At 72.7% G+C, this 57,671-nt stretch carries 41 protein-coding genes, 1 rRNA gene, 1 other RNA gene and 1 pseudogene (1 of these 44 running past the window's edge); 18 read left to right on the top strand and 26 right to left on the bottom strand.

The window, feature by feature from the left end; all coding sequences use genetic code 11:
• Positions 1-2,068, bottom strand: partial view of a HelD family protein gene (locus ACGFRB_RS10820; protein WP_393241671.1) — the 5' portion only. The gene continues 293 nt to the left of window position 1, outside the view; 2,068 of the gene's 2,361 nt are visible here — the first part of the coding sequence; it begins with the start codon at positions 2,066-2,068; its stop codon lies beyond the left edge, outside the window.
• A 1,761-nt stretch (positions 2,069-3,829) separates the two neighbouring features.
• On the opposite strand from ACGFRB_RS10820, the gene ACGFRB_RS10815 reads away from it, so the two are divergent.
• Complete coding sequence (locus tag ACGFRB_RS10815; protein ID WP_363012023.1) at positions 3,830-4,657, top strand: helix-turn-helix domain-containing protein; 828 nt, start codon at positions 3,830-3,832, stop codon at positions 4,655-4,657.
• A 33-nt stretch (positions 4,658-4,690) separates the two neighbouring features.
• Here the strand turns inward: ACGFRB_RS10815 and ACGFRB_RS10810 are convergent, their stop codons facing one another.
• The 3 genes from ACGFRB_RS10810 to ACGFRB_RS10800 form a co-directional block, all read right to left on the bottom strand.
• Complete coding sequence (locus ACGFRB_RS10810) at positions 4,691-5,242, bottom strand: GNAT family N-acetyltransferase (RefSeq protein WP_393241667.1); 552 nt, start codon at positions 5,240-5,242, stop codon at positions 4,691-4,693.
• Positions 5,243-5,411: 169 nt separating this feature from the next.
• Positions 5,412-5,777, bottom strand: coding sequence for a hypothetical protein (locus tag ACGFRB_RS10805; RefSeq protein ID WP_393241664.1), 366 nt, complete (start codon positions 5,775-5,777; stop codon positions 5,412-5,414).
• A gap of 168 nt (positions 5,778-5,945) precedes the next feature.
• On the bottom strand, positions 5,946-6,905 hold the full coding sequence (locus ACGFRB_RS10800) for a LysR family transcriptional regulator (RefSeq protein WP_363012027.1): 960 nt from the start codon (positions 6,903-6,905) through the stop codon (positions 5,946-5,948).
• An 83-nt stretch (positions 6,906-6,988) separates the two neighbouring features.
• Here ACGFRB_RS10800 and ACGFRB_RS10795 point away from each other — a divergent pair, with 83 nt between their 5' ends.
• Positions 6,989-8,281 carry an MFS transporter gene (locus tag ACGFRB_RS10795; RefSeq protein WP_393241661.1) on the top strand — a complete coding sequence of 431 codons (1,293 nt, stop codon included), beginning with the start codon at positions 6,989-6,991 and terminating at the stop codon, positions 8,279-8,281.
• A gap of 153 nt (positions 8,282-8,434) precedes the next feature.
• On the opposite strand, the gene ssrA is transcribed toward ACGFRB_RS10795, so the two are convergent.
• The 5 genes from ssrA to ftsE form a co-directional block, all read right to left on the bottom strand.
• Positions 8,435-8,803, bottom strand: a transfer-messenger RNA (tmRNA) gene (gene ssrA, locus ACGFRB_RS10790).
• Between the two features lie 91 nt (positions 8,804-8,894).
• On the bottom strand, positions 8,895-9,437 hold the full coding sequence (smpB, locus tag ACGFRB_RS10785) for an SsrA-binding protein SmpB (protein WP_361233891.1): 543 nt from the start codon (positions 9,435-9,437) through the stop codon (positions 8,895-8,897).
• A gap of 18 nt (positions 9,438-9,455) precedes the next feature.
• Positions 9,456-10,772, bottom strand: a complete 1,317-nt coding sequence (locus ACGFRB_RS10780) for a S41 family peptidase (RefSeq protein WP_393241657.1) — start codon at positions 10,770-10,772, stop codon at positions 9,456-9,458.
• Between the two features lie 158 nt (positions 10,773-10,930).
• Positions 10,931-11,851 carry a permease-like cell division protein FtsX gene (gene ftsX / locus ACGFRB_RS10775; protein ID WP_363012030.1) on the bottom strand — a complete coding sequence of 307 codons (921 nt, stop codon included), beginning with the start codon at positions 11,849-11,851 and terminating at the stop codon, positions 10,931-10,933.
• A 19-nt stretch (positions 11,852-11,870) separates the two neighbouring features.
• Positions 11,871-12,560, bottom strand: coding sequence for a cell division ATP-binding protein FtsE (gene ftsE, locus ACGFRB_RS10770; protein ID WP_363012031.1), 690 nt, complete (start codon positions 12,558-12,560; stop codon positions 11,871-11,873).
• A 224-nt stretch (positions 12,561-12,784) separates the two neighbouring features.
• Between ftsE and ACGFRB_RS10765 the strand changes: the two genes are divergently transcribed.
• On the top strand, positions 12,785-12,970 hold the full coding sequence (locus ACGFRB_RS10765; RefSeq protein ID WP_361233902.1) for a hypothetical protein: 186 nt from the start codon (positions 12,785-12,787) through the stop codon (positions 12,968-12,970).
• Between the two features lie 274 nt (positions 12,971-13,244).
• On the opposite strand, the gene ACGFRB_RS10760 is transcribed toward ACGFRB_RS10765, so the two are convergent.
• The 4 genes from ACGFRB_RS10760 to ACGFRB_RS10745 form a co-directional block, all read right to left on the bottom strand.
• Positions 13,245-14,216, bottom strand: coding sequence for an LPXTG cell wall anchor domain-containing protein (locus tag ACGFRB_RS10760; protein ID WP_393241652.1), 972 nt, complete (start codon positions 14,214-14,216; stop codon positions 13,245-13,247).
• A gap of 477 nt (positions 14,217-14,693) precedes the next feature.
• The gene (gene prfB, locus ACGFRB_RS10755) at positions 14,694-15,809 is read right to left on the bottom strand and encodes a peptide chain release factor 2 (protein ID WP_363012034.1); all 1,116 of its coding nucleotides are present in this window, start codon (positions 15,807-15,809) and stop codon (positions 14,694-14,696) included.
• Positions 15,810-16,023: 214 nt separating this feature from the next.
• Positions 16,024-17,271 carry a protein kinase gene (locus ACGFRB_RS10750; RefSeq protein ID WP_363012035.1) on the bottom strand — a complete coding sequence of 416 codons (1,248 nt, stop codon included), beginning with the start codon at positions 17,269-17,271 and terminating at the stop codon, positions 16,024-16,026.
• Positions 17,272-17,823: 552 nt separating this feature from the next.
• Positions 17,824-19,617: a protein kinase gene (locus tag ACGFRB_RS10745; protein WP_393241647.1), complete on the bottom strand. Its 1,794-nt coding sequence runs from the start codon at positions 19,615-19,617 to the stop codon at positions 17,824-17,826.
• A gap of 791 nt (positions 19,618-20,408) precedes the next feature.
• Here ACGFRB_RS10745 and ACGFRB_RS10740 point away from each other — a divergent pair.
• The 6 genes and pseudogenes from ACGFRB_RS10740 (at position 20,409) to ACGFRB_RS10715 (ending at position 30,194) form a co-directional block, all read left to right on the top strand.
• Positions 20,409-24,113 carry an FtsK/SpoIIIE domain-containing protein gene (locus ACGFRB_RS10740; RefSeq protein WP_393242502.1) on the top strand — a complete coding sequence of 1,235 codons (3,705 nt, stop codon included), beginning with the start codon at positions 20,409-20,411 and terminating at the stop codon, positions 24,111-24,113.
• Positions 24,114-24,529: 416 nt separating this feature from the next.
• Positions 24,530-25,900: an ABC transporter substrate-binding protein gene (locus ACGFRB_RS10735; protein ID WP_393241644.1), complete on the top strand. Its 1,371-nt coding sequence runs from the start codon at positions 24,530-24,532 to the stop codon at positions 25,898-25,900.
• A 201-nt stretch (positions 25,901-26,101) separates the two neighbouring features.
• A complete protein-coding gene (locus ACGFRB_RS10730) occupies positions 26,102-27,457 on the top strand; it encodes a carbohydrate ABC transporter permease (protein ID WP_393242500.1) in 1,356 nt (451 codons plus the stop codon).
• Between the two features lie 5 nt (positions 27,458-27,462).
• Positions 27,463-28,377 carry a carbohydrate ABC transporter permease gene (locus tag ACGFRB_RS10725; protein ID WP_393242499.1) on the top strand — a complete coding sequence of 305 codons (915 nt, stop codon included), beginning with the start codon at positions 27,463-27,465 and terminating at the stop codon, positions 28,375-28,377.
• A gap of 46 nt (positions 28,378-28,423) precedes the next feature.
• Positions 28,424-28,764, top strand: a pseudogene (locus ACGFRB_RS10720) (ABC transporter ATP-binding protein); the annotation flags it as partial.
• 26 nt (positions 28,765-28,790) lie between these two features.
• The gene (locus ACGFRB_RS10715; protein ID WP_393241641.1) at positions 28,791-30,194 is read left to right on the top strand and encodes a glycosyltransferase family 87 protein; all 1,404 of its coding nucleotides are present in this window, start codon (positions 28,791-28,793) and stop codon (positions 30,192-30,194) included.
• 85 nt (positions 30,195-30,279) lie between these two features.
• Here the strand turns inward: ACGFRB_RS10715 and ACGFRB_RS10710 are convergent, their stop codons facing one another.
• Positions 30,280-35,262, bottom strand: coding sequence for an NAD-glutamate dehydrogenase (locus ACGFRB_RS10710; RefSeq protein ID WP_393241638.1), 4,983 nt, complete (start codon positions 35,260-35,262; stop codon positions 30,280-30,282).
• 470 nt (positions 35,263-35,732) lie between these two features.
• Between ACGFRB_RS10710 and ACGFRB_RS10705 the strand changes: the two genes are divergently transcribed.
• Positions 35,733-36,308: a DJ-1/PfpI family protein gene (locus ACGFRB_RS10705; protein ID WP_393241635.1), complete on the top strand. Its 576-nt coding sequence runs from the start codon at positions 35,733-35,735 to the stop codon at positions 36,306-36,308.
• Between the two features lie 120 nt (positions 36,309-36,428).
• On the opposite strand, the gene ACGFRB_RS10700 is transcribed toward ACGFRB_RS10705, so the two are convergent.
• The 3 genes from ACGFRB_RS10700 to ACGFRB_RS10690 form a co-directional block, all read right to left on the bottom strand.
• Complete coding sequence (locus ACGFRB_RS10700) at positions 36,429-36,623, bottom strand: hypothetical protein (RefSeq protein ID WP_393241632.1); 195 nt, start codon at positions 36,621-36,623, stop codon at positions 36,429-36,431.
• Positions 36,624-36,759: 136 nt separating this feature from the next.
• Positions 36,760-37,419, bottom strand: coding sequence for an HAD hydrolase-like protein (locus ACGFRB_RS10695; RefSeq protein WP_363012043.1), 660 nt, complete (start codon positions 37,417-37,419; stop codon positions 36,760-36,762).
• 99 nt (positions 37,420-37,518) lie between these two features.
• Positions 37,519-38,025, bottom strand: coding sequence for a DUF6912 family protein (locus tag ACGFRB_RS10690; protein WP_361233938.1), 507 nt, complete (start codon positions 38,023-38,025; stop codon positions 37,519-37,521).
• A 249-nt stretch (positions 38,026-38,274) separates the two neighbouring features.
• Between ACGFRB_RS10690 and ACGFRB_RS10685 the strand changes: the two genes are divergently transcribed.
• The gene (locus ACGFRB_RS10685; RefSeq protein ID WP_393241628.1) at positions 38,275-38,838 is read left to right on the top strand and encodes an Rv3235 family protein; all 564 of its coding nucleotides are present in this window, start codon (positions 38,275-38,277) and stop codon (positions 38,836-38,838) included.
• Positions 38,839-38,947: 109 nt separating this feature from the next.
• Here ACGFRB_RS10685 and secA read toward each other — a convergent pair whose 3' ends face one another.
• Complete coding sequence (secA, locus tag ACGFRB_RS10680) at positions 38,948-41,731, bottom strand: preprotein translocase subunit SecA (protein ID WP_393241625.1); 2,784 nt, start codon at positions 41,729-41,731, stop codon at positions 38,948-38,950.
• Between the two features lie 250 nt (positions 41,732-41,981).
• Between secA and ACGFRB_RS10675 the strand changes: the two genes are divergently transcribed.
• Positions 41,982-42,578: a GNAT family N-acetyltransferase gene (locus ACGFRB_RS10675; protein ID WP_393241622.1), complete on the top strand. Its 597-nt coding sequence runs from the start codon at positions 41,982-41,984 to the stop codon at positions 42,576-42,578.
• A 145-nt stretch (positions 42,579-42,723) separates the two neighbouring features.
• Positions 42,724-43,905 (top strand): winged helix-turn-helix domain-containing protein, encoded by a 1,182-nt coding sequence (locus tag ACGFRB_RS10670; RefSeq protein WP_393241619.1) that lies wholly within the window; start codon positions 42,724-42,726, stop codon positions 43,903-43,905.
• Between the two features lie 66 nt (positions 43,906-43,971).
• Here ACGFRB_RS10670 and ACGFRB_RS10665 read toward each other — a convergent pair whose 3' ends face one another.
• The 7 genes from ACGFRB_RS10665 to ACGFRB_RS10635 all read right to left on the bottom strand — a co-directional run bounded on the left by ACGFRB_RS10665 (position 43,972) and on the right by ACGFRB_RS10635 (position 51,917).
• Entirely contained in the window at positions 43,972-44,727 is a 756-nt protein-coding gene (locus ACGFRB_RS10665; protein ID WP_361233953.1) for a response regulator transcription factor, read from the bottom strand.
• A 257-nt stretch (positions 44,728-44,984) separates the two neighbouring features.
• Positions 44,985-45,665 carry a ribosome hibernation-promoting factor, HPF/YfiA family gene (gene hpf / locus ACGFRB_RS10660; RefSeq protein ID WP_363012059.1) on the bottom strand — a complete coding sequence of 227 codons (681 nt, stop codon included), beginning with the start codon at positions 45,663-45,665 and terminating at the stop codon, positions 44,985-44,987.
• A gap of 297 nt (positions 45,666-45,962) precedes the next feature.
• Positions 45,963-46,805: a ComF family protein gene (locus ACGFRB_RS10655; protein ID WP_393241615.1), complete on the bottom strand. Its 843-nt coding sequence runs from the start codon at positions 46,803-46,805 to the stop codon at positions 45,963-45,965.
• Positions 46,806-46,946: 141 nt separating this feature from the next.
• A complete protein-coding gene (locus ACGFRB_RS10650; protein ID WP_393241612.1) occupies positions 46,947-48,827 on the bottom strand; it encodes an LpqB family beta-propeller domain-containing protein in 1,881 nt (626 codons plus the stop codon).
• Positions 48,817-50,802 (bottom strand): MtrAB system histidine kinase MtrB, encoded by a 1,986-nt coding sequence (mtrB, locus tag ACGFRB_RS10645; RefSeq protein ID WP_363012050.1) that lies wholly within the window; start codon positions 50,800-50,802, stop codon positions 48,817-48,819. The genes ACGFRB_RS10650 and mtrB overlap by 11 nt, the downstream gene beginning before the upstream one ends.
• A 1-nt stretch (position 50,803) precedes the next feature.
• Complete coding sequence (mtrA, locus tag ACGFRB_RS10640) at positions 50,804-51,481, bottom strand: two-component system response regulator MtrA (RefSeq protein WP_010356958.1); 678 nt, start codon at positions 51,479-51,481, stop codon at positions 50,804-50,806.
• 205 nt (positions 51,482-51,686) lie between these two features.
• Positions 51,687-51,917: a hypothetical protein gene (locus ACGFRB_RS10635; protein WP_393241608.1), complete on the bottom strand. Its 231-nt coding sequence runs from the start codon at positions 51,915-51,917 to the stop codon at positions 51,687-51,689.
• Between the two features lie 227 nt (positions 51,918-52,144).
• Here ACGFRB_RS10635 and ACGFRB_RS10630 point away from each other — a divergent pair, with 227 nt between their 5' ends.
• From ACGFRB_RS10630 to ACGFRB_RS10610, 5 genes are read left to right on the top strand one after another with little or no spacing between them, the layout of a single operon-like run.
• Complete coding sequence (locus ACGFRB_RS10630) at positions 52,145-53,305, top strand: hypothetical protein (RefSeq protein WP_393241605.1); 1,161 nt, start codon at positions 52,145-52,147, stop codon at positions 53,303-53,305.
• Between the two features lie 4 nt (positions 53,306-53,309).
• The gene (locus tag ACGFRB_RS10625; RefSeq protein WP_393241602.1) at positions 53,310-53,993 is read left to right on the top strand and encodes a DUF4129 domain-containing protein; all 684 of its coding nucleotides are present in this window, start codon (positions 53,310-53,312) and stop codon (positions 53,991-53,993) included.
• On the top strand, positions 53,990-55,189 hold the full coding sequence (locus tag ACGFRB_RS10620; protein WP_393241599.1) for a DUF4350 domain-containing protein: 1,200 nt from the start codon (positions 53,990-53,992) through the stop codon (positions 55,187-55,189). The genes ACGFRB_RS10625 and ACGFRB_RS10620 overlap by 4 nt, the downstream gene beginning before the upstream one ends.
• Positions 55,186-56,169 (top strand): MoxR family ATPase, encoded by a 984-nt coding sequence (locus tag ACGFRB_RS10615; RefSeq protein WP_363012054.1) that lies wholly within the window; start codon positions 55,186-55,188, stop codon positions 56,167-56,169. The genes ACGFRB_RS10620 and ACGFRB_RS10615 overlap by 4 nt, the downstream gene beginning before the upstream one ends.
• 12 nt (positions 56,170-56,181) lie before the next feature.
• On the top strand, positions 56,182-57,477 hold the full coding sequence (locus ACGFRB_RS10610; RefSeq protein ID WP_393241596.1) for a DUF58 domain-containing protein: 1,296 nt from the start codon (positions 56,182-56,184) through the stop codon (positions 57,475-57,477).
• 102 nt (positions 57,478-57,579) lie between these two features.
• On the opposite strand, the gene rrf is transcribed toward ACGFRB_RS10610, so the two are convergent.
• Positions 57,580-57,671, bottom strand: a 5S ribosomal RNA gene (gene rrf / locus ACGFRB_RS10605); the annotation flags it as partial.

Raw genomic sequence — 57,671 nt, 5'->3', positions numbered from 1 at the left:
CGAGCAGCCGTTCCGCCTCCGCCCGCACCGTCCTCGCCATCGCCGCCTGCTCCGGCAGGGCGACGAAGCGGGGCTCGACGCCCGTGGAACGCACCGCGCGCGGCGACTCCTTGCCGGGCATCGCGAGGGCGAGGACCTTGGCGGCCAGGTCGGCGATCTCGGCCGGGTTGCGGTAGTTCACGGTGAGTTCGAAGCGGCGGCGCGGCCGGGTGCCGAGGGCCTCGTCGCGGGCGGCGGCGGCCTCGTCGGGGTCGGACCAGGAGGACTGGGCCGGGTCGCCGACGACCGTCCAGGTGGCGTGCCGGCCGCGGCGGCCGACCATGCGCCACTGCATGGGCGTGAGGTCCTGGGCCTCGTCGACGATGACGTGGGCGTACTCGACGCGCTCGGCGGCGAGCCGTTCGGCGCGCTCGCGCTGGGTCTCCTCGCGTACCGGCATCAGCTCCTCCAGGCCGGTGAGCTGGTCCAGCGGGTCGTACTCGCGCTTCTTGCGCGGCCGGGCCGGCGTACCGAGCAGCGTGGCCAGCTCGTCGAGAAGCGCCACATCGTGCACGGACAGACCGGGACGGCGCAGCGAGCGGGCGAGCCGGCGCGTCTCGCCGGGGTTGAGGATCCGGCGGGCCCAGCGGCCGAGCCGCTTCTCGTCGGCCATGGCGTCGAGGACCCCGCGGGGGGTGAGCTCGGGCCACCAGGCGTCGAGGAAGGCGAGGAAGGAGTCCTCGGTCGACACGTCCTCGTCGAAGGAGGAACGCAGTTCGGCGGCGAGCTGCGGATCGCTGTGCCGGCCGGCGGCACCGGACTTGGCGTACAGCGCGTCGAGCAGCAGCCGGCGGGCGCGCGGGCGCAGCAGGTTGACGGGCGCGGTGCCGCCGAGCACGTTGTGCCGGATCCGCTTGAGGTCGTCGGCCTCCAGCTCCAGGCGGCGGTTGAAGGCGACGACCCGCAGCCGGGTCGGGGTGCCGGCCGGGGCGGCTTCGGGCCCGCCTTCCTCGGGGTCCCCGAGTTCCGGCTGTACGACGGCCTTGGGCGCGGGCGTCTCCAGGGCGCCGCGGGCGGCCTTGCGCAGCACGGCGAGCATCCGCGAGGAGCCCTTGACGCGGGCGACGGACGGTTCGTCGTACGCGTCGGCCTCGACCCCGTCGACGAGCGAGCCGAGCGCCCGGATGGCGACCTGGCCCTCCTCGCCGAGCGAGGGCAGCACGCCCTCGGTGTACGAGACGAGCAGCGGGGTCGGCGAGACGATGAGGATGCCGCCGGAGTAGCGGCGCCGGTCCTGGTAGAGCAGGTAGGCGGCGCGGTGCAGGGCGACGGCGGTCTTGCCGGTGCCGGGCCCGCCCTCGACGTACGTCACGGAGGCGGCGGGCGCCCGGATGACCAGGTCCTGCTCGGCCTGGATGGAGGAGACGATGTCCCGCATGGTGTGGCTGCGGGCCTGGCCGAGCGCGGCCATCAGCGCGCCGTCGCCGATGACGGGCAGGGTCTGCCCGTCGAGGGTCGCCGTCAGCTCGGGACGCATCAGGTCGTCCTCGACACCGAGGACCTTGCGGCCCTTGGACCGGATGACCCGGCGGCGGACGACCCGGCCGGGGTCGACCGGGGTGGCCCGGTAGAACGGCGCGGCGGCGGGCGCGCGCCAGTCGATGACCAGCGGGGAGTAGTCGGCGTCGAGAACGCCGATCCGGCCGATGTGCAGGGTCTCGCCGACCTCGGCGGACGTACGGCCGTCGTCGTCGGTCCGGATGGCGTCCTCGGCGGGCTCGACGGAGGTGTACGCGCCGTCGGGGCCCTTCTCGCCGTCCTTGCCGTAGAGGAGGTCGATCCGGCCGAAGAGAAAGTCCTCGAACTCGTTGTTGAGCCGGTTGAGATGGATGCCGGCCCGGAACACTTGGGCATCCCGTTCGGCGAGCGCCCCGGGGGTGCCGACGTGGCCCCGCTGGGCGGCGTCGTTCATCAGGAACTCCGCCTCGTGGATCTTCTCCTCCAGGCGGCGGTAGACCTGATCCAGATGTTCCTGTTCGACACCGATCTCACGGTCTCTGACCGTGTCGACGGCTTCCTGCGCGGCCACCGGGGCCCCCTTCTGACGTGCACTGGGCAGCCGTCGAGCGTACGCGACGCAGAGCCCCCTGTCAGTCCGCATCCTTTTTTGTGGCTCGGTTCTCCTCCTGCCTTCGGCGGGGGGACCCCCACGGGTGCCTGGTGCCCGGTGCCCGCGCGGGGCGAGGCGGTGGGGGCGGGCGCGCACGAGCACACAGCGGAGGGCGGGCCCGCACGTGAGTGAGGCGGCAAGGCGCGGGCCCGCACGTGAGTGAGGCGGCTACGGGCGAGCGCATGTTGTTTGCGTCGCGTTGGCCTTTTTTGTGGCTCGGTTCGCCTCCGGGTGCCTGGTGCGTGTGTCGACGGTCGACCGTGCTCGGCCCACTCGTTCCTCGCGGGCCTGCGCGCGCTCTCCCTTTCGACACCCGCGGCACCCTTCGGCTCACTCGCCCGTAAAGGGCACCCCGCACCTCTTCGCAACGACAAGGGCGGGCGTGCTGACCTTGGGCAACCCAGGCACCGGACGTTCACCCCCGCCCCGCGCCGACAAGTGCGGGCTCACCCTGCCGCTTTGCACTCGTGCGGGCCGGCCCCCGGAGGCACCGTGAGTGCGGGCCGGGAACCTGCCGTTAGGTCTTTGTGCGGCTCGCCGCGTACGGCCGAGTGAGCCGAAGGGGTGCGTCGGGGGAACAGTGCCGAGCACGATCGGTGCTGTGAGTCCGACTCCAGCACCCCGTGGGGGTCCCCCCGCCGAAGGCAGGGGGAGAAGGAGGCACAAAAAGGCCAACGCTGCGCAAACAACATGCGCCCACCCGTAGCCGCCTCGTACCCGTGCGGGCCACGCACCAGCGCCGCACCCACCCGCGAGCCCAGCCCCCAGCCGCCGCACTCACGTGCGGGCCGGCCCCCGGAGGCACCGCGAGTGCGGACCACGCTCCTGCCGTTACGTCTAGGTGCGGGTTGCTGTGTACGGCCGAGTGAGCCGAAGGGGTGCGTCGGGGGAACAGTGCCGAACGCGCACAGGCCCGCGAGGAACGAGTGGGCCGAGCACGATCGATGCTGTGAGTCCGACTCCAGCACCCCGGAGGCGAAGGAGGCACAAAAAGGCCAACGCGACGCAAACAACATGCGCCCACCCGTAGCCGCCTCGCGCACGTGCGGGCCACGCACCTGCCGCCGCACCCACCCGCAAGCCCAGCCCCCGCCGCCGCACTTACGTGCGGGCCGGATCCCTGCCGTCTCACGCCCGTGCGGGCCACGCACCTGCCGCCGCACCCACCCGCAAGCCCAGCCCCCAACCACCTCGCGCACGTGCGGGCCCACCCCCAGAGGCACCGCGAGTGCGGGCCACACACCAGCCGCCGCACCCACCCGCAAGCCCACCTTGGCCACCACCAAGTGCGGGCCACCTCCCTGCCGTTACGCCTGACCGCAGGTCGCCGCGTACGGCCGAGTGAGCCGAAGGGGTGCGTCGGGGGAACAGTGCCGAACGCGCACAGGCCCGCGAGGAACGAGTGGGCCGAGCACGATCGGTGCTGTGAGTCCGACTCCAGCACCCCGGAGGCGAAGGAGGCACAAAAAAAGAGAGAGGGTCGGCCCGGGCGTACGGGGGAGTCGCCCGGGCCGACCTGAACCGGAGCGGCTCGGGGGGTAGCCGGTCCGGTTGTCCTGGTGTCCCCGCAGGTCAACGCCGGGGGCACCCACAGCATGAACGTTGAACGGTTTAATATCTACGAATCGTTTTTCCTACGAATTCACACACGGAGAAACCAGGCCCCCCGGGGAGGGTGCGGTGAACAAAACGGCCTTGCGCGCCCTGCTCAAGGAGCGCCGTGAGCTGATCGCCCCCGAGGCCCATGGCCTGTCCCGCCCGACGGGCCGCGGCCGCCGTGCCCGCGGGCTGTCGCAGCAGCAGGTCGACGAGCTGACGTGCCGGGCCATCGACACGTACAACCGGCTGGAGACCGGCCGTTACCCGAATCCGCCCGCCGACTATCTGCGTCAGGTCGCCCGTCTCTTCGGTCTGAACGAGCAGGAGTGGGTGTCGCTGTGCCGGTACGCGGGGATCGGCGACCCTCCGGGGCCGCTGCATCCGTCCTCGGGCCTGGAGGTGCCGGGGGTGTGGCAGGAGGCCGTGGACGGGATCCGGCACATGGCGTACGTGACCGACGCGTCCTGGAATCTGCTCGCGCACAACCGGCACTTCGCCGACATGTACCCGGGTGGTGTGGCTCCGTCGAACACCATGCGCTGGATGCTGCTCGACAAGTCGGCCCGTGACGCGGTGCTCGTGGACTGGCGTGCGGGCTGGGCGCCGTTGATCCTGCCGCAGTTGCACGCCGCGCTGGCCGCGCGCCGTGACGACGCGACGCTGCGGCAGATCGAGCGGGAGGTCCGGGCCGATCCGGATCTCGGGCCGCTGTGGGAGGCGGGCGGCGCGCATATCCATCCGGACGGCGACGAGCGTCCGATCCGGCATGCGCTGCTGGGGGCCGGGCATGTCTCGATCTGCGCGGCCCAGCCGCTCACGGCACCGGGGGCCCGTCTGATCATCATGATCTTCCGGCCGGGCCCCCGGAAGTCCCACGCCCGCGCCCCGATGCTGCGGGTCCGCACGTAGCGGCTGCCGACGACGATCCGCCCGCGCCCGCCGTCAGACGGACGGGGGCGGCGGGTCGTCGTGCAGGATCCGCTGGAAGAGATGGTGGTCGCGCCACGCGCCGTCGATGTGGAGGCAGCGGGGCGCGGTGCCGATCCGTTCGAAGCCGCACTTGACGAGGACGCGCTGGGAGGCGTGGTTGTCGAGCAGGGTGCCGGCTTCGATCCGGTGCAGGCCGAGTTCCTCGCGGGCGGCCCGGCACACCTCCTCGGTCAGGGCGGTGGCCAGGCCCCGGCCGCCGTATTCGGCGTCGGTCCAGTAGCCGAGTGCGGCGTTGCGGTAGGGGCCGAGGACGATCCCGGAGAGCGTCGCCGAGCCGACGATCCGGCCGTCCCGGCACTCGCGGTCCTGGCTCTCGTCCACGGCGAACCAGCGCAGGCCGCCGTCGCCCAGCCGGGCGGCCTGGGCTTCCGGCGTGTAGTACGACTCGGCGCGGTTCGGTTCGAAGGGGCGCATGGAGGCGCGGTTGCGCAGCAGGGCGGCGGCGAGGCCCGCCGCCTCGGCGGGGTCTGCGGGGTCCGCGCGTCTGATCGTTATGGAGGTCATCCGCGTACCGTAGACGCGCGCGTACGCGGGGTGCGACGGGAAATCGCAGCCGGCCAGGACCATGGCCGAGGCCCACGGACCCGGCGGCCCGGGTGGACCCCACGGACCGCGGGCCCGACAACCGGGCATATGCCAAAGCGGCGCGAAGGCGCGGGTGGGACTCCGCCCGTCATGGATTCGCCGCGACATAGATGAAGAGCGCGGCCGGTGGCACGACCAGGAAGAACAGATGGCTGGCTACGCTGCGCCCCATCCGGAGCAGGGCGAACACCAGCAGCCCGCCCACCAGCCAGCCGACGTACATCCGCGCCATCAACGCGTGCGTGGCGTCCGTCTCCGCCTGTGTGACCGCGTCGGGCGCTCCGAAGGTGATGCCCGAGCCGATGTCCATGAGGAGAAGCCACCAGCACAGCAGGAGGTTTCCCATGCCGACGAGCACGGCCACCGCGCTGTCGGCCCGGCGCACCCGCCGGTACCAGGCGCGGCCCCGCTTCTCCCCCGCCGCGTCCGCCGCGCTTCCGCTCGCCGTGTCCATGCCCCTCAGGCTGCCCCTGCCCGGGACGGCGGCGCATGAGTACGGGTACTCAAGCGCCCCACCCCTCCCCATCCCACCGCACCGGGCGCCCCCACCACACCGGGCCACACCAGCCCCTGCTCTCCCGGCAGCCGGACCTCGACGGTCCGAGCCCCTCCGGCCGCCGGGCTACGGCAGTCCCGGCTCGCCCTCCGGCAGCCAGGCCCCCTCCGGACGGGTCAGCCAGCCTTCCCTCGCGCCGAGTTCGGCGGCGGCGCGGCGGAGCGCGTCGAGGCCGGGGTGGCGCAGTCCCTTGCGCCACACCAGGCTCACGGGTGACAGCGGTACGGGGTCGACCAGCGGACGCAGCACGCTGCCCGGCATATGCGGGAAGTCGACGGCGGCGAGAACGGGCACGGGGTCCTTGGCCATGACCCGTCGGAACTCCTCCTTGCCGATGATCATCGGCGCGGGCGGCGCGACCTCGATGCCGCGCCCTTCGAAGAGCCGTACGGCCAGGTCGGTCCACTCCGGCGTACGGTCGTTGCCGGCGCCCGCGTAGACGGCTCGGCCCGCGAGCGCGCCGAGCGGGACCTCGGTGAGACCGGCGAGCGGGTCGCTCTCGCCCAGCAGGACGCCCATCGGCACGTACCGGACGAACCGCGCCTCCACCCGGGCCCGCAGGTCCGGCAGCAGTCCGCCGTACCGGCCGAAGGAGGCGTCGAGCCGGCCGGCCAGGATCTCCCGTACGGCGCCGGTCAGTCCGCTCTCGTAGCGGGGCATCAGTTCCAGGTCGGGGGCGAGTTCGCGGGCGCGGGCCAGCACCCGGTCGTGGGCGAGGCCGGCGGTGTTGAGGTCGACGAGGAGGGGGCGGGGGGCGCCGCGGAAGGCGTCGGCGAGTTCGTCGTGGGCGGCGAGGACCTTGTGCGCGTACGGGAGCAGCCGGACGCCCTCCGGGGTGAGTTCGACCTGCCGGGTGGAACGCGCGAACAGTTCGGTGCCCAGGTCGCGTTCGAGCCGCCGGATGTCCCGGCTGAGCGCCTGCTGGGCGATGTAGAGGCGGGCGGCGGCGCGGGTGAAGTGGAGTTCCGCCGCGACGGCGGTGAAGGCGCGCAGGAGCCGGGGGTCGAGATCGTTCGCGGGAGACACCGCGGCATTCAACAACAAAAGTGCGTGAATGGCGACCGATTTGGTGTTGGACCGGCAGGGCCATGCCAACCGAGCCTTGGTCCATGCACGATCCGATCCCCACGCCTGCCAGGGTCCCCGCGCCCGCCGCGTTCCCCGCTGTCGACGTGACCCTGACGCCCGCCGGCCCCGCCCTCGCTCCCCGCTACCAGGAGCGTCCGGAGCGCCCCGCCCCCACCAATCCCTACCTCCGCCTCTTCGCCCTGCCCGGCACCCGCGCCTTCGTTCTCGGCAATCTGGTCGCCCGGCTGCCCGTGGGCATGTTCGGGGTCGGCATCGTCCTGCTGATCGCCCGCTCCTACGACTCGTACGCCCTGGCCGGCTCGGTCAGCGCCGCCGGCCTGGTCGCGGGCGGGCTGACCGCGCCGTGGGTCGCCCGGCTGGTCGACCGGTACGGCCAGGCCAGGGTCGCGCTGCCCGCCGCCGCCTGGGCCGCCGTCGGGCAGCTCGCCCTGGTGGCGTGCGTGCACGTCCGGACGCCGGCCTGGGTCCTGATCGTCACCACCGTGCTCTCCTCGACCGCCCCCAACCTCGGCGGCATGGCACGGGCCCGCTGGGCGTATCTGCTGAAGGACGACCCGGACTCCCTGCACACCGCCAACGCCTTCGAGCAGGCCGCCGACGAGCTGTGCTTCATGCTCGGCCCGGTGCTCGCGGCGCTGCTGTGCTCGGCGCTGTTCCCGTCCGCCGCCGCGCTCATCGGCTCGGCGCTGCTGCTCACCGGCACCGTGCTGTTCACCGCGCAGCGCGCCACGGAACCGCCCGCCGCCCCGCCCTCCGCCATCGGCGGACTCTCGCCGCTGCGCGCGCCCGGCATGCCGGCGCTGCTCGTGATGTTCCTGGCCACGGGCGCCGTCTTCGGCTCGATGGAGGTCTCCACCCTCGCCTTCGTCGACGGGCCGGGGGCCGGGCCCGTGCTGGGCCTCCAGGCGGCGGGCTCCTGTATCGCGGGCCTCGTCTACGGCCGGGTCCGGCGCGCCGCGCCGCTCGCGGCCTGCCTCGCCGCGATGACCGTCCTGATGACCCTGCCCCTGCTGGCCGCCGCGCTCACCGGCTCCCTGCTCGTCCTCGCCGGCGCGCTGCTGGTCGCGGGCATGGCGACCGCGCCGACGATGGTCACGGGCATGGGCGAGGTGCAGCGGCTGACTCCGGACGGCCGCCTCAACGAGGGCATGACCCTCGCCGTGACCGCCCTGCTCGGCGGCATCGCGGCGGGCTCGGCCACGGGCGGCTGGCTCGTCGACCACGCCCCGTCCGTCACATACGGCTTCCTCGTCCCCACGACGGCTGCGGCCCTGGCCCTGACCGCCCGCGTCACGACCCGCCGCCGCGCCTGAGCGGGGGCAGGTTCGGTCACGCGGACGTGGTACGGCGGTAGGGCACCGGGACGGGGACACGACGGCCCCGCGGACAGGCGAGCCCGGAGAGGTCCGGACATGACGAAGGCCCGGCGGTCCTTGGGGACCACCGGGCCTTCGCCCACATGGGATGAGTGGAGATGGCGGGAATCGAACCCGCGTCCAACGGTGCGGAACCAGGGCTTCTCCGTGTGCAGTCTGGTGCGATTTTCTCAGCCCTCCGGATCACCCAGACAAGTCCGGAACGGGCTCAGTCACTGTTTGATTTCCCTCTTCACCCCGTGACCGGGATCAAGGTTTAGTTTCCTAGATGATGCCAGGATCCGGGTCGGAAACAGCCCCGGGCTGACACTTCGCAAGTCGCTACTTAGGCAGCGAGGGCGAAGGAATCGCGCTTGGTGTTGGCGATTATAGGTTTCGGCGCGTGGTTTACGAGATCATTGCCGCTTCCTCGACACGCTTCCCCTGCTTCGACATCCGCTGTCGAAACCGATCATCCCCATGTTGATTTTTCAAATCGCGCACCCTCGGTGGGGTGCACGACCCATCGTACGTGACCAACGCCGACGGTCGCCAGCCTATTCCCGGGGCGTCACCCCAGCTTGGCGGCCCGCTGCCGGCGCCGGGCCGCCGAGATCGCGCGGCTCGCCTCACGGGTGTCCTGCTGCTCGCGCAGCGTCTGCCGCTTGTCGTACTCCTTCTTGCCCCTGGCGAGCGCGATCTCGCACTTCACCCGGCTGCCCAGGAAGTACAGCGCCAGGGGCACGATCGTGTGACCCGTCTCGGACGCCTTCTGCTCCAGCTTGTCGATCTCGGCACGGTGCATCAGCAGCTTGCGCTTCCGCTTCGCCGAGTGGTTGGTCCAGCTGCCCTGGACGTACTCCGGGACGTGGATGTTGTGCAGCCACGCCTCGTGGCCGTCGATCTGGACGAATCCGTCCACGAGCGACGCCCGCCCCATCCGCAGCGACTTCACCTCGGTTCCCATGAGGACCACACCGGCCTCGTAGGTGTCCAGGATGTGGTAGTCGTGTCGCGCCTTCTTGTTCTGCGCGATGAGCTTGCGCTCCGGCCCCTTGTCCTGGGTCTTCTTCTTCGCAGGCTTGCCCTGCACGTTGACGAGTCCCTTAGCCATAGTGCGGTCATTTTCGCACTACGAGCCCCCTCCGAGGCCACTCAATACTGTGCGGGCCCGTTCCTCGGCCCGCTGCTCCGCCCTGGCCCCCGGTGCCTGCCGCACGAGGACGTCCGGGGTGATGCCGTGACCGTCCACCGCGTTCCCGGCGGGGGTGCGGTAGTGGCCGACGGTCAGTTCGGCGACCGAACCCCCGGGCAGGGCCTCGGGCATCTGCACGGAGCCCTTGCCGAAGGTGCGCGAGCCGACCGTGACGGCCCGGCCCCGGTCCTTCAGGGCGCCGGTCAGCAGTTCGGCGGCGCTCATAGTGCCGCCGTCGACGAGCGCCACCAGGGGCCGCGCGGTGTCGCCGCCGCCCTCCGCGTAGACGGCGTGCTGGCTGCCGTCCATGTCGTACGTGGCGATCAGCCCGCCGTCGAGGAAGGCGGAGGCGGCGGTACGGGCCTCGGCGAGCAGGCCGCCGGAGTTGCCGCGCAGATCGAGCAGAATCCCGGTGCCGGCCGGTGCGGTGCGCACGGCCGTGCGTATCCGCTCGCCCGTTCCCTTGGTGAAGGCGGTGACGCGGACGAGGACCGCGCCGTCGTCGAGGCGGCGGATCGTGACGGGGTCGGTGACGAGCCGGGCCCGGCGCAGCGACTGGGACCACGCCGCCCGGCCGCGTTCGACGCCGAGGGTGACCGTGGTGCCAGGTGCCGTGGAGCCGGTGGCCGGAATGCCGGGGACTTCGTCGCCGCGCAGCAGCGCGACGACCTCGGAGACGGACCGGTCGCCGACCGGGCTCCCGTCGACGGCGGTGATCCGGTCGCCGGCCCGCAGTCCCGCGCGGGCGGCGGGGCCGCCGGGCAGGACCCGGCTGATCTCGACACCGCCCGCGCCCGCGCGGCGGGCGGAGAGTCCGACGCCGGTGTACGAACCGTGCAGGCTCTGCTCGAACTCGGCGTATTCGCGTTCGTCGTAGACCGCGCCCCACCGGTCGCCGCTGCGCGAGACGAACTCCTCGGCCGCCTGCTTGCCCGACTTTCCGTCGGCGAGGGCGTCGGCGGCGGCGCGGGCCAGCGCGTCACGGTCGACGGGCACGACGGCGGAGCCTGAGCCGGGCCCCCCGGAGCCGCCCGAGCCGCCGGGGCCGAGGCCGGCGTTCAGGGCCGTGCCGGACGGCGGGGACAGGTCCGGGGAACCGGCCGCGGCGGGTGGCTCCGGGGCGGCCGGGCGGCGCGGCAGGGCGCCGGTGGCCGCGGCCGTACCGATCACTCCGGTGAACACCAACGTCAAGACGGCCCCACGGAGAACTCCGCGGGACCGTCGGCAGAACTCGGGGCCGGCACCGGCACGCATGCGGCCACTCTAGGACAACCGGATGCCAAGCGGAGGGCGCCGTAAGGCCCTTGGCCGTACGGCGCCCTCCGTGATCCGGTGCCCCTGGCGTCCCTGCCGCCCCGCCCCCGCCCCCGCCCCGAGGTCACCCGGGGCCGGGGCGGTACGAGGTCGGGCGGTCACACCTTCAGGTACTTGCGCAATGCGACGAACGCCGCGATGGACGGCATCAGCAGTCCGATGACGAGGACCAGCGGAAGCTGGGCGAGGACGACGTCCCAGCCGACGAAGTTCACCAGCGGCATCTGCTGGGCCAGTTCGAGTCCGTGGTCGACGAGGAAGTAGTGCCCGCCGAGCAGCAGCACGCACGCGAAGAGGCCGCCGATGAGGCCGGAGAACGCGGCCTCCGCGATGAACGGGATCTGGATGTAGAAGTTGGTCGCGCCGACGAGCCGCATGATGCCGGTCTCGCGGCGGCGGCTGAACGCGGACACCCGGACCGTGTTGATGATCAGCATCAGCGCGATGATGAGCATCAGGAACATGAGGGCGACAGCGGCGTAGTTGACGCTGCGCATCATGTTGAAGAGGGTCTCCAGGATGGACCGCTGGTCCTGGATCGACTCGACACCGTCACGGCCCGCGAAGGCCGTGGCCACGACCTTGTATTTCTCCGGATCCTTCAGCTTCACCCGGAAGGATTCCTGCATCTGGTCCGGGGTGACGACGGACGCGATCGCCGTATCGCTGTACTGCTGCTTGTAGTGCTTGTACGCCTCGTCGGCGGTCTCGTGATGGACCGTCTCGACGAGTTCCTTCATGTTCTTGAGGTCGGACTCGATCTCCTTCTTCTGCTGCGCGGTGACCGCGCCCTTGGCGCACTTGGCGCTGGAGGCGGCGTCGCTCTTGTTGCAGAGGAAGATGGAGACGTTGACCTTGTCGTACCAGTAGTCCTTCATCGTGCTGACCTGCTCGCGCATGAGCAGGGCGCCGCCGAAAAGGGCCAGCGAGAGGGCGACGGAGACGATGACCGCGAAGGTCATCGTGAGATTACGGCGAAGACCGACACCGATCTCCGAGAGCACGAACTGAGCGCGCATATGGCTGTTCTCCCGCCCGTCAGTGCTGGTAGCCGTAGACGCCGCGGGCCTGGTCGCGGACGAGTCGGCCCTTCTCCAGCTCGATGACGCGCTTGCGCATCTGGTCGACGATGTTCTGGTCGTGGGTCGCCATGACGACGGTGGTCCCTGTCCTGTTGATGCGGTCGAGCAGCTTCATGATGCCGACGGAGGTCTGCGGGTCGAGGTTGCCGGTGGGCTCGTCCGCGATCAGCAGCATGGGGCGGTTCACGAAGGCCCGGGCGATCGCGACACGCTGCTGCTCACCACCGGACAGCTCGCCCGGCATGCGGTCCTCCTTGCCGCCGAGGCCGACCAGGTCGAGCACCTGGGGGACGGCCTTGCGGATCTCGCCACGCGGCTTGCCGATGACCTCCTGGGCGAAGGCGACGTTCTGGGCCACGGTCTTGTTGGGCAGCAGACGGAAGTCCTGGAACACCGTGCCCAGCTGGCGGCGCATATGCGGCACCTTCCAGTTGGAAAGGCGGGCGAGGTCCTTGCCCAGGACGTGCACCTGCCCGTGGCTGGCGCGCTCCTCGCGCAGGATCAGCCGCAGGAAGGTCGACTTTCCGGAGCCGGAGGAACCGACGAGGAAGATGAACTCCCCCTTCTCGATCTCCAGGGAAACGTCCCGGAGCGCGGGGCGGTTCTGCTTCGGATAGGACTTGGAGACGTTGTCGAATCGGATCACGGATGCACCACGGTCGGCCGGGAGTAGGTGTGCGTGACCATACGCGAACGGACATGGCCCGCGCAGTCGCGGACCGCGCTTGTGTCCTTTATCCTTTTCGTCCTTCCGGGCGACCCGGCCCGGGGCGCGCCGAAACGCGCCGGAGCTGGCACAGTGGTAGAGGAACGCCGGGGCCGCCCCGGACGTTCTTCGAGAAGGAGCCCGGTGCGGGAGGAGGAGAGCGCATGACCTATGACCGACTGGTGTGCGCCAACTGCGCGGCGCCCGTCGCGGAGGGCCGCTGCCCCGTCTGCCGCGCGAACCGCGAGCGTCTGCCCCAGCCGACGGGGGTGACGCCGGCGATGCTGCTGGCCCTGGTGGTCGCCCTGGTGGCGGCGACGGCCCTGCTGGTGGCGGTACGGGGGCTGTAAGCCCATAAGGCCGTAAGGCCCCGCGATCAGGAGCGCATGAGGCGTACGGGGCGTATGGAGGCACCCGAGGGCGTGCGCGCGGACGCGTCGCGCCGTGCGAGTGGCGTACGGAGACACCACACCGACGTACGTACAGCGTTCGGAGCAACCGGAGTACGCGGGGTACGGAGTACGGGAAAGGGCCGGGGCGCCTGGTGAGGCGCCCCGGCCCTTCGCGTCCGGTCTCAGCGGACCGTGTCCCCTGGGACCCTAAGGGCCCGCGGGGTCAGCGGTCTCAGACGGCGGCGCGAGCGCCACCGACGAGGCGGGGCAGGATCCGGAAGCCGATGCCACCGGCGATCATGGTGGCGGCGCCGATGATCAGGAACGACGTCTCCGCCGCACCGGTCTCGGCGAGCTCCTCCTTGACCTGGCCCTGCTCGACGGGCTGCGAGCCGGCGTTGTTGGCGCCGTTGTCGTTGCCGCCACCGCTGGTGCCGGCGCCGTCGGCGCACTCGGCGCCGTCGACGGTCACGGTGCAGTTGGCGTCGCCACCGTTGTCGTGGCCACCGTTGCCGGTGTTGCCGGTGTTGCCGTTGCCGTGGTCGCCGCCGTTGCCGCCAGTGCCCTGGTCGCCGCCGGTGCCGTTGTTGCCGCCGGTGCCACTGTGGCCGCCGGTGCCATTGTTGCCACCGGTCCCGTTGTCACCGCCAGTGCCGTTGTCGCCACCGGTGCCGTTGTCACCGCCGGTCCCGTTGTCACCGCCGGTCCCGTTGTCGCCACCGGTGCCGTTGTCACCGCCAGTGCCGTTGTCACCGCCGGTCCCGTTGTCACCGCCGGTCCCGTTGTCACCGCCGGTCCCGTTGTCACCGCCGGTCCCGTTGTCGCCACCGGTGCCGTTGTCACCGCCGGTCCCGTTGTCACCGCCGGTCCCGTTGTCACCGCCGGTCCCGTTGTCACCGCCGGTCCCGTTGTCACCGCCAGTGCCGTTGTCACCGCCAGTGCCGTTGTCACCGCCGGTCCCGTTGTCACCGCCAGTGCCGTTGTCACCGCCAGTGCCGTTGTCACCGCCAGTGCCGTTGCCCGGGTCGCAGCCCTCCGGGTTCGCGCCGCAGTCGTCGCCCGGGCCGTCACCCTGGATCTCGGAAGAGAAACCGATGCCCACCCCGGCCGCCGAAGCGGCACCGGCCGCCGTCAGCGACGCGCCGGCCGCGATCACCGCGCCGGCCGCGATCCGTGCGATACGGATCCGCGTCTTCTTCGTCATGTGCTTGCTACCCCCAGTAGCTCATCTTGTCCGTAGAGCCGCGGCCCGGGGCCCGGGCACTGGGGGCGATCACCGTGGAATCCGGACCTGCCCCCGTCCACGCACGCCCCGGAGACACGCGTGCCGCGCGCCACCCTTCCGAGTTTCAAAGAGCTCGTCAAGGCCGTTGCGCGTGCGATGCCGGAAACCTCCCGATCCGCCCGCCCTGCGGCGATGCAACTGTGACGTAAACCTGAACTCCCGCCCCTTCCAAGCCAGTTCCCTTGTCGACAAAGCGCCAGCACGATCACCTCATCGCTTGCGCGCGCGAATCGCCGACCACCCGACCGTGCGTTCCCGCCCGGTTCCCGCGAGTCTCCCGTGACCCCACGACCGCCCCGGATACGGCGAACGGCCCGGGGCCCCGCTCATCTGGTGAGCTGGGCCCCGGGCCGTACGTGCGTGGTGCGTGGTGCGGGGGCGGATGCCCCGGCGGGCTTACGCGTCCGCCTGCTCCTGCTGCTTGCGCCAGCGGATACCGGCCTCCAGGAAGCCGTCGATCTCGCCGTCGAGGACGGACTGCGGGTTGCCGACCTCGTGCTCGGTGCGCAGGTCCTTGACCATCTGGTACGGGTGGAGGACGTACGAACGCATCTGGTTGCCCCAGGAGCTGCCGCCGTCGCCCTTGAGCGCGTCCATCCTGGCGCGCTCCTCCTGGCGCTGGCGCTCCAGGAGCTTGGCCTGGAGGACGTTCATGGCGCTCGCCTTGTTCTGGATCTGGGAGCGCTCGTTCTGGCAGGAGACCACGATGCCGGTCGGGATGTGCGTGATGCGCACCGCCGAGTCGGTGGTGTTGACGCCCTGGCCGCCGGGGCCGGAGGCGCGGTAGACGTCGATGCGCAGCTCCGACTCGTCGATGTCGACGTGGTCGGACTGCTCGACGACCGGGAGCACCTCGACGCCCGCGAAGGAGGTCTGGCGGCGGCCCTGGTTGTCGAAGGGGGAGATGCGGACGAGGCGGTGGGTGCCCTGCTCGACGGAGAGGGTGCCGTACGCGTACGGGGCCTTGACCACGAAGGTGGTCGACTTGATGCCGGCCTCTTCCGCGTACGAGGTCTCGTAGATCTCGGTCGAGTAGCCGTGGCGCTCGGCCCAGCGCAGGTACATGCGCTGGAGGCGCTCCGCGAAGTCGGAGGCGTCGACGCCGCCCGCCTCGGCGCGGATGTTGACCAGCGCCTCGCGCTCGTCGTACTCGCCGGACAGGAGGGTGCGGACCTCCATCTCGTCGAGCGCCTTGCGGACGCTGACGAGCTCGCCCTCGGCCTCGGCCCGGGTGTCCGAGTCGTCCATCTCCTCGGCCAGCTCGAACAGGACCGCGAGGTCGTCGATGCGGCCACGCAGGGTCTCGGCCTTGCGGACCTCGGCCTGGAGGCGCGAGAGCCGGCTCGTGATCTTCTGCGCCGCCTCGGGGTCGTCCCACAGGGACGGGGCCGCGGCCTGCTCTTCGAGCACGGCGATGTCTGCCCTCATCTTTTCGAGGTCCAGGACGGCCTCGATCGACCCCATGGTCGAGGAGAGGGACTTCAGCTCTTCGGATACATCGACGACTGCCACGCGTCCAGCGTAACGGCTCATGGCGCGGAGCCGGACCTGTGGATCCCCGCATATGCCCGCCGGACCCGGCCCACACACGGCTCACGCACGGCTCGAACGCGGCACGGGCGCCGTACGAACGCCGTGCGCCCGCCATACGAACACCGCCCGGGCGCCCCGCGGGCGGGCGGGTACGGCCCCCGCGCGGGCCCAGCCGGGCCGGGCCCGCGCGTCGTTACGGCTGCGCGCTCCGCGTCGTCTCCTGCGCGTCGCGCGGCGGCGCGTCGGCGTCCCCGGAGGCGGCCAGATAGCCGCCGACCCCGAGCGCGGCCACCAGGACGGCCGTCGCGACGCCCAGGGTGATCCGGCGCTTGCGGACCGCGTCCGCCTTGTGGCGGGCCGAGCCGGGGCGGCGGGCGCCCGCCGAGCGGGGGGCGCGGGCGGTGCCGAGGGGGCCGCCGGACAGCTCGTCGGGGGCGGGCACGCGCATGGAGGTGTGCGTGTCGCGGTTGGAGTCGGTGGAGGCGCCGGGCACCAGCGGGACGGCGGCCCGGCGCGGGGCGGGCTCGCTGTTCGGCCGGGTGTCGTACGCGTCCGGCGCGCCGCCCGCCTCGCCCGCCGGGTCCGCGTCCGGCTCGTCGACGTCGAGCGGCGGGATGCCCTTGAGGGTGGGCAGTACGTCCCGCAGCCGGGTCGCCAGCTCGGAGGCGCGCAGCCGGGACGCCGGGGCCTTGGCCAGGCACTGGACGATCAGCTGCCACAGCTCCTCGGGGATGCCGGGCAGCGGGACGACGGTCTCGGTGACATGGCGGCGCAGGACGGCGCCCGGGTGGCCGCCGCCGAACGGCGTGAACCCGGCGAGCAGTTCGTAGAGCACCGTGGCGAGGGCGTAGATGTCGACGGCGGCGCGGGGCGGCAGGCCCTCGACGATCTCGGGGGCGAGGTAGTCGGGGGTGCCGATGATCCGGGTGGCCTTGGTGCGGCCGGGGGTGTCGATGAGCTTGGCGACGCCGAAGTCGGTGAGCAGCGCCGGGTGGGCGCCGCCGGGGCCGAGCGGGCCCTCCATGTCGAGCAGGATGTTCTCGGGCTTGACGTCCCGGTGGACCACGCCGGCCTTGTGCGCGGCGGCGAGGCCGTCGGCGACGTCGGCGATGATCGCGACGGCGGCCTCGGGCGCGAGCCGGCGTTCGCGGTCGAGGCGGGTGCGCAGATCGGTGCCGCGGATCAGGTCCATGACGAGCGCGAGATCGTTGCCGTCGACGACGAGGTCGCGGACGGAGACCACGTGCGGGTGGTCGAGGCCGAGCAGGGCGGTGCGTTCCTGAACGAAGCGGCCGACGAGCTCCTGGTCGGCGGCGAGGTCCTCGCGGAGCAGCTTGATGGCGACGGGGCCCTCGGGGCCCTCGCCGAGCCACACCGTGCCGGCGCTGCCCCGGCCGAGGATCTGGTGGGCCGTGTAGCGGCTGCCGATATTCCGTGCCAAGACTGCTCCCTCAGCGGCTGCGGTTCGCGACAAAGTTACGCGTCCGGAGAGTCAGACCGGCACTTCCGAGGGGAAAACACCCCGCGGAAGTCGACATGTCGATGACCTGATCCGTCTCCGGGCACCCCGCCCCGCCGGTTACCCCCGGTTACCACTCGGTGGAGACGGTGGCATGGGCGGGGCGGAAGCGGGTCACCGCGGGGCGCGATACGCGCGACGGTAGGGGAGACAGTACGGGTGCCGCGGACCGCGCGGCGACCTGCGGGGCAGGAGGCGGTGCGGCCGGCGCTCCCGTCGACGTGAAGCGGTCGGGTGGTCGAGCCGGCGGTGCGGCCGGGGGCGGTCGGGCGGCGTCGGCCCGCCGGTGCGCCGGCCGTGCGACGGCAGCCGACGACAGACCGGGGGGCCGGGGGCGCCGACCCGGCATGCGGCGACGGGCGGTGACAGCGTCCGGCAGCCGGTCGTCCGATCCGCCGGCCGGCTAGCGACCGGCCAGCGACCGGCTAGCGACCGCCTACCGGCCGGTCACCGACCGGCCGGCAGCCGGCGGGATCACTGGCCGGTGGTGTCGCCGCCCGTGCCCAGGCCCGTTCCCGTGCTCTGGGTGACCGAGGAGATCCAGTCGCTCAGCGAGGAGATGCCGTCGCCGATCGCCTCCCAGTAGCCCTTGCCCTGGGCGACCCAGTCCTGGAGCGGGGTCAGCTCCCAGACGAGCCAGCCCGCCACCACGAACAGCACGATCGTGAAGAGGCAGCCCTTGAGGCAGCCGAGCCCCGGGATGCGCATCGGGTTGGCGCTGCGCTGGCGCGGCGGACGCGGCTCGCGCGGCGCGGGTGCGGGCGCGGGCGCGGGCGCCGCCGGGGGCGGCTGCGGGGGCGCGTACTGCTGCTGCGGCGGCTGGGGAGCGTACTGCTGCGGATGCGGCTGCTGGTACGGCGCCGGCGGCGGGGCCTGCGGGGGCCGCTGCGGCTGCTGGTACGGCTGGGGCGGCCGGGGCGGCTGCTGGTACTGCTGCGGCGGCGGTTGCTGCTGATACTGCGGCTGCTGTGGAGGCTGCTGGGGCTGGGGTCGGCGCTGCGGGCGCCGGCGCAGGGGGTCCTCGCCCGGGTCGAGGTACTGCATCTCCGTCTGCTCGTTGCGGTCGCGGGCCGCGCGCAGCTGGTTCTGCCAGGGGTGCGGCTGCTCGCCCGGCGGGTCCTGCGGTACGGGGGGCATGGCCCGGGTCGGGTCGGCGCCGCCCTGGCCGGGGCCCGCCGCGGGGAGCACGGCGGTCGGGTCGGCCGCACCGGCCGGTCCGCCGGCCGGCAGCACGCTGGTGGGCGCGGCCGGGTCGTACGAGCCCTGCCGGCCGATCCCCGCCGGGGCGGCGGAACCGGCGGGCAGCACCTGGGTGGCGCCGGCCGGGTCGTTCCCGGCGCCCGGGACCGGCGCGGGGGCCGGGTCGGGCGCGAGCAGCGCGCCGACGCCGTCGGCGGCCTCGATCTGGTCGGGGGTGGCGTGCACGCCGATGCCGGCGGCGACGGTCCGCAGCCCTCGGGCGAGGTTCTCGGCGCTGGGCCGCTCGTCCGGGTTCTTGCGCAGACAGCGCTCTATCACCGTCCACAGCGGGGTGGGCACGGTGGAGGGGCGGCGCGGCTCCTCGGTGAGGTGCTGGTGCAGCACCTCCAGGGCGGTGCCGCCGCCGAACGGGGGCCGGCCGGTGACCAGCTCATAGAGCAGGATGCCGGCGCCGTAGATGTCGACGGCGGAGGTCTGCGGGCGGCCCTCGGCGGACTCGGGCGCCACGTACGCGGGCGTGCCGACGAACTCGTGGGTGCGGGTCAGGCCCGGGGAGTCGGCGAGGCGCGCGATGCCGAAGTCGGTGAGCATCGGGTGCATGCCGTCGCCGTCCTGCCGGAGCAGGACGTTGGCGGGCTTGAGGTCGCGGTGGACGACGCCGTCGGTGTGGCTCGCGGCGAGGGCGTCGGCGATCTGCGCGGTGAGGAGCGCGGCGGCGACGGGGGTGAGCGGGCCGTTCTCGCGGATGTAGCGGTGCAGGTCGGGGCCGTCGACGAGGTCCATGACCAGGGCGAGGACATCGCCTTCCACGACCAGGTCGCGGGTGCGCACGATGTTGGGGTGGGTGAGCCGCAGCAACACGGACCGCTCGCGCAGGAAACGCATCACGATGTCCGCGTCGTTGGCCAGCTCCTCCTTGAGGACCTTGATCGCGACGGTCTCGCCGGGCTCGCCCGGGACCGCCGCCTCCGCGCCGGCCGTCTCCCGCTGGCGGGCTCGCCAGACGGTGCCCGTGGCGCCGCGGCCGAGCGGCTCCTCGAGCAGGTACTTGCTGCCGATAGGCCGCACGTCACGCGCTCCCTGCTGATCGTGGTCCCGGGGTGTCGCCGAGTGTCCCCGCAGTCCCTGTGTGTTTCCGTACCCCGTCCGGACCCGCGCCTCGGACGCGTCCGGGACCCTTCCGGGGCCCGTCAGGGTGTCCGACCCACTTTAGGGCCTGACCGGTCGATCATGGCCGGGCCCGCGAGCCGGTCAGGGCACTCGTCGCGGGTACGCGTCGCGGGCGGACGGGACGGGCGGCGGGCCTGACACCCGCGCCCGTGCGGCAAGACGCCGAAAGCGGAGGCAGGGTTGCCACCTGGGGCCCGGGAGAACCCCTGGGTGATCCCTTGGGTGATCCCCTGAGGGTCTCCAGGGGCTCCTTCACTCACTCCCCCGCACTCCCCCCGGGTACACCCCCGGCGGCGTCAGGGGTGCCGCCACGAGGACGGCTTCGGGGTCGTCGGAGGTGCTGCCGGAAGCGCCGGCGGAAGCGCTGCCGGGAGCACCGTCGCGAGCGCGGCCGAAAACGCGGGTGCGACGGTCGCCGGAGCAGCCCGAACGCCGGTGCGGTGCAACCACGCACGTACGCAACCAGGCCATTTTCGGCCCATCGGTGACCGGACAAGATCATTTGGTGGCCACCCGGGGGCGGGTTGTCGGTGGCAGGTGCGAGGATGCGTACAGCACGTCGTGTCGAGGGTAGGGAGCCCGCGCGCACCGTGCCGACCTGACCGGACGACGCGTCCGCGTTCGGGTGGGGGGAGCGAGTGGGTGATTCCCCTGCCGGGCGCGCCGCGCAGAAGGGACCGCTGACGGCGATGCAGATCCGGCTGACCGTCCTCGCACCGCACGCCGGCCATGCCGACCACGGTGCGGGGCGCACCTGTGACGTGCTCGTCACCGCCCCCGCGGGGACCGAGCTGGCCGCCGTGGCCGCCGCGCTCGCCACGGCCGCCTCCGGCCCGGAGACCCCCTCGTCCCACGCGACCGTGCTGTACGCGGGCGGGGAGCGGCTGGACACCCGGCGCTGCCTGCTCGGCGAGCCGCCGCTGGTCGACGGCGGCGTGCTGTCCCTCCACGTACCGGGCCCGCCCGGGCCGGACGAGCACGTCGGCGAGAAGGCCCCGGCCCGGCTCCATGTGGTCGCGGGTCCCGACGCCGGCGGTGTCCATCTGCTGCACGGCGGAGCGATCGTCATCGGCCGTTCCGTGGACGCGGACGTACCGCTCGACGACCCCGACGTCTCCCGTACCCACTGCACCGTGACCGTCTCCCCGGACGGCCGGGTGACGGTCGCCGACCCCGGCTCCACCAACGGGACGACGCTCGACGGCACGCCCGTCGGTGCGCGGCCGGTGCGTTTCGCGCCGGGCTCGCTGCTGCGCGTCGGCGAGTCCGCCCTGCGTCTGACGACCGGTCCGGCGGGCGGCCCCGAGGACACCCTGGCCACCGTCTCGGACGGCGAGGGCCATCTGCGGGTGGCGTACGCCGGAACCCCGGCCGGCCCGAGCAACGCGGGCAACGTGGGCAACGCGGGCGGCCCGAGCAACGGCGGCCCGGGCAACACGGGCGGCACCGCGGCCGGTACGCCGGGGGGCGCGCCGGCCCTCCCCCCGCTCGGGCAGTCGTACGAACCCTTCGGCGGTACGAGTACGGCGTCGTCCGAGACGCCGACGCACGGCGGCAACCGGCGCCTCGACGGGACGTCCGCCGCGGACGAGGGCGGAAACGGGAACAGGAACGTAAACGGGAACGGGGCGTGGGACGCCGACCGGGACGGGCACGCGCGCGTGGCGGAACCCGGCGAAGCCCACGGTGAGTCCCCTGGCGATTCCCACGGCGGGTTCGAGCACCACGGCCGGACCCGGCAGACCCGCAAGCGCGGGATCGGCGCCTGGGCGCGGCGGTTCGCGGGCGGCCGGGAGGAGCCGGAGGCGGAGTACGGCGTGACGCCGGTGCCCGCCTTCCCCGAGGGCCTCGCCGGCGGCCCTGGTGGCCCCGGCCGCGCCCCGGCCGACAGCTGGCCCGACCCGGCGGCCGTCCTGCTCGCCGCCCTCGGCCCCGGCCCGCGCCTGTGGGAGCGGGGCTTGGACCATCCCGAGGCCCTGGTGGTCCGCCTCGGCACGACCGACCGGGCCGAGCTGTCCGGCGTGCCCGTCACGGTCGGACTGCGCGAGGCCGGTGCGCTCGGCCTCGCCGGACCCGCGCCCCGTCTCGACGGCCTGGCCCGCTCGGTGGTGGCCCAGCTCGCCGCGCTGCACTCCCCCGGCGACCTGGAGATCGTGCTGGTCAGCGCCGACCGCAGCCGCCCCCTGGAAGAGCGGCGCCGCAACTGGGGCTGGCTCGGCTGGCTGCCGCACACCCGCCCGGCGCACGGCCAGGACTGCCGGCTGCTCCTCGCGTACGACCGCGACCAGGCCCACGCGCGGCTCGCCGAACTGACCCGTCGGCTCGACGACGGGCCGCTCGGCACGGGCTGGGCGAGCGCCGACCGCGCCGCGATCGCCGAGGCGGCCACCCGGCACACCGGACCGGTGACGGTCGTGGTCGTCGACGGCGATCCGGGCTCCGCCACGCTGCGCGAGACGGCGGCGCGGCTCGCGGTGGCGGGCGCCGCCGCCGGGATCCATCTGATCGCGCTGGCCGAGGCGCCGTCCGCGTCGCCCGCCTCACCGGTCGCCGCGACGTATGAAGCGGCGTGCGCGTCCTCCCTCGCCTTCCGTGAGTGCGGGGCGGCGGCCCTGCTCAGCGGGGATGTGGCGACCGCGCTGCGGCTGCTGCGGACAGCCGGCGGGCGGGTCGCCGGGCACGGCACGGTCGGGGTGCTCGACGCGGTGTCGGTCGCCTGGGCGGAGCGGTTCGGCCGCGCCCTCGCGCCGCTGCGCCCGGACACGGCCGCCGCGGACGGCGGGCGGACCGCCGCCGCGCTGCCGCCGTCGTCCCGGCTCCTGGACGAACTGGGTCTGGCCCGGGCCACCCCCGCGTCCCTGATGGCCCGCTGGGCCTCGGCCCCGGAGGGGACGGCGGTGCTGGGCGCGGGCCCGCACGGGCCGGCCGCCGTGGACCTCACCAAGGAGGGCCCGCATCTGCTGATCGAGGGCCCGGCGGGCAGCGGCCGCACCGAGCTGCTGCGTTCGATCGCCGCCTCCCTCGCGGCGGGCGGCCGGCCGGACCGGCTGGGCCTGCTCCTGGTCGACGGGGCGGGCGGCGGCCGGGGCGAGGGCCTCGCGGTGTGCACGGAGCTGCCGCATGTCACCGAGCATCTGGTGGCCTCCGATCCGGTACGGATGCGGGAGTTCGCGCAGGCGCTGAACGCCGAGCTGAAGCGGCGTGCCGAGCTGCTCGGGGACACCGACTTCGCCGACCGGCGTTCGGCCGGCCGGCTGGTCGGCCAGCGCGCGCCGAGCCCCGCCGAGTCATTGCCGTCCGCGGCCCCGGCCTCGTCCGCGTCCTCGTCTCCCTCCTCGTCCTCCTCCGCTCTCGCTTCCGTCTCGTCTGGCTCGTCTGGCTCGTCTGGCTCGTCTGCCCCGTCTCGCTCGTCCGCCCCGGGTGCCTCCGCACTGACGTCGTCGGCGTCCCGCGCGACGGCGCGGATCCCGGAGGCGCGCTCCGGGGACTCCCGTACGGGTGGCGCGGCCGGGTCCTTGGGTGGCGCCGCCGTTCTCGGGGACACCCCGAGCGGGCGGCTGCCCCGGGCCGGGGCAGCCGACCTCCACGGACGGCCGAGCAGCCGGACGTACCGCACCGGCGGTGACGGCGGCGGGCTCGGGGACACGCCCAGCGGACGGCTCGCCCGTCCGTCGGCCGACCTCTACGACCAGGCGAGCGCCCGGACGTACCGGACCGGCGGCGACAGCGGCGGCGCTCTCGGCGACACGCCCAGTACGCGGCTCGCCCGGTCCTCGGGCGGCTCGGCCGCACCGGGAGCCGGCGCCAGTGCAGGTGCCGGTACCGGTGTCGGGAGCCCGGCCGACGGGGCGGGGACGCTGCCGCGGCTCGTGGTGATCGTCGACGACTACGACGCGCTGGTGGCGCCCGCGCTCGGCGCGCCGGGACGGCCGGCGGCCGGATCGGTGATGCGGGCCCTGGAGGCCGTGGCACGGGGCGGGGCGCGGCTCGGCGTCCATCTGGTCGCGGCCTCGGCGCAGCCGGACCGGACCTCGGACACGGAACTGGCGCACGGCGCCCGGCTGCGGATCGTCCTCGACCCGCCGCCCGCCGCACCCGGCGGCGGCCCGGACGGGCCCCAGCCCGGCCGGGGGCGGCTCGGGCATCCGGACGGCCGGGTGACCCCGTTCCAGACGGGCCGGGTGACCGGGCGCATCCCGCGCACGGCGACCCAGCGGCCCACGGTCGTCCCGGTGGAGTGGGAGCGGATGGGCGATCCGCCGGCCCGCCGGCCGATCCGCGAGCTGGGCAACGGCCCGACGGACCTGGCCCTGCTGGCCAGCGCCCTGGACCGGGCGGCCCGCTCGGTCCAGGCCACCCCCATACCTCCGCTGACGTCCCCGGCACCCGCCTGACGGCCGTGTGCCGGGCCGTCGGCGCCCTTCCCCGGATCCGGATCCGGTACGGGCGAGACCTCTCGCGCCCTCGTACGGGCCCCGGCATGCCCTTGAGCGCCCCGGCCTCACCCGGGCCCGCGCCCCTGAGCGCCCCTGACGCGCGCCCCCGAAAGCGCTCCGGCGTGCGCCTCAGCACGCCCTGCCGCGCCCCTCGCCGTACCCCTGCCGCACCTCCACCCCGTCCCTCTTCGTACCCCCGCCGAACCCTCACCGCCCCCTCGCTCCGCCCCGCCGCACCCCACCCCCTCACCTGACGTCACGTCACGAGCCCATCACAATCGCGCACTTGACACGGAAGGCGGTATTGCGGGCCCCGGCCCCCAGGCGTAGACCGGACCCCACGGACCAGACAGCGCGGGAGAGGCGGGGCTCGGATGCGTCAGAGCAAAGGGCGAACTCTTCGACTCGTCGCGGTGACGGCGCTCGCCGTCCTCACCGCGACGGCGTGCGGGGGCGGGAACGGAGGGACGGACGACGACCGCCCCTCGGCGGGCATCGGCGACGGCTCCGCGGACTCCGGGCTCACGCTGCCGTCGCTCAAGGGCCAGAAGTTGGAGGTCGCCGCCGTCTGGACCGGGCCGGAGCAGACCAACTTCACCAAGGTCCTCAAGGAGTTCGAGAAGCGCACCGGCGCGACCGTCACGTTCGTGCCCGCCCAGGACCCGATCGTGAACTTCCTCGGCACGAAGATCGCCGGTGGCTCCCCGCCCGATGTGGCGATGCTGCCGCAGGTCGGCGCGATCCGGCAGGCGGTCGCGCGGAAGTGGCTGAGGCCGCTGGGCCCGGAGGCCAAGGCGCAGCTGGCCGCCCACTACGGGAAGGGCTGGCAGGACCTCGGCACCGTCGACGGCACCCCCTACGGGGTGTACTTCAAGGCCGCGAACAAGTCGCTGGTCTGGTACAACTCCGCCGCGTTCGAGAACGCGGGCGCGAGCGAGCCGAAGAGCTGGAAGGAACTGATCTCCACCGCCGAGACGATCTCGGCGTCCGGGGTCACCCCGGTGTCGGTGGGCGGCGCGGACGGCTGGACGCTGACCGACTGGTTCGAGAATGTCTATCTCTCCCAGGCCGGGCCGGATAAGTACGACCGGCTGGCCCGCCATGAACTCAAGTGGACCGACCCGTCCGTCGCCAAGGCGCTGACCACGCTGGCCGAGCTGTTCGGCAAACCGTCGCTGCTCGCGGGCGGCACGAACGGCGCGCTGCAGACCGAGTTCCCGGTCTCCGTCTCCCAGACCTTCACCGGCGGCGACCAGGCGAAGGCGGCGATGGTGTTCGAGGGTGACTTCTCCACCGTCAACATCGCCGAGACGGGCGCGAAGATCGGCACGGACGCCAAGGTGTTCCCGTTCCCGGCGGTCGCCGGCGGCACGGCGCCCGTGGTCACGGGCGGCGACGCGGCCGTGGCGCTGAAGGACGGCAAGGGGGCGCAGGCGCTCCTCACCTTCCTGGCCTCGCCCGAGGCGGCCGCGATCTGGGCGGCCGAGGGCGGTTTCCTCTCCCCCAACAAGTCGCTGGACAAGGCGGCCTACCCGAACGACGTCCAGCGGACGATCGCCACGGCGCTGATCGGGGCGGGCGACGACTTCCGCTTCGACATGTCGGACCAGATGCCCCAGGCGTTCGGCGGAACGCCCGGGAAGGGCGAATGGAAGGCGCTCCAGGACTTCCTGAAGAACCCGAAGGACGTGTCCGGCACCCAGGCGAAGCTGGAAGCCGAGGCAGTCAAGGCGTACAAGGACTGATCGGCGGTGGACCGCGAGCACGGCACCACCGCCTCCCCCTCGTCCGGGGGATCCGGCGACCCCGGCGGGTCCACGGGGACCGCCGGTTCCGCCGGACCTCCCGGATCCCCCGCGCCGTCCGGATCCCCCGCCCCCTCCGGACCCGCCGCACAGCCCGAAGCCCCTCGTCGCGACGATCGGTCGGGGTCCACGCGGCGGTCCCTGCGCCCCCGCTCGCCCCTGACCGCCACCGTCTTCCTCCTCCCCGCCCTCCTCCTGCTCGGCGCGCTCGTCGTCTACCCCATCGGCTACTCGGTGCAGCGCTCCTTCTTCGACAAGAGCGGCGACTCCTTCGCGGGGTTCGACAACTACGTCACCCTCTTCACGGACGACGCGATCCGCACCGCCCTGCGCAACAACCTGATCTGGGTGGCCGTCGCGCCGACCGTGGCCACCGCCCTCGGCCTGATCTTCGCGGTGCTCACCGAACGGGTGCGCTGGGGTACGGCCTTCAAGCTCGTCGTCTTCATGCCGATGGCGGTCTCGATGCTCGCCGCCGGGATCATCTTCCGGCTGGTGTACGAGCAGGACCCGGAGCGCGGTGTCGCCAACGCCGTCTGGGTGGGCGTGCACGACACCTTCGCCGAGTCGTCGTCCTTCCCCCGCGCCCGCCCGCTGCCGACGCATCCGCTGAAGGCGGCGGGCGGCGGGGCGTACGAGACCAAGGCCCCGGTCCACGCCGGGACGCCCGCGCTGCTGCCGCTGGTCGGGGTGGCTCCGGCGCGCATGCCGAAGGACGCACGCCCCGCCCGTACCCCGGAGGCGCCCCCGACCTCGACCCCGGACACCGGCACCGGCACCGGCACCGGCGCGAACACGGACACCGCCGCCGGTGGCAGCAGCGGACCGGTCACCGGAGTCGCGTGGCTGGACTTCACCCCGGGCGGCGGCGGACGACCGGGCACCGTCGACCCCCGGGAGCTCGGCCTCAAGGGGCTGCGGATCGAGGCGGTGAAGGACGGCCGGGTGGTGGCGCGGGCCACGGCGGGCGCGGACGGCGCCTTCCGGCTGCCGGCCGCCGCCGACGGAGCCGTGCTGCGGCTGCCCGCGAGCAACTTCCGCGAGCAGTACGCCGGAGTGTCCTGGCTCGGTCCCACGCTCGTCACCCCGGCGATCATCGGCAGTTACGTGTGGATGTGGGCCGGGTTCGCGATGGTGTTGATCGCGGCCGGCCTCGCGGGGCTGCCGCGCGAGCTCCTCGAAGCGGCGCGGGTCGACGGGGCGAACGAGTGGCAGGTGTTCCGCCGGATCACGGTCCCGCTGCTCGCGCCGGTCCTCGGGGTCGTCGTCGTCACCCTGATGATCAACGTCCTGAAGGTCTTCGACCTGGTCTACGTCATCGCGCCCGGCTCGGCGCTGGCCGACGCGAACGTCCTCGCCCTCCAGCTCTACCGCTCGTCCTTCGGCACGGGCGCGGACCTGGGGGTCGGCTCGGCGATCGCCGTCCTGCTCCTGCTGCTCGTCCTGCCGGTGATGGCCTTCAACATCCGCCGGATGCGAAGGGAGAACCGCCGGTGAGCCCCCTGTCCTCCGCCTCCTCCGCCGGGAGCGCGACGCCCGCCAAGCGCGCCGCCGTGTCACGGGCCCCGGCGCGGATCGCGGCACGGGTCGCGGCGCGGGCCGCCTCGGGCGCGGTCCGGGTCTTCCTGGTCCTGGTCGCGCTGTTCTGGCTGATGCCGACGGCGGGACTGCTGCTCTCCTCCCTCCGCTCGCCGTCCGACATCGCCGCGAGCGGCTGGTGGCACGTGTTCACCGCCCCGGCGCAGCTGACCACCGAGAACTACCGCGATCTGCTCGCGAACCACACGATCACCGGTTCCCTCGGCTCCACGATCCTGATCACCGTGCCCGCCACCCTCCTCGTGATCGTCATCGGCTCGTTCGCCGGCTATGCCTTCGCCTGGCTGGACTTCCCCGGCCGGGACGGGTGGTTCCTGCTGGTCGTGGGGCTGCTCGTGGTGCCGGTGCAGGTGGCGCTCGTACCGGTGTCGAAGCTGTTCGGGACGCTCGGGATCTTCGAGACGACGCTGGGGGTGGTGCTGTTCCACACGGCCTTCGGGCTGCCGTTCGCGATCTTCCTGCTACGGAACTTCTTCGCCGAGATCCCGCGCGAACTCCTCGAAGCGGCCCGTCTGGACGGGGCGGGCGAGCTGCGCCTGTTCGCCCGGGTGGTGCTGCCGCTGGGCGGGCCGGCCATCGCGTCGCTCGGGATCTTCCAGTTCCTGTGGGTGTGGAACGACATGCTGGTGGCGCTGATCTTCGCCGACGCCGGCTCGCCGCCGATCACGGTGGCGCTCCAGCAGCAGGTCCGCCAGTTCGGCAACAACGTGGACGTGCTGGCGCCCGGCGCGTTCGTGTCGATGGTGATCCCGCTGGTGGTGTTCTTCGCGTTCCAGCGGCAGTTCGTGTCCGGGGTGATGGCGGGCGCGGTGAAGTAGCCCCGTCCCGTACGGGGCCTCGTACGGGGCCTCCCGTACGGCAGCTCTCACCGGCGAACGCAACGTCATCCTCGGCGGGCTCGCGATGGGCATGAGCCGCCGGGAGATCGCCGCCCACTACGACGAGATCGTCGAGTTCTCCGGCATCAACGAACGCGACGACGCCATCTCCCGCCCCATGCGCACGTACTCCTCCGGCATGGGCGCCCGGCTTCGCTTCTCCATCGCCGCCGCCCGCACCCACGACGTCCTGCTCATCGACGAGGCGCCGGCGACCGCGCGCTGTGGCTGGAGGCGGGCGTCCTCCGCATGGACGGTCCGGCGGACGAGGTCGTGGCGGCGTACGAGGAATTCACCGGCACGACGGGCAAGACCGGCCGTAAATAGGTCATAGCCCCCTAAAGTGCGGAGGGATGACGAACGATCCTCCTCCGCACGACACCGTCGACACCGTCGACCCCGCCGCGGGCGCTGCCGGCACCGGCACCGCCTCAGGTGGCAGTGCCGATGCCGATACCTCCCCTATGGTCTCCGACACCTCCCGTACGGTCTCCACGACCACCGCGCGCCCCCGCCTCACCCGCTCGCCGTTCGACTCGGAGACCTTCACCGCCGCCACCTTCGTGACCGTCGGGCGCGGCCCGCTGCTCGCGCTCGCCGCCACCTGGGCGGTGACCCGGGCCGGCATGCTGTTCCTGCTGTGGCGCGACCGGCTCGGCATCGGCGGGGTCGCGAGCGAGGTGTACGCGCTCTACCACTACTGGTACGGCCTGTTCGCGCACGGCACCTTCCCGCCCGGCGACGTCACCTGGCAGTACCCGCCGGGCGCGGCGCTCGCGGTGATCTCCCCCGCGCTCCTGCCCTGGTTCACGTACTTCCAGGCGTTCGTGCTGCTCGTCCTGCTCGCGGACGCGGTCGTCGTGCTCTCCCTGGCCGTCGCCGACCGCGACCGGCTCACCCACGGCGCCTGGTACTGGGTGCTCGGCCTGCCGCTCCTGCTCCATCTGCCGTTCGCCCGTTACGACCTGATGCCGACCGCCCTCGCGGTCCTCGCCCTGCTCGCGCTGCGGTCCCGGCGGGCCCTCGCGCACCGCGCGGGCGGGGTGCTCGCCGGGCTCGGCGCGATGATCAAGGTGTGGCCGGCGCTCGCCCTGATCGGCACCCCGCGCGGGCGCACCACCCGCGACACCTGGATGGCCGCGGCGATCACCGCCGCCACCCTGCTGGCGACGCTGGCGCTGATGTTCACCGGCTCGCTGGACTTCCTGCGGCAACAGGGCGGGCGGGGCGTCCAGATCGAGTCGGTCACCGGCACCGGCCTCGCCCTCGCCCGGGCCGCCGGAGTGTGGCAGGGCTTCGTCGAACTCCGTTACGGCGCCTTCGAGTACGTCGGCCCGTACGTGTCCACCCTCGCGCACCTGGCGCTGCTGCTGACCGCCCTCGCCTTCATCTGGCTGCTGCTGTGGCGGCTGCGGGCCCGGACGTGGACGGCGGCCACCCCGGCGGACGCGGCGCTCGCGGCGGTGCTGATGTTCACCGTCACCAGCCGGGTGATCAGCCCCCAGTACCTGATCTGGCTGCTCGGCCTCGGCGCCGTCTGTCTGACCTTCCGCGCCACCGTCATGCGCCCCGTGGCGATGCTGCTGCTGCCCGCCGCCGCACTCAGCTCGCTCGCGTATCCCGTCCTCTACATGGACGTCGTGACCGGCACCTGGCAGGGCGTCACCGTCATGGCGCTGCGCAACGGCGTGCTGCTCGCCGCCGCCGCGCTCGCCGCCCGCCGCCTGTGGACGGCGACGGTGCCCCCGAACGCGTAGCCCCGCACTCCCGGAACGAAAGGGGGCGCCCCCACCGGTACGAAAACCGGTGGGGGCGCCCCCTTTTTCACTGCCCCTGAACGGGTCAGCTGTGCGTACGCAGCAGCGTGCGCATCGTCCTCATCGCGACCGACAGGTTCGCCAGGTCGAAGGCGTCCGAGCCCTGGATCTCCTCCAGGGTCGTGCGCGCCCGGCCCAGGATCGCCGTGTTCGCGGCCTCCCACGCCGTGAACCGCTCCTCCGGCGTCGCCTCGTCGCTCCCGGCCGCCAGGACGTCCGAGGTGAGCGCGGCGTGCGCGGCGAACAGGTCCTGGCGGATCGAGGCACGGGCCATCGACTGCCACCGGTCGGCGCGCGGCAGCTCGATGATCCGGTCCATCAGGTTGCTGATCCGCAGCCGGTCGGCCAGGTCGTAGTAGACCTCGGCGACCGCCAGCGGGGCCTTGCCGGTGCGGTCCGCGATCGCGACGATGTCGAGCGTCGGGAAGGCGGAGGAGAAGCCGGCCACGCGGACCGCCAGGTCCTCCGGGACACCGGCCTCGGTGAGCTGGTCCAGGATCGACTGGTACCACTCGTGGTCCGCGCCGCGCAGCAGCGTCGGCAGCTGCTGCCAGACCAGCTCGACCCGCTCCGCGAAGAACTCGATGGTCTCGCCGAGCTGGAGCGGCTGCGGCCGGTTGTTGAGCAGCCAGCGGGTGCCGCGCTCGACGAGCCGGCGGGAGTGCAGCCGCATCCGGGTCTGGATGTCGGCGGCCACCTTGTTGTCGAGCGCCTCGACGGCGTCCCAGACCTCGTTCAGGCGGAAGATCGCCCGAGCCGCGGTCTGCGCGCGCACGATCTCCTCGATCGAGGCGCCGGACTCCTCGCGCAGCCGGTGCAGGAAGGACGAGCCACCGGAGTTGACGGTGTCGTTGACCAGGACCGTGGTGATGATCTCCCGGCGCAGCGGGTGGGTGTCGACGGCCTCGGTGAACTGCTCGCGCAGCAGCGTCGGGAAGTACGCGTGCAGCAGACCGCGCAGGTACGGGTCGTCCGGCAGGTCGGTGCCGATCAGCTCGTCGGCCACCGTGATCTTGGTGTACGCGAGCAGGACGGCCAGCTCCGGCTGGGTCAGACCGCGGCCGCTGTTGAGCAGCTCACGGATCTGCCGGTCGTTGGGCAGGAACTCCAGCGAGCGGTCGAGCGCGCCGTCCCGGCCCAGGCGGCGCATGAACCGCTGCTGCGCCTGGAGCAGCGAGGCGGCCTCGGCGACGGCGTTGGCCAGGTTGGTGTTCTGCGCGTAGTTGTTGCGCAGCACCAGGGCGCCGACCTCGTCGGTCATCTCGGCGAGGATCCGGTTGCGCTGCTTCACGGTCATGTCACCCTCGGTGACCAGGCCGTTCAGCAGGATCTTGATGTTGACCTCGTGGTCGGAGGTGTCCACACCGGCGCTGTTGTCGATGGCGTCGGTGTTGATCTTGCCGCCGGTGCTCTCGGGACCGCCGGACCGGGCGAACTCGATACGGCCCAGCTGGGTCGCGCCGAGGTTGCCGCCCTCGCCGACGACCCGGGCGCGCACGTCCCGGCCGTCGACGCGGATGGGGTCGTTGGCCTTGTCGCCGACGTCGGCGTTCGACTCGGCCGAGGACTTCACGTACGTGCCGATGCCGCCGTTCCACAGCAGGTCGACCGGCGCGTGCAAAACGGCCCGCATCAGTTCGGCCGGCGTCATCTTGGTGACGCCGTCGGCGATGCCGAGGGCTGCCCGCATGTGCGCGTTGACCGGGATCGACTTGGCGCTGCGCGGGTGGACGCCGCCGCCCGCGGACAGCAGCTCCGGGTTGTAGTCGGCCCAGGAGGAGCGGGGCAGCTCGAACAGCCGGCGGCGCTCGGCGTACGAGGTGGCCGCGTCCGGGGTCGGGTCGATGAAGATGTGGCGGTGGTCGAAGGCGGCGACCAGGCGGATGTGCTCGGAGAGCAGCATGCCGTTGCCGAAGACGTCACCGGACATGTCGCCGACGCCGACGACCGTGAAGTCCTCGGTCTGGGTGTCGTGGCCCAGCTCGCGGAAGTGGCGCTTGACCGACTCCCAGGCGCCGCGGGCGGTGATGCCCATGCCCTTGTGGTCGTAACCGGCCGAGCCGCCCGAGGCGAACGCGTCGCCCAGCCAGAAGCCGTACGACTCGGCGACCCCGTTGGCGATGTCGGAGAAGCTCGCGGTGCCCTTGTCGGCGGCGACGACCAGGTAGGTGTCGTCCTCGTCGTGGCGGACCACGTCCGCCGGGGGCACGACCTCGCCGCCGACCAGGTTGTCGGTGATGTCGAGGAGCGCGGAGATGAACATCTTGTACGAGGCGATGCCCTCGGCCAGCCACGCGTCACGGTCCACGGACGGGTCCGGGAGCTGCTTGGCGACGAAGCCGCCCTTGGCGCCGACCGGCACGATGACGGTGTTCTTCACCATCTGCGCCTTGACCAGGCCGAGGATCTCCGTACGGAAGTCCTCACGCCGGTCGGACCAGCGCAGACCGCCTCGGGCGACCTTGCCGAAGCGCAGGTGGACGCCCTCGACGCGCGGCGAGTACACCCAGATCTCGAACGCCGGGCGCGGGGCCGGCAGGTCCGGGATGGCCTGCGGGTCGAACTTCATCGACACGTAGGAGTGCGGGACGCCCTCCGGGGTCTTCTGGAAGAAGTTCGTCCGCAGCGTGGCCTTGATGACGGTGAGGAAGGAGCGCAGGATGCGGTCCTCGTCCAGGGACGCGACCTGGTCGAGGGCGCCGTCCAGCTCCTCCAGGAGACCGTCGGTCAGCTCGGTGCCGGCGTGCTGGCGCTCCGGCGCCATGCGGGCCTCGAACAGGTTGACCAGCAGCCGGGTGGTGTGGACGTTGTTACGGAGGGTGTCCTCCATGTAGTCCTGGCTGAAGGTCGAACCGGCCTGGCGCAGGTACTTGGCGTACGCGCGCAGCACCATCGCCTCGCGCCAGGTGAGCCCGGCGGACAGCACGAGCGAGTTGAAGCCGTCGTTCTCGGCGGCGCCGGTCCAGGTGGCGGCGAAGGCCTCCTGGAAGCGCTCGCGCGCGTCGTCGCCGAGGCTGCCGCCGTTGGCGGTCGGCGCGGGCATCCGCAGACCGAAGTCGTAGATCCAGGCGTCGGCGGTGCCGTCCGAGCAGCGCAGCCGGTACGGACGCTCGTCGGTGACCTCGACGCCGAGCCGGCCGAGGACCGGCAGGACGGCGGAGAGCGAGATCTGGTCGCCGGTCTTGTAGACCTTGAAGCGGCGCTCGCCGTTGCCGGAGGTGACGGGCTCGTAGAGGGAGAGCGCGAAGTCCTTGTCGCTGCCGGCCAGGTCCTCCAGGTGGACCAGGTCGGCGACGGCGGCGCGCGGCGAGTGGTCGGCCTTGTAGCCCTCGGGGAAGGCGTTGCCGTAGCGGCGCAGCAGCTCGGCGGCGCGCTCCTCGCCGCACTCGGCGTTGAGCGCCTCCGCGAAGCCGTCCGCCCAGGAGCGGGTGGCGTCGGCGAGCCGGGCCTCGATGCGGTCGACGTCGGACTCGGTGAGCTTGGCCAGCTCGGTGCCGGGCTCGACGCGGATGACGAAGTGCAGACGGGAGAGGATCGACTCGGTGTTCCAGGCCGTGAAGTCGACGCTGGTGCCGTTCAGCTCCTCCTTCAGGATGTCGATGATCCGCAGCCGCACGCGCGTGGTGTAGCGGTCGCGCGGCAGGTAGACGAGGGCCGAGTAGTAGCGGCCGTACTCGTCCTGGCGCAGGTAGAGGCGCAGCCGGCGGCGCTCCTGGAGGTACAGGACGCTGGTGGCGATGGAGCGGAGCTGGTCGACCGAGGTCTGGAACAGCTCGTCGCGCGGGTAGGTCTCCAGGATCTGGAGCAGGTCGCGGCCGTCGTGGCTGCTCGGCGCGAAGCCGGCGCCCGCGAGGACCTCCTGGACCTTGCGCTTGATGACCGGGACGCGGCGCACGGACTCGGTGTACGCGGCCGAAGAGAACAGGCCGAGGAAGCGGCGCTCGCCGACGACGTTGCCGTCGGCGTCGAACTTCTTCACGCCCACGTAGTCGAGGTACGAGGGGCGGTGCACGGTCGCGCGGCTGTTGGCCTTCGTCAGGATCAGCAGACGGTGCTCGCTCGCCTTGGCGCGGACGTCGGCGGGCAGCCGGCTGAAGGACGGCGAGATGGGGTGGGCGTGCTTGTCGTCGCCGCTGTGGTGCGGGTCGGAGCGCAGGACGCCGAGCCCGGTGCCGGGTACGGCGGTCAGGGCGTCGCCGTCGACCAGCTCGTACTCGCGGTAGCCGATGAAGGTGAAGTGGTCGTCGGCGAGCCAGCGCAGCAGCTCGCTGGCCTCCTCCACCTCGGTGGGCCGCAGGTCGGGGGCGGCGGGCTCGTCGGCGAGGCCGTCGGCGATGCGCAGCGCCGCCTCGCGCATCTTCTCCCAGTCCTCGACGGTCTCGCGGACGTCGGACAGGACGCGCAGCAGATCGCTGGTGATCTGCTTCAGGTCGGCCTTGTCGGTCTCGCGGTCGATCTCGACGTGGATCCAGGACTCGCTGAGCACGTCGTGCCCCTGCTCACCCTTGGCCGCCTTGCCGTCCTTCGCCTTCGGGTCCTTGGTCAGGACCTCGATGAGCTTGCCGGTCACGTCGCGGCGGACGCGGACCTGCGGGTGGATCACGACATGGATGCCGCGGCCCTGGCGGGACAGCTCGTTGGTCACCGAGTCGACGAGGAAGGGCATGTCGTCGGTGACGACCTCGACGACGGAGTGGCTGCAGGTCCAGCCGTTCTCCTCCACCGTCGGGGTGTGGACGCGCACGTTGGCGGTGCCCTGCGGGCGGTTCTCCGCCAGCCGGTAGTGCGAGAGCGCGGCACCGAAGACGTCGACCGGGTCGCGGTACGTCAGGTCCTCGGGAGCGGTGTGCAGGTAGTAGCGCTGGAGGTAGTCGAGCAGCGTCGCGTGGTCCGGACGCCGGCCCTTCTGCGGCCCTGTCGGAAGTAGCCCCCCGACCGGGCTGTTCTCAGCTACCCGGGCGGCCCGATCGAGCAGCTCGGCCTTGGCTTCGTCCAGCTTGGTCTGCATGTCCTCTGACTCCTGTCGCGCGCCGTTGCGTGACGTCGGTGGAAGAAAGGGCACAGCGCCACGCCGCGGTGGTACCGGTCGGCGAGGACATCGTGCCGCTATGAGAGATGTCCGGGCGCTTTACGGCCACGGCGCGTGCGGCAGGTGCCGTACCCGGACGGAAAGAAGCAGCGAACGCACCGACGACCCGGCCGCTGTGGCGTACCGGGCGGCAGCCGGGGGCTCCGCTGCCCCCTCGGCGTATCGCGCTGATCACGACGAAAGCCTATCGCTCCCGCCCCCCCGACCGTCATGAGCCTTATGTGTACAAAACCAGGGCCGGAAGTTTGACGATCTGGACAGCGACGCATGGTTCCCCGAGGCTCCGGCGGTGATCCGGCTCCCGGGAACCGCTTCGGGAGGCCGTCGGCGGGGCCGTGGGAATCAATCGGCCGGCATGGGCCATCCGAGACCGGGACGTGGGAGTCACCATGGCGAAGATCTTGATCGTGACGGGGGACGCGGCGGAATCGCTGGAGGTGATGTACCCATACCAGCGGCTGCTCGAAGAGGGGTACGAGGTCGACATCGCGGCCCCGGCGCGCAAACGGCTGCGTTTCGTCGTCCACGATTTCGAACCGGGGTACGACACGTACACCGAGAAGCCCGGCTACACCTGGCCGGCCGATCTGGCCTTCTCGGAGGTCGACCCGGGCGCGTACACGGCCGTCGTGATCCCGGGCGGCCGGGCCCCGGAGTATCTGCGCAACGACCCCGAGCTGCGCAAGATCCTCAAGTCCTTCTTCGACGCGGACAAGCCGGTCGCCCAGATCTGCCACGGCCCGCTCCTGACGGCGGCCACGGGCAGCCTGGAGGGCCGGCGGGTCACCGCGTACCCGGCGCTCGAACTCGACATGCAGGCGGCGGGGGCGGGCTTCCAGGACACGGCGGTGGTGGTGGACGGCCGGCTGGTGTCCTCCCGGGCCTGGCCGGACCACCCGACCTGGATGCGGGAGTTCTTGAAGGTGCTGCGCGCGGCGGAGGCGGCCGAGGGCACGGAGGCGTGACGCGGGGCGCTCCCGGGCCTGGCGAGGAGCCGGGGGCGGCTCTGCGCGTGTACGGGAGCGGGGCGCGTGGCTGGGAGGGGCCTTACGGGCCCTTATGGGCGCTCAGGGGCCTCAGGGGCCTCAGGGGCCCAGCGTGGCCTCGATCGCCTTGACGCGGCACTCCGCGCACGTACGCGACGACCGCTTCGCGACGAACAGGCACCGGCAGAGCTCCAGCCGCCGGGACGGGATGCCGCACAGCGCCCCCGCCTCCGTCCAGGCATGGTGCAGGTCCGCCCCGCCTTCCTCTCGGCACCCGCCGAAGTCCGTCCGCACGGCCCCGAACCTGATCCGGAGGGAACGAAGAAGGCGACCACGTCTCGGCATGGCCGCCACTCTCACACCCGGCCCCGGGCGGTGTGAAGGCGCGAGGCAACCCTCACGCCCGCCCCGCCCGGCCCCGGGCCCGGTCTCAGACCAGTTCGTCGGCGACGGCCACGGCCTCCGCCAGCGAGTCCACAACGGGCACGCCGACCCGCTCCAGGGACTTCCGGCTGTGCGACCCGCCGGTGTACAGGACCGCCTTCGCGCCCACGTGCAGGGCCGCCACGGCGTCGTCCGCCGCGTCGCCGATGACGACGACGCGCTCGGCCGCCACGTCCCCCAGGGCGGCGAGGTGGCGCACCATGTGCCCCGACTTGCCATCCGTGCTCTTGCCGACGCGGCCGTCCATCCGGACGAAACGGTCCGCGATCCCGTGCCGGCGCACCAGCGGGATCAGATCGTCGTGCGGCGCGAGCGACAGCAGCGACTGGGTGAACCCGGACGCCTGCCGGGCGGCGAGCAGGTCCGCCGCGCCGGCGGTGAGCCCGCAGGCGTCGGCCAGGCCCCAGTAGTGGCGGTGGAACGAGCCGTCCATCACGTTCCACTCGTCCTCGGTCGGCAGCCGCCCCAGCAGCCGCTCGTAGAACTTCGGCACCGGGACGGTGTACAGCTCCCGGTACTGCTCCAGAGTGATCTGTTCGAGCCCGACCTCCGCGAAGGACGCGTTGGTCGCCCCGATGACCGCGCCGATGTCGTCGAGCAGTGTGCCGTTCCAGTCCCAGACCAGATGCTTCGTGTGCTTCCCCATGGACGTCCACGGTACCGGCACGGTCCGACACCGTGAGCGGTCGTGGAACGCACAGCCGACCGTCAGGGGGTGCGGGCCCGGGTTCGGGCCCGGTGCCGCTCAGCCGAGGATCGCGGGGATCTCCTGGACGCCGAACCAGAGCAGCTCGTGGTCCTCGGCCCCGTCGACGGTGAACTGGGCGTCGTCGTCGCCCTGGTCGGCGGCGCCGAGCGCGGCGGCGGCGGCCGAGACGTCCGGCTCGGCGTCGTCGGCGTCGGCGTGTACGGCGGCGGCCTTGGCCAGCGGGACGGCCGAGGCGATCCGGACCTCGCCGAGCGCGCCCGCGTCCAGGCCCCGGTCCGGGTCCACGACGGCGTCCCGGTCGGCCACGTCGACCGCGACGACCACGCGTCGCCGGGCGGCCGAGGGGTCGGCGGCGAGCAGCCGCAGGGAGGCGGCGGCCGCGCGGTTGAGGGCCGCGTACTCGAGTTCCTCGATGTCGTCGCTCACGTACCACTCGCGCAGCGCGGGGGTGACGGCGTAGGCGGTGAGCGGGCCGGGGCCGACCTCGCCCGCCTTGTGCGCCTGTGCGAGACCGGGGAGGGTCAGAGGGACGTACACGCGCATGGCTGGCCGCTTTCGTAGTCGGAGATGCCCTCAGGATACGTGCGTGGTGCCTGCCCGGGGGCGGCGACCGGGTGCGTCCCGGACCGTCTCGTTCGCTCTGATAGGTGAATCACCCAGGGTGATCGAAAGCGCCCCAAAGCTCCCTTGCCGGTGCCTCCGGAGGCCCCGTACAAGATCCCCGACCAGGGTCGACGCTCGCTCGAAGCCCGGTTACTCACCGCGATCGACACCGCGACGAACGGGGATCCCATGAACACACGCGCCCGGCGCACCCGCGGCCCTTCCGGCCCCGCCGGCACGGGTCCGCGCGGCCGCGCGGGAACGGCACCGCGGCGGACCGCACCGCCGCACGTCCTGTTCGCCGAGCGCCTGCTGGCCGTCCTGAGCGGCGACCGCCCGGTCCACAGCATGCTGGGCTACGCGGCCGGCGAAGCGTACGACCGGCTCGTCGAGGCCGGTCCCCGGCCGCCCTTCCGGTCCACCCGCTGGCGCCCCGCCCTCCACCGCTGCGGCTGCCGGCGGTCCGAGGGCGGCGCTCTCGAAGTCTTCGCCATCGTCGCCACCGGCGACAGCTTCCGCGCGCTCGCCTTCCGCCTCGTCCAGGGCCCCGACCTCCGCTGGCGCTGCTCCGCGGTGGAGTTCGACGACCTGGCGGAGGGCGTCCGGGGGCCCGGGCCCGTACCGAGAACCGCGCCGGGCCCCGCACGGGGACGGGAGCCGGGACCGGAGGCGGGAGGGAGACCGGGCCCGGAGGCGGGACTGGACGCGGGGGCGAGGGCGGGGCTGAAGGCGGACACCCTGGCCGGCCGTTGACGCTCTCCCTCCCCGAATGAGCGCATACGCGAGGGGGCCGGCCGCCTCATCGGCGACCGGCCCCCTCCCCCGCACTCGCGGCCCGTGTCCCGGGCCGCCGAAGGGCGGGTTACTTCTTGCGGCGGCGTCCGCCCGCGCTCTTCTGCGCCTTGCGGCGCTCCGCGCGCGTCAGACCGTCACCGGCGACCGCGTCCTCGGAGGCGAAGTCGCCCTCGACGACCGACCCGTCGCCGTCGACCTTCGGCGCGGAGAAGTGCAGCCGGTCGGGGCGCTGCGGGGCGTCGAGACCCTTGGCGCGGATCTCCGGACGGGCACTGCCGTCCCGCTCGGCCGCGTCCTGCACCGGGACCTCCTCGACCTGCTGCTCGACCTGGACCTCCAGGTTGAACAGGTAGCCGACGGACTCCTCCTTGATGCCCTCCATCATCGCGCTGAACATGTCGAAGCCCTCGCGCTGGTACTCGACCAGCGGGTCCTTCTGGGCCATCGCGCGCAGGCCGATGCCCTCCTGGAGGTAGTCCATCTCGTAGAGGTGCTCGCGCCACTTGCGGTCGAGGACCGACAGGACCACGCGCCGCTCCAGCTCGCGCATGATGTCCGAGCCGAGCTGCTTCTCACGCGCCTCGTACTGCTCGTGGATGTCGTCCTTGACGGACTCGGCGATGAACTCCGCCGTGATGCCCGCGCGGTCGCCCGCCGCGTCCTCCAGCTCCTCCACCGTGACCTTGACCGGGTAGAGCTGCTTGAACGCGTTCCACAGCCGGTCGAGGTCCCACTCCTCGGCGAAGCCCTCGGTGGTCTCCTGGCGGATGTAGTCGTCGATGGTGTCGTCCATGAAGTGACGCACCTGCTCCTGGAGGTCCTCGCCCTCCAGGACGCGACGGCGCTCGCCGTAGATGACCTCGCGCTGCCGGTTGAGGACCTCGTCGTACTTCAGGACGTTCTTACGGGTCTCGAAGTTCTGGCTCTCGACCTGGCCCTGCGCGGAGGCGATGGCACGGGTGACCATCTTGTTCTCGATCGGGACGTCGTCCGGCACATTCGCCATCGCCATCACGCGCTCGACCATCTGCGCCTTGAACAGACGCATCAGGTCGTCGCCCAGCGACAGGTAGAAGCGGGACTCGCCCGGGTCGCCCTGACGGCCGGAACGACCGCGCAGCTGGTTGTCGATACGGCGCGACTCGTGGCGCTCGGTGCCCAGCACGTACAGCCCGCCGAGCTCCTTGACCTCCTCGAACTCCGCCTTCACGGCCTTCTCGGCGCGCTCCAGGGCGCCCGGCAGGGCCGCCGACCACTCCTCGACGTGCTCGACCGGGTCGAGGCCCGCCTGGCGCAGCTCGGCCTCGGCGAGGTCGTCGGGGTTGCCGCCGAGCTTGATGTCCGTACCGCGGCCGGCCATGTTCGTGGCGACGGTGATGGCGCCCTTGCGGCCCGCCTGCGCGACGATCGTGGCCTCGCGCTCGTGGTGCTTGGCGTTGAGCACCTCGTGCGGGATACCGCGCTTGCTGAGCTGCTGCGAGAGGTACTCGGACTTCTCGACGGAGGTGGTGCCGACGAGGACCGGCTGGCCCTTCTCGTACTTCTCCGCGATGTCGTCGACGACGGCGGCGAACTTGGCGACCTCGGTCCGGTAGATGAGGTCGGGCTGGTCCTTGCGCTGCATGGGCTTGTTCGTCGGGATCGGAACGACGCCCAGCTTGTAGATCTGGTGGAACTCGGCCGCCTCGGTCATCGCCGTACCGGTCATGCCGGACAGCTTGTCGTAGAGGCGGAAGAAGTTCTGGAGGGTGATCGTGGCGAGCGTCTGGTTCTCGTCCTTGATCGGCACGCCCTCCTTGGCCTCGATGGCCTGGTGCATGCCCTCGTTGTAACGGCGACCGGCGAGGATACGGCCGGTGTGCTCGTCGACGATCATGACCTCGCCGTCGATGACGACGTAGTCCTTGTCCTTCTTGAAGAGTTCCTTGGCCTTGATGGCGTTGTTCAGGTAACCGACGAGCGGGGTGTTCACCGACTCGTACAGGTTGTCGATGCCCAGCCAGTCCTCGACCTTGGCGACACCGGCCTCGTGGATGGCGACGGTGCGCTTCTTCTCGTCGACCTCGTAGTCGCCGGTCTCCTCGATGCCCTTGAGCGGGTTGCCGGGCTCGCCCTTGACGAGACGGGTGACCAGCTTGGCGAAGTCGCCGTACCACTTGGTGGCCTGGTCCGCCGGGCCGGAGATGATCAGCGGCGTACGGGCCTCGTCGACGAGGATCGAGTCGACCTCGTCGACACAGGCGAAGTTGTGGCCGCGCTGGACCAGCTCGTCCTGGGACCACGCCATGTTGTCGCGCAGGTAGTCGAAGCCGAACTCGTTGTTCGTGCCGTACGTGATGTCGCAGGCGTACTGCTCGCGGCGCTGCGCCGGGGTCATGTTGGCCATGATGCAGCCGACCTCGAGACCGAGGAAGCGGTGCACCCGGCCCATCATCTCGGAGTCGCGCTCGGCCAGGTAGTCGTTCACCGTGATCAGGTGCACGCCCTTGCCCGACAGCGCGTTCAGGTAGGCCGGGAGCGTACCGACGAGGGTCTTGCCCTCACCGGTCTTCATCTCGGCGACGTAGCCGAGGTGGAGGGCGGCGCCGCCCATGATCTGCACGTCGTAGTGACGCTGGCCGAGGACGCGCTTGGCCGCCTCGCGGACGGTCGCGAACGCCTCGGGGAGCAGGTCGTCCAGGCTCTCGCCGTCGGCGAACCGCTGCTTGTACTCGTCGGTGAGGGCCCTCAGCTCGGCATCGGAGAGGTTGACGAAGTCGTCTTCGATGGAGTTGACCTGGTCCGCGATGCGGTGCAGTTTGCGCAGGATCTTGCCTTCGCCTGCACGCATGAGCTTCTGGAAGACGGACACTGAGGCTGGTCTCCTTGCCGGTCGGGCCTGGCACTGGTCGGTGATGACTCGGGCGCGGGCACGGCAGGTGGTCCCCACCGCAACGGCCATCGTAAGCGAGACCGCCGTCACGGAGGGAGGCCCGCAAGGCCGGAACCACGGCTTCCGTCCGTGACGGCTCCCGACAGGGAGAACGCGCGAGGCCGCCCGAAGGTGCCGCCTCGCGCGAAAACCGTTCGCACAGGTCGGGGCAGGTCACCAGAATTCCGTCATGGAGCCCATCACCCTGACCACCGCACGGCTGCGGCTGCGCCCCTTCACCCCGGACGACGCCGGGGTGGTGTACGAGGTCTGCCAGGACCCCGCCGTCCAGCGCTGGACCGCCGTCCCCGCCCCGTACACGCGCGAGGACGCCGAACTCTTCGTGACCCGCCTCGCGCCGGAGGGCTGGCGCTTGGACGGGGAGTACGCGTTCGCCGTAGAGCCGCTGACGGGCGGGCCGCTGATCGCCGCCGCCGGACTGCACGCCTGTTCCCCGGGTATCCGGGAGGTCGGCTACTGGCTGGCCCCGGAGCACCGCGGCCGGGGCTATATGACCGAGGCGGTCGGCGCCCTCGCGCACTGGGCCTTCACCGGGCTCGGCGTCCACCGGCTGCTGTGGCGCGCGGAGGTCGGCAACATCGCCTCGCGGGCCGTCGCCGAGCGGGCCGGCTTCACCGTCGAGGGCGTCGAGCGGGCGGGGATCCTCAAGGACGGCACGGCCCGGGACAGCTGGCTCGGCTCGCTGCTCCCCGCCGACGTGGGGCTGCCGTCACCGCTTCCGTATCTCCCCGCGCCCGTTCCGCCGAGGACCTCCACCGTGTCCTGACGGCCGGCCCGTGACCGGTCCCGGGCCACGCGTGCCACGAGCAAGCCACGGCCCGGCGGCGGCTCCGGGCGGCGGGGCAGTGGCGGGAAGGAGCGGTCGTACCAACGCCCCGCCCGCTGTCGGTGCCACCCCCTAGGGTGCCGCCATGACGACCGCGACGCCCACCCCGGCCGCCCCCCGCCCCGCCGCCGAACTGTCCGCCGACGAAGCCCGCCGGATCACCCTGCGCGCCCAGGGATTCCTCGGGGCCCCCGATCGCCGGGCCGGAGTGCGCGGAATGCTGCGCCGGCTCGGCCAGGTCCAGCTGGACACCATCTCGGTCCTCGCCCGCTCGCACGAGCTGATCCCGTACGCGCGCCTCGGCGCGGTCGGCCGCCGCACCGTCGAGGACGCGTACTGGAGCGAGGGACACGCGTTCGAGTACTGGTCGCACGCGGCGTGCGTCCTGCCCGTCGAGGAGTGGCCGCTGTTCGCCTTCCGCCGCCGCGCCTACCGCGCCCGCCCGCACTGGGGTCACGAGCTGTCCCCCACCGCGTACGACACGGTGATCGCGCAGCTGCGGGCCGAGGGCCCGCGGACCGCGACCGAGCTGGGCGGCGCCAAGAACAAGGGCGAGTGGTGGGACTGGTCCGACACGAAGATCGCCGTCGAGCGCGCGCTGATGTACGGCGAGGTGGTGGTCACCGAGCGGCGAGGCTGGAAGCGGGTGTACGACCTGGCGGAGCGCGCCGTCCCGGCAGCGCTGCTGCACGACGACCTCGACGACGCGGAGTGTCTGCGGCGGCTGGTGCGGCAGGCGGGCGAGGCGCTCGGCGTCGGCACCCGCGCGGACCTCGCCGACTACCACCGGATCAAGGGCGAGGCCTTCGACGCGGTGGTGGCGGACTCCGGGCTCGTCCCGGTGACGGTGGCGGGCTGGGGGAAGCCCGCCTGGGCCGATCCGGCGGCGCTGGCGGCCGAGCCGCGTGGCCGGCACCGTACGACGCTGCTCTCGCCGTTCGACTCGCTCATCTGGGAACGGTCCCGTACCGAGCGGATCTTCGGCTTCACCCACCGCCTGGAGGCGTACGTGCCCCGGCAGAAGCGGGTGCACGGCTACTTCGCGATGCCGGTGCTGGCCGGCGGCCGGCTGGTGGGCCGGGTGGACCCGGCGCGCGAGGGCCGGACCCTGGTGGCCCGGCAGGTGTCCCTGGACGGCCCGAAGGCGGTCCCGGCGGTGGCGCGGGCCCTCGCCGAGGCCGCCGAGTGGGTGGGCTGCGACGCGGTCGCGGTGGAGCGGGTGGACGCCCCGGAACTCGCCCCGGCCCTCGTGAAGGCCCTCGGCTGACCCGGTGACCCGGCAAGGACCGGGCCGGGGGCGGGGCCGGGCTCCCGCCCGGTCCCGCCCCGCGCGTCAGCGGATCTCGAGGATCTTCTCCCGCATCGCGTAGACCACGGCCTCCATCCGGGAGTGCAGCTGCAGCTTCTCCAGGATGTTGCGGACATGGTTCTTCACGGTGTTCTCGGAGATGAAGAGCTCCTTGGCGATGTCCCGGTTGTTCATGCCGGTCGCGACGAGCTTGAGGACCTCCAGCTCGCGGTCGGTCAGCCGGGGCGCGGGCACGAGCCGCCGCTCGTCGGTGCGCTGGATCATCGACTTGAACTCGGTGAGGAGCTTCGAGGCCATCGACGGGCTGATCTGCGACTGCCCGTCCGCGACGGCGCGGATCGCGGTGGCGACCTCGTCGGTGGAGATCTCCTTGAGCAGATAGCCGGTCGCGCCCGCCTTGATCGCGTCGTAGAGGTCGGCTTCCTCATCGCTTATCGTCAGCATGATGATCTTGGCGCTGGGAGCGACCTCCTTGATGGAGGTGCAGGCCTCGATGCCGCCGCGACGGGGCATCCGGACGTCCATGAGGACGATGTCGGGAAGCAGGTCCGCGGCCTTGTCGACGGCCTCGGCGCCGTCCCCCGCCTCGCCGACGACCTCGATGTCCTCCTCCTGGCGCAGGACGATCTCCAGGCCCCGGCGGAACAGCGCGTGATCGTCCACGACGAGGACCCGGATCGGTTCGTCCCGCGCGGCACCGCCGTCCGGATCCGATCCCTCCGGGGCGATCGTGCTCCCTGGCTGTCGCCCGCCGTGTACCGGTCCGAAGCGGTCCGCCATCGTTCCTCCCCCTGAAGGCCGTGGCCTGAAGTCGTGTGCTGAATCGCCTGTCGTGTCCCAACCGCTGCTCGGGGAGCAGCGGTTGACGTGCCCGTCATGATTCCATGCCGCGGCGCTCCCCCGATGATCCCTTGACCCCGAGGGGTCACGCACGGTCGCACAGAGGTGCCCCCGGAGCGCGCGGGGCGCTCTCGGGGGCAGTCGTGCCGTGGTCGTCCGCGGTCACCTCGGTCCGCGGGCGGGCCGGGGGCGGGGGATCAGCCGCCGAGCGCGCCTCCCGCGCCACCGCCCTCGGCGAGCGGGTCGCTCTCCAGGTGGATGACGCCGTAGTCGTAGGCGTGCCGCCGGTAGACGACGCTGGGCTGCTTGGTGTCGGAATCGACGAAGAGGTAGAAGTCGTGCCCGACCAGCTCCATCTCGTAGAGCGCCTGGTCGAGGCTCATGGGGGCGGCGCGGTGGGTCTTCTCGCGGACCACCAGCGGCCCTTCGCCCTGGACCTCGATCGGGCCCATCATCGTGGTGGGCACGTTCTCGCCTTCTTCGACGACGAGTTCGCCGCTGCCGTTGAACTGGGCGGCCCCGGGCACCACGTCGGGTACCTCGGCCGCCGACAGCCGGCCCGTGCCCCTGCGGGTGAACCGCTTGTCGTGCTGCTTGCGCAGTCGCGCCTCGAGCTTGTCCTGAGCGAGGTCGAGCGCCGCGTACGCGTCGGCGGCCGCGGCTTCCGCCCGGATCACCGGGCCTCGGGAGTGCAGGGTGATCTCCACGCGGTCCGACCGGTCGGCCTGCCGCGGGTTGTGCTCCTTGGACACCTCGACGTCGAGGCTCATCACCTTGCCGTCGAGCTTCTGGATCTTCTCCAGGTTCAGCTTCTCGGCCACGTGCTTCCGGAACCGCTCGGGCACCTCTGTCTTGCGGCCCTTGACGACGATGTCCACGCAGAACTCCGTTCCCGGATCGCTCGCCACGGCTCCTCGGCCGGCGAGCGTCTCCCTTTTGCACCAGACCCCGGCGTTTACCGGAGCCCCGGACTTGGCGACTCGCCCTTCCTCCTCCCCAGTCGACAAGCACCCCTACCCCACCGGCCCGAGATGAATTCGCCCTGAACTCCCGTTCTGAAGGCACGCTCGCGCATTCGGTGAGGCCGTGGCATTCGCCATTCCTCACAACCGAACATAGCTCGTTCGGACGGATGTCGGCACCCGGTACGGCCACTTACCGCCATTCGCGTGCGTTCACCACTCACCACCTGCAACGTCGCGGGTTCTCGAAGAGTTCCGGTTTAATTCGAACGAGGCCGGAGAGGATGCGAGTACGGCAGCCGTGAGCCGTTCGAATAGGGGGTGCGGCGTCGCTTCTTCCGGGTTGCCCGGCAATCCGTGAATGGTGAACGGAGGGTGTACGGAGTATCCGGCGGAACACACCGCCGCGAGGGCCCGCGCCGCCTCCGCGAGCGTCGTTCCCGTCGTCATCAGATCATCCACGAGCACCACGCGCCCGCCGGTCCGGACCGCTTCGGCGAGCGGCCCCGCTCCGCCCGGAGCGAGCGTGAGCGCGCCCGACAGGTTGGCGCGCCGCTCGGCCGCGCCGAGGCCCGCCTGATCGGCCACCGCGCGGCGCTGCCGCAGCACCGGCAGGACCCGCGCCGCCCGTCCGGCCCGCCGCAGCCGTCCGGCCGCGGCCATCGCCAGGCGACGCGTCGGATCATGGCCACGCGCCCGTACGGAGCGCCGCGAGGACGGCACCGGTACGAGCAGGCACGGGCCGGTCCCGAACGGCTCCACGGGCCCCGCGGCGGCCGTGACGGCCCCGGCGAGCGCCGCGCCCAGCGGCCCGGCGAGCGGCAGCGCGCCCCGCTCCTTGTGGGCGAGGAGCAGCGTGCGGACCGCTCCCTCGTACGGCACCGCCGCATAGGTGGCCGGAAGTCCCCCCGGCTCGGGTGACGGACGCACGCGCCTGGGCCCCTCCCCGGTCAGCGCGTGCGCGCACGCGGGGCACAGGGCCGTACGCGGTCTCCCGCAGCCCTCGCAGGAGACCGGCAGCACCAGCCCGGCGATCTCCTGCCACCACCCCCGCATGGCCCCACTGTCCTCCCCCGCCATCCGCCTGGCCACCCCTGTGGACAACGGGCGGTGGAAGGCTGTGGACAACGGGCGCGGAGCCCCTCCCCAAGCCGCTGGACCGGCTCCGGAGGACTGCCGGACGTCCGCCCGGCCCGATCAGCCCGGGTAGACGGGCAGACTGCCCTGCGTCCGCAGGGGCTGCCAGTTCGTGCCCGGGGCGAGCCGCGCGATGCCGTCGTCGCGGGAGTCCGCGACCACCGGCGCGCTCTGGTCGGCGTACGGCGCGGCCACCGAGGTGACCCCGTTCAGGCCCGGGAGCACGGACGTGGCGGACGTGGAGCCGTCCGTCTGCACGTACCGCACCTGCTGCACGCCACCGGCCTCGGTGCCGACCACGACGAGCCGGCTCGGTCCCGCCCAGGACACGGCGGTGACCGATTCCAGCCGGGGCGCCGCGTCCTGGAGGTCCGTGACGGTGACCTCCTCGCGCCCGTCGACGACGCTCCGCCCCACCCGGCCGATCTGGAGGGTGGTGTGGTCGTCGCGGGTCACGAGCAGCGCGATCCGGACCCCGTCCGCGGAGACCCGCAGCGACTCGATCCGGGCGCCGCCCCGCAGCCAGGGGGTGCCGACCGCGACGCGTTCGCCCTGCCCGCCCGGCACCATCCACAGTCGCGGTTTCAGCGGGTCGCGGTCGGCGACCCACAGGTCGCCCCGGCCGTCCCAGCTCGGCGCGGACAGCCGGTCCTCGGGCCGCGCCCCGGTGCTGGTGACGACCGGATCGGGCAGTTCGTCGTCGGCGGTGAGGGAGCCGACCCGCAGCTCGCGCCCGTCCTGGAGGACGGCGGCGGCCCGGTTCTCCGCGCGGTCCACCGCCACGGGGCCCAGCCGCACCGTGCCCTTGCCGAACGGGCCGGGCACCTCGGTCGGCTTCTGCGCCTGCCGGCCACCGTCCGCCAGCGTCATCAGCCGCTGGTGCTCGTCGACGAAGTACGGGCTCTCGCCCCGGCCCGAGTCACGGACCGGCGAGAACTCCTGCTCCGCCTGTCCCTTGCCGAGCAGGCACAGCGCGCCCGTGCTGCCCTGGATCTCGACCTGCTCGACCCGCACCGAGGTCAGGTCGCCGAGCGTGAACAGCAGCTGCGCCGCCATGCCCTTGCAGACGACCGTGCTCACCCGGTCGGCCTTGTCGTTGAGCGGGATCTTCAGGGTCGACTGGTCGTCGGGGGTGAGGGAGTAGACGTCCTTCGCCAGCTCCGTGCCGGACGGGAAGCGCGACTCGACGGCCGGCCCGAGCCACTTCGTCGGGCCCTCCAGGAGCGCCTTGACGGTCTGGGTCACCGGATCCATCCGGGTGACCGGGTCCTGGCGCTGGCGGATGTAGACGGGGTCGGCGACGACCCAGTTCTCGTCGGAGGCGAAGTAGTACTTGTTGACCGCCCGGTAGTTGCGCAGGAAGTCCGCCTCGCCGAGCACCAGGCCCGGCGGCAGGGAGTCGATGCGCCACTCCTTGGACTTGCCGTCCGACGCGGGCTGCTGCACCACGTGGATGCCCGTGTCGAAGGCGGAGGGGACCTCCGGCCGGTACGCGTGCCGGGCGTCGACCTGCGCGACCCGGCGGCCCGACAGCGGGAACGTCCGCCCCTGGGTGTCGGGGTCGCCCGGCCGGTCGGCCTGCCCCCGGTGGGGCGCGTTGGTGAGCACGGTGATGCTCTGTTCCGGCTTCCAGGACCGGGCCGCCCGCTTGGTCAGATACTTCCGGGCCGTCGCGAAGCCGGGGTCGTCACTGGTCATGGCTTCCAGGAAGCCGTCGACGATCTCCTCCGGGTCGGCGTTGTCACGCGGCGCGACCGCGTACACCCGTACCTGCGAGTCGCCCGCGTTGGACGCCTTCACCGCCTGTACGTCACCGCTGTCGGGCATGCCCGCGCAGCCGGACACCAGCAGCGCGCCGCATGCCGCGAGCACCACGGCACCGCCGCCCGCCGACCGTCCCCGCCCCCGGGTCTTCCGCTTCCCTCGAAGGTCAGCGCCCACCTGTCGTGTCCTCCCGCTCGGCGCGCGCCGGCGCCATCGCCTCGCCTTCGTCGTCCGCCCCCGCGGGCCGTGCGACCACCCGGGCACCGCTGCCCGGCAGGGCCGTCGGGTCGGCCGACGGCCGCGGCACCGACGGCAGCCGCGGCGGTACGGACAGCCCTGTGCGGCCCGCACCGGACTGGGCCGGCACCCCGGCGCCGGACCCACCGGTGCCGACCGCGGCCGCCTGCTCCCGGTTGCGCCGGGAGTCCTCGGGCTCCAGCGGCACCGGCGAACCGCGCAGCGGCTCGTCGGCGGTGCGCGGCAGCGTCAGCCGGAACTGCGAGCCACCGCCCGGCTCGCCCCACGCCTGGAGCCAGCCGCCGTGCAGCCGCGCGTCCTCGACCGCGATGGACAGGCCAAGGCCCGTACCGCCGGTGGTCCGCGCGCGGGCCGGATCGGCCCGCCAGAAGCGGTTGAAGACCCGGGTCGCCTCGCCCGGCTTCAGACCGACGCCATAGTCGCGTACGGCGACGGCGACGGCCCCGCCCGCCGCGGCGAGCCGGACGACCACGTCCCGGCCCTCGCCGTGCTCGACCGCGTTCACGACCAGGTTGCGCAGCACCCGCTCGACCCGGCGGGCGTCCGCCTCGGCCACCACGGGCTGCTCGTCGCCGACGACGACGATGCGGCAGCCCTTGCGCTCGGCCAGCGGCTCGGCGCCGCCGATGACCCGCCGCACCACCTGGCGCAGATCTATCGGCTCGGCTTCGAGGGACGCCGCGCCCGCGTCGAAGCGGCTGATCTCCAGCAGGTCGGCGAGCAGCGACTCGAACCGGTCGAGCTGGTCGCCGAGCAGCTCGGCGGAGCGCGCGGTGACCGGGTCGAAGTCGACCCGCGCCTCGTGGATGACGTCGGCGGCCATCCGCACGGTCGTCAGCGGGGTGCGCAGCTCGTGCGAGACGTCGGAGACGAACCGCCGCTGCATCCGCGACAGCTCCTCCAGCTGCTGGATCTTCAGCTGGAGGTTCTGCGCCATCTTGTTGAACGCCTCGCCGAGGCGCGCGATGTCGTCCTCGCCGGTGACCTTCATCCGCTCCTGGAGCCGGCCGGCCGACAGCCGTTCGGCGACCCCGGCCGCCATCCGTACGGGGGTGACGACCTGGCGCACCACCAACCACGCGATGGCCCCGAGCAGCACGACGACGAACAGCCCGGCGGTCGCCAGGGTGCCCTTGACCAGGTCGAGGGAGTCCTCTTCCTGGTTGAGCGGGAAGAGGTAGTACAGCTCGTACGGGGTGCCGTCGGCGTCGTTGAGCCGCTTGCCGACCACCAGACCCGGCTCGGTGGCCTTGCCGCTGGTGTAGTGGATCCGGGCGTACGTCTGGAAGGTGTTGGTGCCCTGCGCGACGTTGTGCCGCAGATCGGCGGGGATGCTGGTGGTCGGGTCGACCTCGCCGGAGGCGCGGGCGCCGCGGCTCGCGGTCTCCCCGGTCTCCAGGGAGAGCGCGACGACGTTGAAGGCGCTCTGGCCGCCGCTCGCGAGCTGTTCGACCAGCGTGGAGCGCCAGTTCACCGACGGTCCCGCGCGGCCGCTGTCGTCCTGGTCGCCGCCCGGCTGGGGCTGGGTGGTCGCGGCCCGGTCCTGCGCGGCGGAGAACCCGCCGGCGGCCTGGCTCTGCGCGGCCCTCTCCTTGGCGTCGAGCAGACCGTTGCGGACCTGGCCGATGACGACCAGGCCGAGCAGCAGCACCACGCCCAGCGACATCAGGAGGGTGCCCGCGACCACCCGCACCTGAAGATTGCGCCGCCACAGCCGTACGGCGGGCAGCAGCGGCCTGCGCACCCAGCGGGCGAGCAGCCGGAAGACGGGCGCGCCCGGCGTCCCGTCCTGGAGGAGGCGGCGGAACGGCCGGTCTCCCCACTCCGGTCCGGCAGCCCGCCCCGCACGGACCCCCCGGTCCCCGTTGTCCGGAGCAGTACTGCCCTGGCTCATGTCAGCTCGGTCCTGCCTTGTATCCGACACCGCGCACGGTCACGACGATCTCCGGGCGCTCGGGGTCCTTCTCGACCTTCGAGCGCAGCCGCTGGACGTGCACGTTCACCAGACGGGTGTCGGCGGCGTGCCGGTAGCCCCACACCTGCTCCAGGAGCACCTCACGGGTGAACACCTGCCACGGCTTGCGGGCCAGGGCGACCAGCAGGTCGAACTCCAGCGGCGTGAGGGCGATCGACTGCCCGTCGCGCTTCACGGAGTGACCGGCCACGTCGATGACGAGGTCGCCGATGGTCAGCTGCTCCGGCGCCGGCTCCTCCGACCTCCGCAGCCGCGCCCGGATACGGGCGACGAGCTCCTTCGGCTTGAACGGCTTGACGATGTAGTCGTCGGCCCCGGACTCCAGGCCCACGACGACGTCGACCGTGTCGCTCTTGGCCGTGAGCATGACGATCGGTACGCCGGACTCGGCCCGGATCAGCCGGCACACCTCGATGCCGTCCCGGCCGGGCAGCATCAGATCGAGCAGCACCAGATCCGGCTTGGCCTCACGGAAAGCGGCGAGCGCCTTGTCTCCGTCCGCGACGAACGACGGCTCGAAACCTTCACCCCGCAGCACGATCCCGAGCATCTCGGCGAGTGCCGTGTCGTCGTCGACGACAAGAACGCGTCCCTTCATATCGACATCATCCCATTTCCGTATCAGTCCCTTGGCGGCTGGTGAGATACCTCACCGACCAGCGGCGACGTCCGTGACGGCCGGCGGAGAACCGCCGGTGTCCGTGGGTGTCGATGCCGGGTGCGGAAGTCACCCCCGGTGGCCCCCCTGTGCCGCCCTGCACCGTACCCCGCGCCTCCCGCGACGCCCATGGGAGGCCCGGCTCTCAGCCTTCCGCTCCCTCCTCGGAGATCATTTCGGCGATCCGGTGGACAACCTCCGACGGGACCCCCTTGGCTCCCTCGTCGTCGAGCGCCGCCACCAGCGCCCGCCGGACTTCCCCGTACGGACGCCCGGCGAAGCAGGCACGGGTCCTGCCGACGGCCCGTTCGAGCCTCCGCAGGGCGGCCTCGACAGCCGGCATCGCCTTCTCGTACTCGCTCGGGTCGGTGGACATGTCCACGGGTATAGAGGACGGCCCCGGACGACCGCATCCCCCGCGCGGCCCGGACCCGGGAACGCGTCCCGAAGCGGGAGAAGGCGCCCAGGACGGGCCCGGGCCGCCCGGGGTGACGGCGGCGCGTGGCACGATGGCTCCGGTCCGCCGCCCCGCCGGGCGGACGGGCGCTGTGACAGAGCCGGCTCGGCGATCCGGCACCGCGACCAATCTCGAGGTGGACGACCGTGAACGACACTCCGGGCTGGGCCTCGCCCGGGTCCGCTTCCTCCGACGGCGACACGAACGGTTCCACCCCGCAGTGGTCCTCGAACCAGCCGCCCGCCGGCCAGTGGCAGCCGCCCGCCGCCCCCACCCCCGGCACCCCGCCCCCGGCCCCGGTCCCGCCGCAGGGCGGTCCCGCCTGGGGCGGCATGCCGCCGCAGGGCCCGTGGAACGTGCCCCCGATCGCGAAGCCGGGGGTGATCGCGCTGCGTCCGCTGACGATGGGCGACATCCTCGACGGCGCGGTGACGACCCTGCGCCGCTACTGGCGGACCGTGCTCACCGTCACCGTCTCCGTCGCGGCGGTCATGCAGATCGCGCAGATCCTCTGCCAGCGCTATCTGGTGCCGACCCAGACGCCGCTGGATCCGAACGCGAGCCCCGCCGAGACCCTTGACCACACGCTCGAGTCGCTCCGGATCAGCGCCATCGGAATGGTCCCGGCCTACGTGATCGCCGCGATCGCCACGCTGCTGAGCGCCGCCCTTCTCACCGTCGTCATCAGCCGTGCCGTCCTCGGCAAGCCGATCGACCTCGGCACCGCCTGGCGGGAGGCCCGGCCGCGGCTGCTCCCGCTGCTCGGACTGAGCCTGCTGGTGCCGCTGATAGGCCTCGCCGTCATGATCGTCGGCGTGCTGCCCGGCGTTCTCCTCGACAGCGAAGCCGTCACCGCGCTGGGCAGCCTCGCCGCCCTCCTCGTCGTCGTCTGGCTGTGGATCCGCTTCAGCCTCGCCTCGCCCGCCCTGATGCTGGAGCGGCAGGGCGTCATCGCCTCGATGAAGCGCTCGGCGAAGCTGGTGCAGGGCACCTGGTGGCGCATCTTCGGCATCACCGTCCTCGCCAATCTGCTGATGGCCCTGGTCGGAATGATCCTCGCGATCCCCTTCACCACCCTCGCGATGGCCCTCTCCCTCGACAACCTCGCCCATCTCGACACCAGCGGCATCGAGAAGGACTGGTCGTTCCTGATCATCACCGGCATCGGCGGCGTCATCACCAACGCGATCGTCTACCCGATCACCGCCGGCGTCTCGGTCCTCCTCTACGTCGACCAGCGCATCCGCCGCGAGGCACTGGACATCGAACTCGGCCGGGCGGCCGGCCTCCCCGGCTACGGGGACTGATGGCGTGACGGCCACGGGGGGCACGGCCAAGAGCGGAATACCGGTGGACATCCCGCGCGTCCCCGCCCAGGAGGCGGCGGAGCGGGAACTGTCCAAGCCGATGTACCACGAGCACGATCCCGGCTTCCTCCAGCGGGCACTGGACCGCTTCTGGGAGTGGGTCGGCGGCCTGTTCGACTCGGTGTCCGGGGCGGGCCCGGGCGGGGTCGTCGGCGTCGTGGCCGTCGTCCTGATCGTGCTCGCCCTGGCCGCCGCCCTCTGGTGGCGGCTGGGCACCCCCCGCCGTTCACCGTCCTCGGGTGGTGACGTCCTCTTCGGCGAACAGGCCCGCACGGCCGCCGAACACCGCTCCGCGGCCTCCCGCCACGCCGCCGCCGGCCAATGGAACCAGGCCGTCCAGGAACGCATGCGGGCCATCGTCCGCTCCCTCGAGGAACGCACCCTGCTCGACCCGCGCCCCGGCCGCACCGCCGACGAGGCGGCCGCGGAAGCCGGCCGCGCCCTGCCCGCCCACGCCGACGGCCTGCGCTCCGCCGCCCGTGCCTTCGACGATGTGACATACGGCGGACGCACCGCCGACGAGTCCGCGTACCGCCGCGTCGAAGCGCTGGACACCGCCCTGGAGCGGGCCAAGCCGTCCCTCGACGGCGCCGCCGCCTCCGCTTCCTTCACCCAGGCGCCGCGATGAGCCGGACCACCACGAGTCCCACCTCGACCTCGATCTCCCCCCGCCTGCTGTGGACCCGCGCCCGGGTGCCGGTCCTGATCGCCGTGCTGCTCCTGATCGGCGGCGTCCTCTTCGCCACGGCCCACACGGCCGATCACCACATGCGCCTCGACCCGCGCTCCGCCGACCCCGAGGGCAGCCGGGCCGTCGCCGAACTCCTCCGGTCCAGCGGTGTCACCGTCGACGTGGCCGGCACGCTCGCCGACGCGACCGCCGCCGCGGGCGCCGACACGACGCTGCTGGTCACCGCCCCGGATCTGCTCACCGAGGAACAGCTGTCGGAGCTGCGCGAGACGACGACCCGCTCGGCGGGCCGCACCGTCCTCCTCGGCCCGGGCGACCCGGCCCTCTCCGCCCTCGCCCCCGGCATCGTCGCCGGGACGAGCGCCCCGGTGACCACGCTGAGGCCCGGCTGCGACCTGCCCGCCGCCCGCCGCGCCGGCGACGCCGACCTCGGCGGCACGCGCTACCGGACCGGCACGGCCACCGCCGACTCCTGCTACCTCTCCAAGGGCCTGCCGACCCTGGTCCGTGTCCCCGGCCCGGGCGCCGGAGACACGCTCCTGATCGGCTCGACGGACCTCTTCACCAACGAACATCTCGCGCGGCACGGCAATGCCTCCCTCGCCCTGCAACTGCTCGGATCCCACCCGCACCTCGTCTGGTACCTCCCCTCGCTCACCGATCTGCCCGACGACTCCGAGGCCGGCGCCGACGACCCGATGGCCGCCTTCCTCGCGCTGATCCCCTCAGGCTGGCAGTGGGCCACCCTCCAGCTCGCCCTCGCGGCCCTGCTCGCCGCGCTCTGGCGCGGCCGCCGTCTCGGCCCCCTGGTGACCGAATGGCTTCCCGTCGCCGTCCGCGCCGCCGAGGCCACCGAGGGCCGCGCCCGCCTCTACCGCAAGGCCGACGCCCGCGACCGCGCGGCGACCGTCCTGCGAACCGCGACCCGCACCCGGATCGCCCCGCTCCTCGGCGTCCCCACCGCGGACGCCCACTCCCCCGATCTGCTGCTCCCGGCCCTCTCCACCCGGCTCCCGGCCGGCGCGGCCGACTCCCGAGATCTCCTCTTCGGCCCGGCTCCCGCCGACGACGCCGCCCTCATCCGCCTCGCGGACCAACTCGACGCCCTCGAAAGAGAGGTACGCACCTCATGAGCGCCCCGACCCCCGAGACCGTGCCGACCTCGGACGCCGCCCGCGCCTCGCTGGAGGCCCTGCGCACCGAGATCGGGAAGGCCGTGGTCGGCCAGGACCCCGCCGTCACCGGTCTCGTCGTCGCCCTGCTCTGCAAGGGCCACGTCCTGCTGGAGGGAGTCCCGGGCGTCGCCAAGACCCTTCTGGTACGGGCGCTCGCCTCGGCGCTCGAACTCGACACCAAGCGCGTGCAGTTCACCCCCGATCTGATGCCGAGCGACATCACCGGCTCGCTCGTCTACGACACCCGGACCGCCGAGTTCTCCTTCCAGCCCGGCCCCGTCTTCACCCATCTGCTGCTCGCCGACGAGATCAACCGGACGCCCCCGAAGACCCAGTCCTCCCTCCTGGAGGCGATGGAGGAGCGTCAGGTCACCGTGGACGGCGTCCCCCGCCCGCTGCCCGATCCGTTCCTCGTCGCCGCGACGCAGAACCCCGTCGAGTACGAGGGCACCTATCCGCTGCCCGAGGCCCAACTCGACCGTTTCCTGCTGAAACTGACGGTCCCGCTGCCCTCACGCGAGGACGAGATCGCCGTCCTCACCCGCCACGCCCAGGGCTTCGACCCCCGCGACCTGAAGGCGGCCGGTCTGCGCCCCGTCGCCGGACCGGCCGAGCTGGCCGCCGCCCGGGAGGCCGTCGCCAAGGTGACCGTCTCGGCCGAGATAGCCGGCTACGTCGTCGATATCTGCCGTTCCACGCGTGAATCCCCCTCGCTCGCCCTCGGTGTCTCCCCCCGAGGAGCCACCGCCCTGCTCTCCACGTCCCGCGCCTGGGCCTGGCTGACCGGCCGGGACTACGTCACCCCGGACGACGTGAAGGCCCTCGCTCTGCCCACCCTGCGCCATCGCGTCCATCTGCGGCCCGAGGCCGAGATGGAGGGAGTCACCGCGGACTCCGTCCTCACCTCGATCCTCGCCCACGTCCCCGTCCCCCGCTGAGAACGGCGCCCCATGGCCCTCACCGGACGAACCGCCCTGCTCGCCGCCCTCGGATCGCTCCCCGTCGGCATCCTCGCCCCCAGCTGGACGGGGATGCTGGCGGTGAACGCCCCGCTCTCGGTAGCAATTCTGTGCGACTACGCGATGGCCGCGCCAGTGCGAACGCTCCGATTCACCCGAAGCGGTGATACGTCTGTTCGACTGGGTGACGGTGCGGATGTCCAGCTCACGGTCACCAACCCCTCGCGCCGCCGGCTTCGTGCCCTGATCAGGGACGCCTGGGCACCGAGTGCCGGCCAGGACCCGGCCCGCCAAAAGCTGACGGTCCCCGCCGGCGAGGCCCGCCGGGCCTCCACGGTCCTGCGCCCGACGCGTCGCGGCGACCGCCGGGCCAAGCGCGTCACCGTCCGCTCGTACGGCCCGCTGGGTCTGGCGGCCCGCCAGGGCCATCACGAGGTGCCGTGGTCGGTCCGTGTGCTGCCGCCTTTCACCAGCCGCAAGCATCTACCCTCGCGGCTGGCGCGGCTGCGCGAACTCGACGGCCGTACCAGTGTCCTGAGCCGGGGCGAGGGCACCGAGTTCGACAGTCTCCGGGAGTACGTCCCCGGCGACGACACCCGCTCGATCGACTGGCGGGCCACCGCCCGTCAGTCGGCGGTCGCCGTGCGCACGTGGCGCCCCGAGCGGGACCGTCATCTTCTCGTCGTCCTTGACACCGGTCGCACGTCCGCGGGCCGGGTCGGCGACGTCCCGCGTCTGGACGCGGCGATGGATGCCGCACTTCTCCTCACCGCGCTGGCGTCGCGGGCGGGCGACCGGGTGGATCTCGTCGCGTACGACCGCCGACTGCGCGCCCAGGTCCAGGGCCGTTCCGCCCGCGAGGTGCTGCCGGCGGTCACGGACGCGCTGGCCACGCTCGAACCCTCGCTGGTCGAGACCGATGCCCGCGGTCTGGTGGCGACCGCTCTGTCCCGCGCCCCGCGCCGCTCGCTCATCGTCCTGCTGACCGGTCTGGACGCCGCCGCGATCGAGGAGGGGCTGCTGCCCGTGCTGCCTCGGCTCACCCGCCGCCACACCGTCCTGGTGGCGTCTCCGGCCGATCCGCACATCGCTCGTATGGCGGCGTCCCGCGGCACGGTCGAGGGCGTGTACGAGGCCGCCGCGGCGTCGCAGTCCCAGGCTCAGCGGCTGCGTACGGCGGAGCAGCTGAAGCGTCACGGTGTCACTGTCGTGGACGCGCTCCCCGACGCGCTCGCCCCCGCTCTCGCGGACGCCTATCTGGCCTTGAAGGCCGCCGGCCGTCTCTGACCGCAGCGCGGAAAGGGCTCCCGACCGGGAGTCCTCGCGGTATCGGCCGGTAAACGCAGAAAAGCCCCGCACCATAAGGTGCGGGGCTTCCCCACAATGATTGTTCGGCGGCGTCCTACTCTCCCACAGGGTCCCCCCTGCAGTACCATCGGCGCTGAAAGGCTTAGCTTCCGGGTTCGGAATGTAACCGGGCG

The organism is Streptomyces sp. NPDC048718 (genome assembly GCF_043198875.1).
Lineage (GTDB): Bacteria > Actinomycetota > Actinomycetes > Streptomycetales > Streptomycetaceae > Streptomyces.
This window is presented reverse-complemented; position numbering and strand designations above follow the sequence as displayed.

Excerpts from the sequence above, each read along its gene's own strand:
- ACGFRB_RS10655 (WP_393241615.1), bottom strand. The coding sequence starts at position 46,805 with ATGCGGGGGTGGTGGCAGGAGATCGCCGGGCTGGTGCTGCCGGTCTCC.
- ACGFRB_RS10620 (WP_393241599.1), top strand. The coding sequence starts at position 53,990 with ATGAGCCGGACCACCACGAGTCCCACCTCGACCTCGATCTCCCCCCGC.
- ACGFRB_RS10675 (WP_393241622.1), top strand. The coding sequence starts at position 41,982 with ATGGAGCCCATCACCCTGACCACCGCACGGCTGCGGCTGCGCCCCTTC.
- ACGFRB_RS10665 (WP_361233953.1), bottom strand. The coding sequence starts at position 44,727 with ATGGCGGACCGCTTCGGACCGGTACACGGCGGGCGACAGCCAGGGAGC.
- ACGFRB_RS10670 (WP_393241619.1), top strand. The coding sequence starts at position 42,724 with ATGACGACCGCGACGCCCACCCCGGCCGCCCCCCGCCCCGCCGCCGAA.
- mtrA (WP_010356958.1), bottom strand. The coding sequence starts at position 51,481 with ATGAAGGGACGCGTTCTTGTCGTCGACGACGACACGGCACTCGCCGAG.
- ACGFRB_RS10735 (WP_393241644.1), top strand. The coding sequence starts at position 24,530 with ATGCGTCAGAGCAAAGGGCGAACTCTTCGACTCGTCGCGGTGACGGCG.
- ftsX (WP_363012030.1), bottom strand. The coding sequence starts at position 11,851 with ATGCGCGCTCAGTTCGTGCTCTCGGAGATCGGTGTCGGTCTTCGCCGT.
- ACGFRB_RS10780 (WP_393241657.1), bottom strand. The coding sequence starts at position 10,772 with ATGCGTGCCGGTGCCGGCCCCGAGTTCTGCCGACGGTCCCGCGGAGTT.
- ACGFRB_RS10610 (WP_393241596.1), top strand. The coding sequence starts at position 56,182 with ATGGCCCTCACCGGACGAACCGCCCTGCTCGCCGCCCTCGGATCGCTC.
- ACGFRB_RS10810 (WP_393241667.1), bottom strand. The coding sequence starts at position 5,242 with ATGACCTCCATAACGATCAGACGCGCGGACCCCGCAGACCCCGCCGAG.
- ACGFRB_RS10795 (WP_393241661.1), top strand. The coding sequence starts at position 6,989 with ATGCACGATCCGATCCCCACGCCTGCCAGGGTCCCCGCGCCCGCCGCG.
- ACGFRB_RS10765 (WP_361233902.1), top strand. The coding sequence starts at position 12,785 with ATGACCTATGACCGACTGGTGTGCGCCAACTGCGCGGCGCCCGTCGCG.
- ACGFRB_RS10695 (WP_363012043.1), bottom strand. The coding sequence starts at position 37,419 with ATGGGGAAGCACACGAAGCATCTGGTCTGGGACTGGAACGGCACACTG.
- ACGFRB_RS10805 (WP_393241664.1), bottom strand. The coding sequence starts at position 5,777 with ATGGACACGGCGAGCGGAAGCGCGGCGGACGCGGCGGGGGAGAAGCGG.
- ACGFRB_RS10740 (WP_393242502.1), top strand. The coding sequence starts at position 20,409 with ATGCAGATCCGGCTGACCGTCCTCGCACCGCACGCCGGCCATGCCGAC.
- ACGFRB_RS10715 (WP_393241641.1), top strand. The coding sequence starts at position 28,791 with ATGACGAACGATCCTCCTCCGCACGACACCGTCGACACCGTCGACCCC.
- ACGFRB_RS10615 (WP_363012054.1), top strand. The coding sequence starts at position 55,186 with ATGAGCGCCCCGACCCCCGAGACCGTGCCGACCTCGGACGCCGCCCGC.
- ACGFRB_RS10635 (WP_393241608.1), bottom strand. The coding sequence starts at position 51,917 with ATGTCCACCGACCCGAGCGAGTACGAGAAGGCGATGCCGGCTGTCGAG.
- ACGFRB_RS10705 (WP_393241635.1), top strand. The coding sequence starts at position 35,733 with ATGGCGAAGATCTTGATCGTGACGGGGGACGCGGCGGAATCGCTGGAG.
- mtrB (WP_363012050.1), bottom strand. The coding sequence starts at position 50,802 with ATGAGCCAGGGCAGTACTGCTCCGGACAACGGGGACCGGGGGGTCCGT.
- ACGFRB_RS10760 (WP_393241652.1), bottom strand. The coding sequence starts at position 14,216 with ATGACGAAGAAGACGCGGATCCGTATCGCACGGATCGCGGCCGGCGCG.
- ACGFRB_RS10685 (WP_393241628.1), top strand. The coding sequence starts at position 38,275 with ATGAACACACGCGCCCGGCGCACCCGCGGCCCTTCCGGCCCCGCCGGC.
- ACGFRB_RS10710 (WP_393241638.1), bottom strand. The coding sequence starts at position 35,262 with ATGCAGACCAAGCTGGACGAAGCCAAGGCCGAGCTGCTCGATCGGGCC.
- smpB (WP_361233891.1), bottom strand. The coding sequence starts at position 9,437 with ATGGCTAAGGGACTCGTCAACGTGCAGGGCAAGCCTGCGAAGAAGAAG.
- ACGFRB_RS10690 (WP_361233938.1), bottom strand. The coding sequence starts at position 38,025 with ATGCGCGTGTACGTCCCTCTGACCCTCCCCGGTCTCGCACAGGCGCAC.